The organism is Kitasatospora sp. NPDC051170 (genome assembly GCF_044455705.1).
Classification (GTDB): Bacteria; Actinomycetota; Actinomycetes; order Streptomycetales; family Streptomycetaceae; genus Kitasatospora.
The window spans coordinates 1-57,041 of sequence record NZ_JBITFA010000024.1 but is presented as its reverse complement, the minus strand read 5'-3'; the positions used below and the strand labels follow the sequence as shown (position 1 = coordinate 57,041).

General features: G+C 72.5%; 50 protein-coding genes and 1 pseudogene (1 of these 51 running past the window's edge). 43 read left to right on the top strand and 8 right to left on the bottom strand.

Annotated features, from left to right (window positions below):
* On the top strand, positions 1-873 hold the 3' portion of the coding sequence (gene ftsY, locus ACIBCA_RS34675) for a signal recognition particle-docking protein FtsY (protein ID WP_396287088.1). It extends 351 nt beyond the left edge of the window; the window shows 873 of its 1,224 coding nt (coding positions 352-1,224); the start codon falls outside the window, past its left edge; its stop codon occupies positions 871-873.
* A 64-nt stretch (positions 874-937) separates the two neighbouring features.
* Here ftsY and ACIBCA_RS34670 read toward each other — a convergent pair whose 3' ends face one another.
* Positions 938-1,609, bottom strand: a complete 672-nt coding sequence (locus tag ACIBCA_RS34670) for a bifunctional DNA primase/polymerase (protein WP_396287087.1) — start codon at positions 1,607-1,609, stop codon at positions 938-940.
* A gap of 644 nt (positions 1,610-2,253) precedes the next feature.
* On the opposite strand from ACIBCA_RS34670, the gene ACIBCA_RS34665 reads away from it, so the two are divergent.
* From ACIBCA_RS34665 to ftsH, 7 genes are all read left to right on the top strand, one after another.
* Positions 2,254-3,708: a hypothetical protein gene (locus tag ACIBCA_RS34665; protein ID WP_396287086.1), complete on the top strand. Its 1,455-nt coding sequence runs from the start codon at positions 2,254-2,256 to the stop codon at positions 3,706-3,708.
* Between the two features lie 308 nt (positions 3,709-4,016).
* Positions 4,017-5,393 carry an ammonium transporter gene (locus ACIBCA_RS34660; protein ID WP_396287085.1) on the top strand — a complete coding sequence of 459 codons (1,377 nt, stop codon included), beginning with the start codon at positions 4,017-4,019 and terminating at the stop codon, positions 5,391-5,393.
* On the top strand, positions 5,393-5,731 hold the full coding sequence (locus ACIBCA_RS34655) for a P-II family nitrogen regulator (protein WP_031072140.1): 339 nt from the start codon (positions 5,393-5,395) through the stop codon (positions 5,729-5,731). Before ACIBCA_RS34660 ends, ACIBCA_RS34655 begins: the two co-directional genes overlap by 1 nt.
* A gap of 82 nt (positions 5,732-5,813) precedes the next feature.
* A complete protein-coding gene (locus ACIBCA_RS34650) occupies positions 5,814-8,249 on the top strand; it encodes a [protein-PII] uridylyltransferase (protein WP_396287083.1) in 2,436 nt (811 codons plus the stop codon).
* Between the two features lie 100 nt (positions 8,250-8,349).
* A complete protein-coding gene (gene ffh / locus ACIBCA_RS34645) occupies positions 8,350-9,909 on the top strand; it encodes a signal recognition particle protein (protein ID WP_396287126.1) in 1,560 nt (519 codons plus the stop codon).
* Positions 9,910-9,989: 80 nt separating this feature from the next.
* The gene (locus ACIBCA_RS34640) at positions 9,990-10,532 is read left to right on the top strand and encodes a GNAT family N-acetyltransferase (protein ID WP_396287082.1); all 543 of its coding nucleotides are present in this window, start codon (positions 9,990-9,992) and stop codon (positions 10,530-10,532) included.
* Between the two features lie 104 nt (positions 10,533-10,636).
* Positions 10,637-12,562 (top strand): ATP-dependent zinc metalloprotease FtsH, encoded by a 1,926-nt coding sequence (ftsH, locus tag ACIBCA_RS34635; protein WP_396287081.1) that lies wholly within the window; start codon positions 10,637-10,639, stop codon positions 12,560-12,562.
* Positions 12,563-12,643: 81 nt separating this feature from the next.
* On the opposite strand, the gene ACIBCA_RS34630 is transcribed toward ftsH, so the two are convergent.
* Complete coding sequence (locus ACIBCA_RS34630) at positions 12,644-13,468, bottom strand: class I SAM-dependent methyltransferase (protein WP_396287079.1); 825 nt, start codon at positions 13,466-13,468, stop codon at positions 12,644-12,646.
* A 187-nt stretch (positions 13,469-13,655) separates the two neighbouring features.
* On the opposite strand from ACIBCA_RS34630, the gene proS reads away from it, so the two are divergent.
* The 18 genes from proS to ACIBCA_RS34540 all read left to right on the top strand — a co-directional run bounded on the left by proS (position 13,656) and on the right by ACIBCA_RS34540 (position 29,795).
* Entirely contained in the window at positions 13,656-15,083 is a 1,428-nt protein-coding gene (proS, locus tag ACIBCA_RS34625) for a proline--tRNA ligase (RefSeq protein ID WP_396287078.1), read from the top strand.
* A 397-nt stretch (positions 15,084-15,480) separates the two neighbouring features.
* Positions 15,481-16,059: a hypothetical protein gene (locus tag ACIBCA_RS34620; RefSeq protein ID WP_031072125.1), complete on the top strand. Its 579-nt coding sequence runs from the start codon at positions 15,481-15,483 to the stop codon at positions 16,057-16,059.
* A gap of 339 nt (positions 16,060-16,398) precedes the next feature.
* On the top strand, positions 16,399-16,827 hold the full coding sequence (rpsP, locus tag ACIBCA_RS34615) for a 30S ribosomal protein S16 (RefSeq protein WP_396287077.1): 429 nt from the start codon (positions 16,399-16,401) through the stop codon (positions 16,825-16,827).
* Positions 16,828-16,829: 2 nt separating this feature from the next.
* Entirely contained in the window at positions 16,830-17,069 is a 240-nt protein-coding gene (locus tag ACIBCA_RS34610) for an RNA-binding protein (protein ID WP_031072120.1), read from the top strand.
* A 205-nt stretch (positions 17,070-17,274) separates the two neighbouring features.
* A complete protein-coding gene (rimM, locus tag ACIBCA_RS34605) occupies positions 17,275-17,898 on the top strand; it encodes a ribosome maturation factor RimM (RefSeq protein WP_396287076.1) in 624 nt (207 codons plus the stop codon).
* A 50-nt stretch (positions 17,899-17,948) separates the two neighbouring features.
* The gene (trmD, locus tag ACIBCA_RS34600) at positions 17,949-18,767 is read left to right on the top strand and encodes a tRNA (guanosine(37)-N1)-methyltransferase TrmD (protein WP_396287125.1); all 819 of its coding nucleotides are present in this window, start codon (positions 17,949-17,951) and stop codon (positions 18,765-18,767) included.
* Between the two features lie 154 nt (positions 18,768-18,921).
* Entirely contained in the window at positions 18,922-19,272 is a 351-nt protein-coding gene (rplS, locus tag ACIBCA_RS34595; RefSeq protein ID WP_396287075.1) for a 50S ribosomal protein L19, read from the top strand.
* 74 nt (positions 19,273-19,346) lie between these two features.
* The gene (lepB, locus tag ACIBCA_RS34590; RefSeq protein ID WP_396287074.1) at positions 19,347-20,207 is read left to right on the top strand and encodes a signal peptidase I; all 861 of its coding nucleotides are present in this window, start codon (positions 19,347-19,349) and stop codon (positions 20,205-20,207) included.
* Complete coding sequence (gene lepB, locus ACIBCA_RS34585) at positions 20,191-21,141, top strand: signal peptidase I (RefSeq protein ID WP_396287073.1); 951 nt, start codon at positions 20,191-20,193, stop codon at positions 21,139-21,141. The genes lepB (ACIBCA_RS34590) and lepB (ACIBCA_RS34585) overlap by 17 nt, the downstream gene beginning before the upstream one ends.
* Positions 21,142-21,380: 239 nt before the next feature.
* Complete coding sequence (gene lepB, locus ACIBCA_RS34580) at positions 21,381-22,415, top strand: signal peptidase I (protein WP_396287072.1); 1,035 nt, start codon at positions 21,381-21,383, stop codon at positions 22,413-22,415.
* 154 nt (positions 22,416-22,569) lie between these two features.
* Positions 22,570-23,322: a signal peptidase I gene (gene lepB / locus ACIBCA_RS34575; protein ID WP_396287071.1), complete on the top strand. Its 753-nt coding sequence runs from the start codon at positions 22,570-22,572 to the stop codon at positions 23,320-23,322.
* 166 nt (positions 23,323-23,488) lie between these two features.
* A complete protein-coding gene (locus tag ACIBCA_RS34570) occupies positions 23,489-23,962 on the top strand; it encodes an NUDIX domain-containing protein (RefSeq protein WP_396287070.1) in 474 nt (157 codons plus the stop codon).
* Between the two features lie 56 nt (positions 23,963-24,018).
* Positions 24,019-24,345 (top strand): DUF2469 domain-containing protein, encoded by a 327-nt coding sequence (locus ACIBCA_RS34565; protein ID WP_030056781.1) that lies wholly within the window; start codon positions 24,019-24,021, stop codon positions 24,343-24,345.
* 178 nt (positions 24,346-24,523) lie between these two features.
* Entirely contained in the window at positions 24,524-25,057 is a 534-nt protein-coding gene (locus tag ACIBCA_RS34560) for a YraN family protein (protein ID WP_396287069.1), read from the top strand.
* Between the two features lies 1 nt (position 25,058).
* On the top strand, positions 25,059-26,738 hold the full coding sequence (locus tag ACIBCA_RS34555) for a YifB family Mg chelatase-like AAA ATPase (protein WP_396287068.1): 1,680 nt from the start codon (positions 25,059-25,061) through the stop codon (positions 26,736-26,738).
* Complete coding sequence (gene dprA / locus ACIBCA_RS34550; RefSeq protein WP_396287067.1) at positions 26,735-27,913, top strand: DNA-processing protein DprA; 1,179 nt, start codon at positions 26,735-26,737, stop codon at positions 27,911-27,913. Before ACIBCA_RS34555 ends, dprA begins: the two co-directional genes overlap by 4 nt.
* A gap of 294 nt (positions 27,914-28,207) precedes the next feature.
* Positions 28,208-29,101 carry an RNA polymerase sigma factor WhiG gene (gene whiG, locus ACIBCA_RS34545; RefSeq protein WP_396287066.1) on the top strand — a complete coding sequence of 298 codons (894 nt, stop codon included), beginning with the start codon at positions 28,208-28,210 and terminating at the stop codon, positions 29,099-29,101.
* Positions 29,102-29,210: 109 nt separating this feature from the next.
* Complete coding sequence (locus ACIBCA_RS34540) at positions 29,211-29,795, top strand: TetR/AcrR family transcriptional regulator (protein WP_396287124.1); 585 nt, start codon at positions 29,211-29,213, stop codon at positions 29,793-29,795.
* A 57-nt stretch (positions 29,796-29,852) separates the two neighbouring features.
* Here the strand turns inward: ACIBCA_RS34540 and ACIBCA_RS34535 are convergent.
* Positions 29,853-30,353 (bottom strand): annotated as a pseudogene (locus ACIBCA_RS34535) (peptidoglycan DD-metalloendopeptidase family protein); the annotation flags it as partial.
* Positions 30,354-30,948: 595 nt separating this feature from the next.
* Here ACIBCA_RS34535 and rpsB point away from each other — a divergent pair.
* From rpsB to rlmN, 6 genes are all read left to right on the top strand, one after another.
* Positions 30,949-31,878, top strand: a complete 930-nt coding sequence (gene rpsB, locus ACIBCA_RS34530) for a 30S ribosomal protein S2 (RefSeq protein ID WP_396287065.1) — start codon at positions 30,949-30,951, stop codon at positions 31,876-31,878.
* Positions 31,879-32,006: 128 nt separating this feature from the next.
* Positions 32,007-32,846, top strand: coding sequence for a translation elongation factor Ts (tsf, locus tag ACIBCA_RS34525; protein WP_380527420.1), 840 nt, complete (start codon positions 32,007-32,009; stop codon positions 32,844-32,846).
* A 262-nt stretch (positions 32,847-33,108) separates the two neighbouring features.
* On the top strand, positions 33,109-33,873 hold the full coding sequence (gene pyrH, locus ACIBCA_RS34520) for a UMP kinase (RefSeq protein WP_031072029.1): 765 nt from the start codon (positions 33,109-33,111) through the stop codon (positions 33,871-33,873).
* Between the two features lie 126 nt (positions 33,874-33,999).
* Positions 34,000-34,521, top strand: a complete 522-nt coding sequence (frr, locus tag ACIBCA_RS34515; RefSeq protein WP_396287123.1) for a ribosome recycling factor — start codon at positions 34,000-34,002, stop codon at positions 34,519-34,521.
* Complete coding sequence (locus tag ACIBCA_RS34510; protein WP_396287064.1) at positions 34,521-35,861, top strand: phosphatidate cytidylyltransferase; 1,341 nt, start codon at positions 34,521-34,523, stop codon at positions 35,859-35,861. The genes frr and ACIBCA_RS34510 overlap by 1 nt, the downstream gene beginning before the upstream one ends.
* Before the next feature lie 90 nt (positions 35,862-35,951).
* Positions 35,952-37,052 (top strand): 23S rRNA (adenine(2503)-C(2))-methyltransferase RlmN, encoded by a 1,101-nt coding sequence (gene rlmN, locus ACIBCA_RS34505; RefSeq protein ID WP_396287063.1) that lies wholly within the window; start codon positions 35,952-35,954, stop codon positions 37,050-37,052.
* A gap of 5 nt (positions 37,053-37,057) precedes the next feature.
* Here the strand turns inward: rlmN and ACIBCA_RS34500 are convergent, their stop codons facing one another.
* From ACIBCA_RS34500 to ACIBCA_RS34485, 4 genes are all read right to left on the bottom strand, one after another.
* Positions 37,058-38,209, bottom strand: coding sequence for a hypothetical protein (locus ACIBCA_RS34500; protein WP_396287062.1), 1,152 nt, complete (start codon positions 38,207-38,209; stop codon positions 37,058-37,060).
* A gap of 10 nt (positions 38,210-38,219) precedes the next feature.
* Entirely contained in the window at positions 38,220-38,951 is a 732-nt protein-coding gene (locus ACIBCA_RS34495) for an ABC transporter ATP-binding protein (RefSeq protein WP_396287061.1), read from the bottom strand.
* 251 nt (positions 38,952-39,202) lie between these two features.
* Entirely contained in the window at positions 39,203-40,597 is a 1,395-nt protein-coding gene (locus ACIBCA_RS34490) for an aspartate aminotransferase family protein (RefSeq protein WP_396287060.1), read from the bottom strand.
* Positions 40,594-41,067 (bottom strand): Lrp/AsnC family transcriptional regulator, encoded by a 474-nt coding sequence (locus ACIBCA_RS34485; RefSeq protein WP_030243538.1) that lies wholly within the window; start codon positions 41,065-41,067, stop codon positions 40,594-40,596. Before ACIBCA_RS34485 ends, ACIBCA_RS34490 begins: the two co-directional genes overlap by 4 nt.
* Before the next feature lie 250 nt (positions 41,068-41,317).
* Here ACIBCA_RS34485 and ACIBCA_RS34480 point away from each other — a divergent pair, with 250 nt between their 5' ends.
* Both ACIBCA_RS34480 and ACIBCA_RS34475 read left to right on the top strand, forming a co-directional pair.
* Positions 41,318-42,811, top strand: coding sequence for a gamma-aminobutyraldehyde dehydrogenase (locus tag ACIBCA_RS34480; protein WP_396287058.1), 1,494 nt, complete (start codon positions 41,318-41,320; stop codon positions 42,809-42,811).
* A 130-nt stretch (positions 42,812-42,941) separates the two neighbouring features.
* Positions 42,942-44,300 (top strand): aspartate aminotransferase family protein, encoded by a 1,359-nt coding sequence (locus tag ACIBCA_RS34475; protein WP_396287057.1) that lies wholly within the window; start codon positions 42,942-42,944, stop codon positions 44,298-44,300.
* Positions 44,301-44,420: 120 nt separating this feature from the next.
* Here ACIBCA_RS34475 and ACIBCA_RS34470 read toward each other — a convergent pair whose 3' ends face one another.
* Positions 44,421-46,079, bottom strand: a complete 1,659-nt coding sequence (locus ACIBCA_RS34470; protein WP_396287056.1) for a PucR family transcriptional regulator — start codon at positions 46,077-46,079, stop codon at positions 44,421-44,423.
* Between the two features lie 249 nt (positions 46,080-46,328).
* On the opposite strand from ACIBCA_RS34470, the gene ACIBCA_RS34465 reads away from it, so the two are divergent.
* The 9 genes from ACIBCA_RS34465 (at position 46,329) to ACIBCA_RS34425 (ending at position 56,725) form a co-directional block, all read left to right on the top strand.
* Positions 46,329-47,840: a gamma-aminobutyraldehyde dehydrogenase gene (locus ACIBCA_RS34465; protein ID WP_396287055.1), complete on the top strand. Its 1,512-nt coding sequence runs from the start codon at positions 46,329-46,331 to the stop codon at positions 47,838-47,840.
* A 50-nt stretch (positions 47,841-47,890) separates the two neighbouring features.
* Complete coding sequence (locus tag ACIBCA_RS34460; protein WP_396287054.1) at positions 47,891-49,141, top strand: spermidine/putrescine ABC transporter substrate-binding protein; 1,251 nt, start codon at positions 47,891-47,893, stop codon at positions 49,139-49,141.
* A gap of 56 nt (positions 49,142-49,197) precedes the next feature.
* Positions 49,198-50,337: an ABC transporter ATP-binding protein gene (locus ACIBCA_RS34455; RefSeq protein ID WP_396287053.1), complete on the top strand. Its 1,140-nt coding sequence runs from the start codon at positions 49,198-49,200 to the stop codon at positions 50,335-50,337.
* Positions 50,334-51,263, top strand: coding sequence for an ABC transporter permease (locus ACIBCA_RS34450; protein WP_396287052.1), 930 nt, complete (start codon positions 50,334-50,336; stop codon positions 51,261-51,263). Before ACIBCA_RS34455 ends, ACIBCA_RS34450 begins: the two co-directional genes overlap by 4 nt.
* On the top strand, positions 51,263-52,066 hold the full coding sequence (locus ACIBCA_RS34445) for an ABC transporter permease (RefSeq protein ID WP_396287051.1): 804 nt from the start codon (positions 51,263-51,265) through the stop codon (positions 52,064-52,066). Before ACIBCA_RS34450 ends, ACIBCA_RS34445 begins: the two co-directional genes overlap by 1 nt.
* Positions 52,067-52,128: 62 nt before the next feature.
* Positions 52,129-53,523 (top strand): NAD(P)/FAD-dependent oxidoreductase, encoded by a 1,395-nt coding sequence (locus tag ACIBCA_RS34440; protein WP_396287050.1) that lies wholly within the window; start codon positions 52,129-52,131, stop codon positions 53,521-53,523.
* A 111-nt stretch (positions 53,524-53,634) separates the two neighbouring features.
* The gene (locus tag ACIBCA_RS34435; protein ID WP_396287049.1) at positions 53,635-54,093 is read left to right on the top strand and encodes a hypothetical protein; all 459 of its coding nucleotides are present in this window, start codon (positions 53,635-53,637) and stop codon (positions 54,091-54,093) included.
* 86 nt (positions 54,094-54,179) lie between these two features.
* Positions 54,180-54,986, top strand: coding sequence for a nucleotidyl transferase AbiEii/AbiGii toxin family protein (locus ACIBCA_RS34430; protein ID WP_396287048.1), 807 nt, complete (start codon positions 54,180-54,182; stop codon positions 54,984-54,986).
* A 215-nt stretch (positions 54,987-55,201) separates the two neighbouring features.
* A complete protein-coding gene (locus tag ACIBCA_RS34425) occupies positions 55,202-56,725 on the top strand; it encodes a CoA-acylating methylmalonate-semialdehyde dehydrogenase (protein WP_396287047.1) in 1,524 nt (507 codons plus the stop codon).
* Positions 56,726-57,041: the final 316 nt, after the last annotated feature.

Below are 57,041 nucleotides of genomic sequence, written 5' to 3'. Positions count from 1 at the left end.
CAGAACTCGATCGGCAAGGGCCTGCTCTCGCTGCTCTCCCGCGAGCACCTCGACGAGGACACCTGGGAGGAGATCGAGGAGACCCTGCTCACCGCCGACGTCGGCGTGGCCCCGACCCAGGAGCTGGTCGAGCGGCTGCGCACCCGCGTGAAGGTGCTCGGCACCCGCACGCCGGACCAGCTGCGCGGCCTGCTGCGCGAGGAGCTGCTCCTGCTGGTCGGCACCGAGGCCGACCGCACCGTCCGCTCCACCAAGCACGCGGAGGGCCCCGCCGTGGTCCTGGTCGTCGGCGTCAACGGCGTCGGCAAGACCACCACGACGGGCAAGCTGGCCCGCGTCCTGGTCGCCGACGGCCGTACGGTGGTGCTCGGCGCGGCCGACACCTTCCGTGCCGCCGCCGCCGACCAGCTGCAGACCTGGGGCGAGCGGGTCGGTGCCCGTACCGTCCGGGGCCCCGAGGGCGGCGACCCGGCGTCGATCGCCTTCGACGCGGTCAAGGAGGGCATCGCCGAGGGCGCGGACACCGTGCTCGTCGACACCGCCGGCCGGCTGCACACCAAGACCGGCCTGATGGACGAGCTGGGCAAGGTCAAGCGGGTCGTCGAGAAGCACGGCCCGGTGGACGAGGTGCTGCTGGTGCTGGACGCCACCACCGGCCAGAACGGGCTGATCCAGGCCAGGGTGTTCGCCGAGGTGGTCGACATCACCGGCATCGTGCTGACCAAGCTGGACGGCACCGCCAAGGGCGGCATCGTGGTGGCGGTCCAGCGCGAGCTGGGCGTGCCGGTCAAGCTGATCGGCCTGGGCGAGGGCGCCGACGACCTGGCGCCGTTCGAGCCGGCCGCGTTCGTGGACGCGCTGATCGGGGACTGATCCCCGGTTCACGTCGGAGGAAAGAGGGTCCGCTCCCATCGGGGGGCGGACCCTCTTCCGCCTTCTACGAGGCGATCCAGGCCGGTTCGGTGGAGCGCTCGCGGCGGCGGTGGCAGGCGTAGGCGAGGGTGCCGAGCAGGAGGCGGGCCTCGGGCGGGCAGCCGGCGTTGTCGCGGGTGGGGCGGCGCAGCCAGCGGACGGGGCCGAGGTCGCCGAGGACGGTGGGCGGGGCGGCGACGTAGCCGCCCTCGCCGTGGCAGGTCAGGTCGAGCGCGGCGTCGTCCCAGCCCATCCGGTACAGCAGGTCGGGCAGGCGGCGGGCGGTGCCTGCGGCGACCAGGAACTGGAGGCGGCCGGTGGGGGAGGTCAGCACCGGGCCGACCTGGGTGCCCATCCGCTCCAGCCGCACCAGCGCCTGGAGGCCGGCCTGCTCGGGGACGTCGAGGACGTCGAAGGCGCGGCCGGTGGGGAAGAGGACCGATCCCTCGCCGCCGTCGGCGGAGCTCTCGCGGCCCGGGACGGGGTGCAGCCCGGGCGCGCCGCAGCGGGCGGAGCCGCAGGGGCAGGCGGTCGGGGCGGTGGCGGCCGAGGGCTGGTCGCCGGCGGCGACCGTCCAGCCCCAGCGGCCGGTGTACTCCGCGGCGGCCCGGGACGCGGTGACCTTGGTGCGGCGGCGTACGCCCAGCGGTGCCAGCCGCAGGTGCCCCAGCCGAAGTTCGCCGAACAGGTTGTCCATGCCTCCCCCAACAGGTTCTCGTTGCCGATGGTTACGGGACCGTGACTTTGTGTTGCAGGTCTGGTGCGTTGCGCGTGGTGCACCGGCGGCGCGCGGCGCGTGGTGTGCGCCTGTTGCTCCGGTGTGCCTCGGGCGCCGCCTTGTGGGGGTGGCGGCGATGCCGGATCGTCGGGTGCGTTCGGGTGCGCGGGACGGTCGCCGGCCCGGGTGGGCGGCGAACTCGCCTGCGGCTGGGCGGGATTGCCGGGCCTGCGAGGTCCTCCGGGGTGGATCGGTGGAGGACTTGGCGGCCCGCATATGCCGGACCGTCGGACCTCCTTAGTGAAGCGTGTGCCCCTTGGCTTCGGTTCACTCCTGGGGGTGGCGAAAGGTGGCGTTTCGCCAGGGCCGCTCCCGCGGGCGCCTTCCGGGGCGTTACGTTCAGCGTGCGGATGATGCCTCAGCGTCCACTCCGGGCCTTCCCGGAACGGGAGTTGGGCATCTGACGGACCGTCCGCGAGGATGGCACACCAGTACGACGGAGCGGTGCCCGGGCGCCGCCCCCGAGCAGCACGACAGGCACGGCACGACTGGCAAGAGCCCGCAACCGTCGGGCGGTCACGATCGGGGCCCCGCGCAGGGGCCGGGCGGGATGGGACGGACCCATGGCAGAGAAGCAACCCAACGAGAAGCTGACCACCTGGTTCGCCCGCAGCGGCTGGTCCAAGGGCGAGCTGGCCCGTCAGGTCAACCGCCGGGCCCGCCAGATCGGCGCCCACCACGTCTCCACCGACACCTCCCGGGTGCGCCGCTGGCTCGACGGCGAGCAGCCCCGGGAGCCGATCCCCAAGATCATGTCGGAGCTGTTCTCGGAGCGCTTCGGTTCCGTCGTCTCGGTCGAGGACCTCGGACTGCGCGCCGCGATCCCCGTCTCCACCGTCGGCGGCGGCGTGGACCTGCCCTGGAGCGCCCCGCAGACCGTCCAGCTGATCAGCGACTACTCCCGCAGCGACCTGATGCTCAACCGCCGGGGCTTCCTCGGCACCTCGCTCGCCCTGACCGCGGGCGCCGCCCTGATCGAGCCCATGCAGCGCTGGCTCGCCCCCGGCCCCTCCGGCGCCCCCACCCCGATCCTGGCCGCGGCCAACGGCGGCGAGCCGTTCACCGGCCGGCTCTCCGAGCCCGAGCTGGAACTGCTGGAGCAGACCACGGTCATGTTCCGGCAGTGGGACGCGCAGAACGGCGGCGGGCTGCGCCGCAAGGCCGTCGTCGGCCAGCTCCACGAGGTCACCGACCTGCTCCAGGAGACGTACCCGGAGACCACCACCAAGCGGCTGTTCCGGCTCACCGCCGAACTCGCCCACCTGGCCGGGTGGATGTCCTACGACGTCGGCATGCACCCGAGCGCGCAGAAGTACTACGTGCTCGCGCTGCACGCGGCCAAGGAGGCCGGCGACCGCCCGTTCGGCGCGCTGATCCTCACCGACATGAGCCGCCAGATGATCCACCTCAACCGCGGCGAGGACGCGCTGGAGCTGATCCACCTCGCCCAGTACGGCAGCCGGGACACCGCCACCGCCCGCCAGCAGTCCCTGCTGTACGCGATGGAGGCGCGCGCCTACGCCACCATCGGCGAGGTCAACCGCTGCGCCCGGGCGATCCGCCTCGCCGAGGACACCTTCACCGACATCCGGGACGGCGACCAGGACCCGAACTGGCTGAAGTTCTTCTCGCCGGCCGAACTGAACGCGGAGAACGCGCACTCCTTCCGCGACCTGGCCTACCACTCGGACAACGCGGAGCTGTACGCCTCGATGTCCGCGCCGGTGATGGAACGCGCCGTCGACCTGTTCCGCCAGGACGACGACCACGTGCGCAGCTACGCCTTCAACCTGATCGGGATGGCCAGCGTGCACATCCTGCAGAAGGAGGCCGAGCAGGCGGTGGTGATGGCCGAGCAGGCGGTGGACATCGCGACCAAGGTGCGCTCGGAGCGGCTGAACTCCCGGGTGCGCAAGACCACCGAGGCGGCGGCCGCCCGTTACAAGGGCGTGGACGCCGTCACCCGGCTCAAGGAGCGGGTCGTCCAGGACATCCCCGAGTACGTCTCGGTGGTCTGACCGGCCCCGTCCGCCACGCCACCGACCCCGTCCGCCCCTGCACCGATCGTCACTCCACCGATCGTCACTCCATCGACCGCGCCGGCCGCCGCCGTCGCGGTCGGTGCCGTTCACCCGTTCGCCCGCTTCACCCGGACGGCGGTGCGGTTCACGCAGCCGTAACCCGGGCGTCGCATGCGTCACGGCCGCGAAACAACCGGCCGCACCAGCCGAAACCAGCCTTCGGCACTCTCCTCCTCATCGCCGACGCCCCGGAGTCAAGGGACAGCCCCGGGTGCGGATCGGCGTCGGAAGCAGAGGAGACGCCGATGCCGGACGGCTTCAGCGCGGGCGACACCGCCTTCGTGCTCATCAGTGCGGCCCTGGTCATGGTGATGACCCCGGGCCTGGCCTTCTTCTACGGGGGCATGGTCCGGGCCAAGAGCACCCTGAACATGCTGGCGATGAGCTTCCTCTCGCTCGGCATCGTCAGCGTGCTGTGGGTCCTCTACGGCTACTCGCTCAGCTTCGGCCCCGACGCCTTCGGCGGACTGATCGGCAACCTGGACTTCCTCGGGATGCGCGGCATCGGGCTCAACGAGCTCACCGGCAGCATCCCGATCACCGCCTTCGCGCTCTTCCAGCTGATGTTCGCGATCATCACCCCGGCGCTGATCAGCGGCGCCATCGCGGACAGAGCCAAGTTCGCCGCCTGGGGCCTGTTCATCGCGCTCTGGGTGAGCGTCGTCTACTTCCCCGTCGCGCACTGGGTGTTCTTCGTCGACGGCGGCAACGGCGGCTGGCTGGGCGACCGCAACGGCGTCATCGACTTCGCCGGCGGCACGGCCGTGCACATCAACGCCGGTGTCGCGGGCCTGGCGCTGTGCCTGGTGCTGGGCAAGCGGGTCGGCTTCAAGAAGGACCCGATGCGCCCGCACAGCCTGCCGCTGGTGATGCTCGGCTCCGGGCTGCTCTGGTTCGGCTGGTTCGGCTTCAACGCGGGCTCGGCGCTGGCCGCCAACGGCGTGGCCGCGATGGCCGCGGTCAACACCCAGGTCGCCACCGGCGCGGCCCTGGTCGGCTGGCTGGTCTACGAGAAGCTCAAGCACGGCGCCTTCACCACCCTCGGCGCCGCCTCCGGCGCGGTGGCCGGACTGGTCGCGATCACCCCGGCCTGCGGCTCGGTCAGCCCGCTCGGCGCGGTGGCCATCGGCCTGATCGCGGGCGCGGTCTGCGCCGCCGCCGTCTCGCTCAAGTACCGCTGGGGCTTCGACGACTCCCTCGACGTGGTCGGCGTGCACGCGGTCGGCGGGGCGATCGGCTCGCTGCTGATCGGCCTCTTCGCCACCGGCGGGGTCGGCCAGACCGCCAAGGGCCTGTTCTACGGCGGGGGCTGGGAGCAGCTCGGCAAGCAGGCGCTGGGCGTGGCCGCGGTCGGCGCGTACTCCTTCGTCATGTCCTGGCTGCTGGCCAAGGCCGTGGACATCACGGTCGGCTTCCGGGTCTCCGAGGAGGTCGAGGTGGCCGGCATCGACCAGGCCGAACACGCCGAGTCCGCCTACGATTTCAGCGCCGTGGGGGCCGGCCTCGCCCGGGCCCTGCCCGGCCTGGCGGCGGCCGCGCCCAAGCCAACGGAGAAGCCCACCGAGAAGCCCACCGAGACGACCGCCGAGAAGGCCGCTCAGAAGACCGAGGTCGACGCCTGATGAAGCTCATCACCGCCGTGATCAAGCCGTACCGCCTGGACGAGGTGAAGGCCGCCCTGCAAGCCTTCGGGGTCCACGGCCTGACCGTCACCGAGGCCAGCGGCTACGGCCGCCAAAGAGGCCACACCGAGGTCTACCGGGGAGCCGAGTACACCGTCGACCTGGTCCCGAAGGTCCGCATCGAGGTCCTCGTCGAGGACGAGGACGCCGACGAGCTGATCGAGGTCCTGGTCAAGGCCGCCCGGACCGGGAAGATCGGGGACGGCAAGGTCTGGAGCATCCCCGTCGACACCGCGGTCCGCGTCCGCACCGGCGAACGCGGCCCCGACGCCCTGTGAGCCCGAGGGCCCGCATCCCCCGAAAGGAGGAGGCGGGCCCGTCGGCGTTCCCCACCCCGCAGCACGGACGGGACCCTCGCGCATGACCAGCTCCGCTCCCCTGGACCACGCCGCCCACGCCGCCGCCCGGGCTGCCCTGATCGACGGCCCCGGCCCGCTCGGCCGCCCCCGGCGCCGGGCGCTCGCCCGGCTCACCGACGACTGGCTGGCCGCCCTGCTGGCCGAGTCCGGAGCCCCCGGGGCCGGCGTCGCCCTGGTCGCCGTCGGCGGCTACGGGCGCGGCGAGCTCTCCCCGCGCAGCGACCTGGACGTCCTGCTGCTGCACGACGGCCCGCTCGCCCCCGACCTGCCCGAACGGATCTGGTACCCCGTCTGGGACGCGGGCGCCCGGCTCGACCACGCCGTCCGCACTCCCGCCGAGGCCAGGGCCGTCGCCGCCGCCGACCTCAAGGCCCAGCTCGGCCTCCTGGACGCCCGCCACCTCGCCGGAGACCAGGCGCTCACCGCCGCCCTGCGCTCCGCCGTGCTCACCGACTGGCGCGCGAGCGCCCCCGCCCGGCTACCCGAACTGCGCGAACTGAGCCGGGAGCGGGCCGAACGGCACGGAGAGCTCTCCTTCCTCCTGGAGCCCGACCTCAAGGAGGCCCGCGGGGGCCTGCGCGACCTGGTCGTCCTCGACGCCATCGCCGCCAGCTGGCTCGCCGACGCCCCCCGCGACGGACTGGACGCCGCCGCGCTGCGCCTGGCCGACGTCCGCGACGCCCTGCACCTGGCCACCGGCCGGGCCACCGAGCGGCTCAGCCTCCAGGACCAGGACCAGGTCGCCGAGCGGCTCGGCGTGCTGGACGCCGACGCCCTGCTGCGCCAGGTCTACGAGGCCGCCCGCACGATCGCCTACGCGGGGGACGTCACCTGGCGGGCGGTGGACCGGGTGCTCGCCGCCCGCACCCGCCCCTCCACCGTCCGGCGGGGCTTCGCGTTCGCGCGGCGCGGCACGGGCGCGGTGACCCGGGGGGCGGTGGAGCGGGGCGCGGTGGAGCGCCGCCCGCTGGCCGAGGGCGTGGTCGAGCAGGACGGCGAGGCGGTCCTCGCCCAGGGCGCCCGCCCGGCCGCCGACCCGGTGCTGCCGCTGCGCGCCGCGGCCGCCGCCGCCCAGAACGGCCTGACCGTCTCGTACGCGACGGTGCGCAGGCTCGCCGCCGAGTGCCGCCCGCTGCCGGTGCCCTGGCCGGACGAGGCGCGCGAGCAGCTCGTCACCCTGCTCGGCGCGGGGGAGGCGGCCGTGCCGGTGTGGGAGGCGATGGAGGCGGAGGGGCTGATCACCCGGCTGCTGCCGGACTGGGAGCGGGTGCGCTGCCGCCCGCAGCGCAACGCGGTGCACCGCTGGACGGTCGACCGGCACCTGGTGGAGACGGCCGTGCGGGCCGCCGCGATGACCCGCCGGGTGGCCCGGCCCGACCTGCTGCTGGTGGCCGCGCTGCTGCACGACCTCGGCAAGGGCTGGCCCGGCGACCACAGCGAGGCCGGCGAGGTGATCGTCCGCGACGTGGCCGTCCGGATGGGCTTCCCGCCCGAGGACGTGGCGGTGCTGGCCGTCCTCGTGCGCCGGCACCTGACCCTGATCGACACCGCGACCCGGCGCGACCCGGACGACCCGGCCACCGTGGAGGCCGTCACCAAGGTGATCGGCACCCTGCCCGAACTGGAACTGCTGCACGCGCTCACCGAGGCCGACGCCCTGGCCACCGGACCGGCCGCCTGGAGCGCCTGGCGGGCCTCCCTGGTCGACGGGCTGGTCACCCGGGTCGCCGCCCAGCTGGCCGGGGGAGCGGGGGAGACGGCCCAGGCCCCGCCGACCGCCGAGCAGGAGCGCCTGGCCGTCGAGGCGGCCCGCACCGGGGAACCGGCGCTGTCGCTGCGCGCCCAGGCGGAGGGCGCGCGGCCGGGCACCGAGCCGATGGGCGTGGAGCTGAACCTGGCCGTCCCGGACCGCCCCGGGCTGCTCGGCACCGCCGCCGGGGTGCTGGCCCTGCACCGCCTCGCCGTCCGCTCGGCGGGACTGCGCGAGCTGGACCCGATCGGCGCCGGGCCGGTGCTGCTGCTCGCCTGGCGGGTGGCCACCGAGTACGGGGAACTGCCGGAGGCGTCCCGGCTGCGCGCCGACCTGCGCCGGGCCCTGGACGGCTCGCTGGACGTCGCCCGGCGCCTGGCCGAGCGCGACGCCGCAGCCCCGCGCCGCAAGGGCATCCCCACCCCGCCGCCGCTGGTCGCGGTGGCCCCGGCGGTGGCCTCGGCCACGGCGACCGTCCTGGAGGTCCGCGCCCACGACGCCCCCGGGCTGCTGCACCGCATCGGCCGGGCGCTGGACGACGCCGGGGTGCGGGTGCGCACCGCGCACGTCTCCACGCTCGGCGCGGAGGCCGTCGACTCCTTCTACCTGACCGACGAGAGGGGCCTGCCGCTCACCCCTCAGCGGGCCGGGGAGGTGGCGTCGGCCGTACGGGCCGCGCTGGGCTGAAGCCCGTCCGGGCAGGGGTGGAGACCGTACCCGGGGCGGCCGGATACCCTTGTGGGCGACGACCGTACCGATACCGATGCCGCAGAGGACCCGCGACGACGTGTTCGACACCCTTTCCGATCGCCTCGCAGCGACGTTCAAGAACCTCCGTGGCAAGGGCCGCCTCAGTGAGGCCGACATCGACGCCACCGCCCGCGAGATCCGCATCGCGCTGCTGGAGGCGGACGTCGCGCTGCCGGTCGTCCGGGCCTTCATCAAGCAGGTCAAGGACCGGGCGCTCGGTGTCGAGGTCTCGGGCGCGCTGAACCCGGCGCAGCAGATCATCAAGATCGTCAACGAGGAGCTCATCGCGATCCTCGGCGGCGAGACCCGCCGGGTGCGGTTCGCGAAGAACGGCCCGACGGTCATCATGCTGGCAGGTCTCCAGGGTGCCGGTAAGACCACCCTCGCGGGCAAGCTCGGCCACTGGCTCAAGTCCCAGAAGCACACCCCGCTGCTGGTCGCCTGCGACCTCCAGCGCCCCAACGCCGTCACCCAGCTCCAGGTGGTCGCCGAGCGCGCCGGTGTGGCCTTCTACGGCCCGCAGCCGGGCAACGGCGTCGGCGACCCGGTGCAGGTGGCGAAGGACTCGATCGAGTACGCCAAGCAGAAGCAGTACGACGTCGTCGTCGTCGACACCGCCGGCCGCCTCGGCATCGACGCCGAGCTGATGCAGCAGGCCGCCGACATCCGCGCCGCGGTGAACCCGGACGAGGTCCTGTTCGTCGTCGACGCGATGGTCGGCCAGGACGCGGTCACCACCGCGCAGGCGTTCCTCGACGGCGTCGACTTCACCGGTGTCGTGCTCTCCAAGCTCGACGGCGACGCCCGCGGCGGTGCGGCCCTGTCGGTCGCGCACGTCACCGGCCGGCAGATCATGTTCGCCTCCAACGGCGAGAAGGTCGACGACTTCGACGCCTTCCACCCCGACCGGATGGCCTCGCGCATCCTCGGCATGGGTGACGTCCTCTCCCTGATCGAGAAGGCCGAGCAGACCTTCTCCCAGGAGGAGGCCGAGAAGATCGCCGCCAAGCTGCGCGGCGGCCCGAAGCAGTTCACCCTGGACGACTTCCTGTCGCAGCTCGAGCAGGTCCAGAAGATGGGCTCGATCTCCAAGCTGCTCGGCATGCTGCCCGGCATGGGCCAGATCCGGGACCAGATCAACAACATCGACGACAAGGACGTCAACCGCGTCGGCGCGATCATCAAGTCGATGACCCCGGCCGAGCGCGCCGAGCCGGAGATGATCAACGGCTCCCGCCGGGCCCGTATCGCCAAGGGCTCGGGCGTCCAGGTCGGCGAGGTGAAGAACCTGGTCGAGCGGTTCTTCGACGCCCGCAAGATGATGTCCGCGATGGCCTCCGGCAAGGGTGTCCCCGGCATGCCGGGCATCCCCGGCATGGGCGGCGGGGCGAAGAAGTCCGGCAAGAAGGCGCCGCAGGCCAAGGGCAAGCGCAAGAGCGGCAACCCGCTCAAGCGGGCGCAGGAGGAGGCCGCGGCCGCGCAGCGCCGGGAGCTCGGCCCGGGCGGCCAGGAGGCCGGCGGCGGCGCGTTCGGGCTCGGCGCGGGCAAGGGCCCGGCCGACTTCGAGCTGCCCAAGGAGTTCAAGGACCTGCTGTAGTCCCCTTGCGGTCCCCGCACGACCCGGGTGGCCCGTCGTCCGGCCCAGTCGATCCGTACTGGGGGCGGCGGGCCACCGGCATGTCCCATGATGAGGGCGTGCGAGTGATGATCAGGGCCCCCAGGGCCGAGGACGAGGTCGTGTACGCCGAGGCGGTCCGCAGGTCCGCCGACCACATCGGGCGGTGGAACCCCGTCGAGCCGGACGGGCTGCCCGATTTGATCAAGCGCCAGGGATCGGGCCTGCGCACCTACCTGATCATCGACCGGGACACCGGCGGGCTGGTCGGCAAGGTGAACGTCGCCAACATCGTGATGGGCCGGTTCTGCAACGCCACGCTCGGCTACGACGCCTACCTGCCCTTCGCCGGCACCGGGCGGATGACCGAGGGCCTGCGCCTGGTCGTCGACCGCTGCTTCGCCCCCGACTCCGCCCGCGGGCTGGGCCTGCACCGGCTGGAGATCAACGTGCAGCCGGAGAACGAGCGCTCCATCGCCATGGCCAGGCGGCTGGGCTTCCGGCACGAGGGCTTCACCCCGCGGATGCTCTTCCTCCAGGGTGACTGGCGTGACCACGAGCGGTTCGCGCTCACCGCCGAGGAGTGGCCCGGCGCCGTCGCCTGAGGCCGCGTCGCCGCTGGTCGGAGGGGGCGCCGACGGCCCGTACGGCCGCTCGGGCGCGGCGTTGCGATTGGCCCGCCCGAGCGCCTGTCCGTATCGTCCGGGGGGTGACCGAACCCGTGCCGCCCCGTCAGACCCCGGACCAGCCCTGGCGGTCCGAGGGCGCCCCGCCCCCGCCGCCGCCCCGCCGCCGGATGCCCGGCGGCTGGACGGGCCTCGTCCTCACCGCCCTCGTGGTGTTCCTGATCTCCGACCTGCTGCTGTCGTTCTTCGGCAACGAGGGCGCGACCACGATCAGCTACACCGAGTTCAACAGCCAGCTGAACAAGGGCAACATCACCAAGATCTACGCCAAGGGCGACGCGATCGAGGGCACCCTCAAGAGCGCCCAGCCCAAACCCGACGGCGGCAAGGGCACCTACACCGAGTTCGACACCCAGCGCCCCTCCTTCGCGGGCGACAACCTCTGGACCACCCTCCAGGAGAAGGGCGTCGAGGTCACCGCCACCTCGCCGGTGCAGCAGCGCAGCTTCCTGACCAACCTGCTGCTCTCGCTCGCCCCGATGCTGCTGCTGATCTTCATCTGGGTGCTGCTCGCCCGCCGGATGGCCGGGGGGCTCGGCGGCGGGCCCCTGGGCCGCAAGGCCCCGCCCAAGCCCGTCACCGCCGACCAGGGCAAGCGCACCACCTTCGCCGACGTCGCCGGGATCGACGAGGTCGAGGCCGAACTCACCGAGGTCGTCGACTACTTGAAGAACCCCGAGCGCTACCGCAGGCTCGGCGCCAAGATGCCGCGCGGCGTGCTGCTCAGCGGCCCGCCCGGGACGGGCAAGACCCTGCTCGCCCGGGCCGTGGCCGGCGAGGCGAACGTGCCGTTCTTCTCCGCCTCGGCCTCCGAGTTCATCGAGATGATCGTCGGCGTCGGCGCCAGCCGGGTGCGCGAGCTCTTCGCCGAGGCCCGCAAGGTCGCCCCGGCGATCATCTTCATCGACGAGATCGACACCATCGGCCGCCAGCGCGGCGCCGGCGGCGGCATGGGCGGGCACGACGAGCGCGAGCAGACGCTCAACCAGATCCTCACCGAGATGGACGGCTTCAGCGGCTCCGAGGGCGTCATCGTCATCGCGGCCACCAACCGGGCCGACGTGCTCGACCCGGCGCTGCTGCGCCCCGGCCGCTTCGACCGGCGGATCACCGTCAGCCCGCCCGACCGCGAGGGCCGCGCCGCGATCCTGCGCATCCACACCAGGGCCGTCCCGCTGGCCGGCGACACCGACCTCACCCAGCTGGCCAAGGTCACCCCCGGGATGACCGGCGCCGAGCTCGCCAACCTCGTCAACGAGGCCGCCCTGCTGGCCGTCAAGCGGGACCAGGATGCCGTCAACGAGCGGGACCTCTCGGACGCCCTGGAGAAGGTCCAACTGGGCGCCGTGCGGCCGCTGGTGATGCCGCAGGAGGAGCGCGAGCGCACGGCCTACCACGAGAGCGGGCACGCCCTGCTGGGCATGCTCCAGCCCGGCGCGGACCCGGTCCGCAAGATCACCATCGTGCCGCGCGGCCGCGCCCTCGGCGTGACCCTCTCCACCCCGGAGAACGACCGCTACTCGTACACCGAGCCCTACCTGCGCGGCCGGATCATCGGCGCGCTCGGCGGCATGGCGGCCGAGCAGGTGGTCTACGGGGTGATCACCACGGGCGCCGAGAGCGACCTGGAGCAGGTCACCAACATCGCCCGGGGGATGGCCGGGCGCTGGGGCATGAGCGAGCGCGTCGGGCGGCTCACGGCCGTGCCCAGCGACCCGCAGGGCGCGTACGGGCTCTCGGCCGCGCCGACCACCCTGGACGCGGTGGACGAGGAGGCCCGGCGGATCGTCTCGGAGTGCTACGACGAGGCGGTGCGGCTGCTGACCGAGGAGCGGCCCCGGCTGGACGCACTGGCGGCGGCGCTGCTGGAGGCGGAGACGCTGGACGAGGCGGCGGCGTACCGGGCGGCCGGGGTGCCGCGCGAGACGGAGGACCCGGACCAGGTGTAGGCGTGAACGACTGAGCCGGGGGCGCTCGCCGTGGTGGCGGGCGCCCCCGGTTTCGGTCTGCTCAGCGCTCTCTTCCCCGGCTCAACGCGGCCGCTCGGCGATCAGGTAGCGGAAGAGGTTCTCCATCCGCACCGAGCCGTCCGGCCGCAGGAACGGCTGCAGCGCCTCCTCCAGCTCCTTGGCCACCAGCGGGGCGCCCGAGAACTCCTCCGCCGCCTCGAACAGGCCCGTGGAGAGCAGGCCCCGCACCGCGCTGTCCAGGTCCGGGTAGGCGAACGGGCAGGACACCCGCCCGCTGCCCGCCGGGCGCAGGCCCGCCGGGGCCAGCAGGTCCTCCAGCACACCGGGCGCGCTCGCCTCGAACGGGTCGCGCGCGCCCGTGCGCCCCGCCATCCGGCGCGCCACGTCCAGCACGGGGGCGCTCTCGCAGCGCTCCGGCGGGCCCCAGGCGGCCAGCACCACGTGCCCGCCCGGCAGCGTCAGCCGGGCCGCCTCGGCCACCACCGCGCCCGGATCGGCGCAGCCCGGCAGCTGCTCGAAGACCGTCACCACCGAATGGGCCGACCGGGTGGCGGCCGCGGCCGTACGGGCCCCGGCGCAGACCCGCAGCCGGCGGTCGTGGGCCAGGGCGCGCAGCTCGTCCCCGGGCTCCTGCCCGGCCACCTGGGCACCGCGCCCGGCCGCGAGCAGCAGGGCCAGCCCGGACCGGCACCCCAGGCCCAGCACGCTGCTCGCCGGGCCGACCTCCAGCCGGTCGTGGACCGCCTCGTAGAGCGGCACCAGCATGCGTTCCTGGATCTCCGCCCAGTCGCGCGCCCGCGCGCGTCCGGCGGCCGCGGGCTGCGGGTGGTGCGCCCGTGCGCCCGCGGGTCGTACGGTCGTGCCGGTCGTGCGAGCTGAAGCCATCGCGGCCTCCCATCCGGTCCTTCGGTGTGCTGCTACGGCTCCCCCAAAGTCCCGCCCCACTCCAGCGAACAGCGGGTCGGGCCCGGCGTCCAGAGGGGTGCGGGGTGGTGCGCGCGTGTCGGGGTCGTGCGCCCCCTCGGTGAAACGGATTCGAAGTCGGGGCGCCGCCCCCCGTACCATTCCGCCCATGGCTAAGGCACCCGTTCTCACCCCCCAGGCGGAAGACTTCCCGCGCTGGTACCAGGACCTCATCAACAAGGCCGAGCTGGCCGACAACGGTCCGGTGCGCGGCACCATGGTCATCCGACCGTACGGCTACGGCCTGTGGGAGCGGATGCAGCAGGAGATGGACGCGCGCATCAAGAAGGCGGGCGCGCAGAACGCCTACTTCCCGATGTTCATCCCGCAGTCCTACCTGACCAAGGAAGCCGAGCACGTCGAGGGCTTCGCGCCCGAGCTGGCGGTGGTCACCCACGGCGGCGGCAAGCAGCTGGAGGAGCCGGTCGTCGTCCGGCCCACCTCCGAGACGATCATCAACGAGTACTTCTCCAAGTGGGTGCAGAGCCACCGGGACCTGCCCCTGCTGATCAACCAGTGGGCCAACGTGGTCCGTTGGGAGCTGCGTCCGCGCGTCTTCCTGCGCACCACCGAGTTCCTCTGGCAGGAGGGCCACACGGCCCACGCCACGTACGAGGACGCCCGTGCGTACGCCTCGATGATCCACACCGACGTCTACGGCGACTTCATGACGAACGTGCTCGGCATCGACGTCGTGCTCGGCCGCAAGACCGCCAAGGAGCGCTTCGCGGGCGCCATCAACACCCTCACCCTCGAGGGCATGATGGGCGACGGCAAGGCGCTGCAGCTGGGCACCAGCCACGAGCTGGGCCAGAACTTCGCCAAGGCGTTCAACACCACCTACCAGCTCCAGGGTGCCGAGCGCGAGTACGTCTGGCAGACCTCCTGGGGCGTCTCGACCCGCATGGTCGGCGGCCTGATCATGTCCCACGGCGACGACAACGGCCTGCGGGTGCCCCCGCGCCTGGCCGCCGTCCAGGCCGTGGTGCTCGCCATCAAGGGCGACGACGCGGTGATCGCCAAGGTCCGCGAGATCGGCGCGAAGCTGGAGGCCGCCGGCATCCGCGTGGTGGTCGACGACCGCACCGACACGCCGTTCGGCCGCCGGGCCGTGGACTGGGAGCTCAAGGGCGTTCCGGTCCGCATCGAGGTCGGCCCTCGCGACCTCGCCTCCACCGAATTTCCCGGGGGCACCGCGATGCTGGCCCGCCGCATCCCCGGCGGCAAGGAGCCCGTCTCCATCGACGCGCTGGCCGAGCTGCTGCCGGGCGTCCTGGAGGAGGACCAGGCGCTGCTGCTGCGCCAGTCGCGCGAGCGCCGCGAGTCCCGCACGGTCGACGTCAAGACCCTCGACGAGGCCGTGGAGGCCGCCGCCACCGGCTGGGGCCGCATCTCCTGGGCCGACCTCGGCGCGGAGGGCGAGGCCAAGCTCTCCGAGCAGGGCGTCACGGTGCGCTGTATCGTCGCCGCGGACGGTTCCGTGCCGGCCACGGACGACCAGGAGGGCAACATCGCGATCGTCGCGCGTGCGTACTGATGACGGTACGCCGCTTCCGACGACCGATTACGGCGATATTCGCCCGTAATGCGGTCGGGTAAGAAACCGGTAACTCTTCCCGATCGCGTTGGCCGCGGACATCCCTACTGGCCGGTCAACTCCCGGCATTAACGGAATAGCGGTACGGTGTACGGCCCGTGGCCCTGTCAACTCGACAGAGGCCGCGGGCCGTACGTCCTGGGGGCGACAGCCCGTCCCCGGACGGAATTCACCAGGCCCTGCGACCAGTGCGGGCCGAAACCGGCAGGGGGTTGGTCTTGCGTCAGATCCGGAACGCGCAATTCGCGCGCGGCCTTGCATTCCTGGGAGTTCCCTGGGAATTCCCGCAGAACGGGAACATGCGGAACATCGGCTCGCACTCCGTCGTTGGTCTAGCGTGAGCACGACACAGCCCCTCGTTCTCGCGGCCGAACTGGCCGCCGCCTGGAGCGACATCCAGGCCCATCACCGGGATCTCCCCGACCTGGCCTCTCCCGAGGCCCTGATCGGCGAATCCTCCTCGGCCTGTGGGACGCGGCTCGGTTTCGAGCGCCTGCTCCACGAGGCCGCCCACGGTCTGGCCGCGGCCCGGGACATCCGGGACACCTCGCGGGCCGGCCGCTACCACAACCGGCGCTTCCTGATGCTCGCCTCCGAGCTGGGCCTGGCGCACCCGGTCGAACCGCACGCCAGTAGCGGCTTCTCCCAGGTGACCATGCTCAAGGAGACCCAGGAGCGCTACGCCGGCACCATCGAGCGACTGGACCGCGCCCTGGGCGCGCACCAGGAAGCGGTGGCCGGCGAGGGCGGGACGCGGGCCTTCCGCGGACCGGCCGCCCGGCACGGCTCCTCCGGGGGCGGCGTCCGGGTCAAGGCGGTGTGCGGGTGCGGGCGCAACGTGCGCGTCGTGCCGTCGGTGCTCGCGCAGGCGTCCATCGTCTGCGGCGCGTGCCAGCAGCCGTTCAAGATCGCGTGACCCCCGGGGCGGAACCGGTCGGCGGCCGTGCGGGCGGCCTCGGTCGAGCGGTGCCCCGAAGCGTCCGGCGCGTGAGGCGACCGGCGCGAGCAGTGCAACGACAACGGTGAGTCTGCGGGCGGACCGGGAGCGGGGGCTCCCGGTCGAGCCTGGCCAGGCCCGTGAGCGGCCGGGTGAAGTCCGTCCCCGGCGCTGTGGCACAATGGACAGCTGAGTACTCGGCAGCCGAGCAGGACCCCTCTCTCCTACGGCTGGCGTGTCCCTTGAACGGTTTGCCCCGCAACCCCACGCGGACGGCGAGGCCGTTCACCCACGTCAACACCTGGAGAATCCACTCCCGTGGCAGTCAAGATCAAGCTCAAGCGTCTCGGCAAGATTCGCTCCCCGCACTACCGCATCGTCGTCGCCGACTCGCGCACCAAGCGTGACGGTCGCGCGATCGAGGAGATCGGCATCTACCAGCCGACCTACAACCCCTCGAAGATCGAGGTCGACAGCGACCGCGCCCAGTACTGGCTGTCCGTCGGCGCCCAGCCGACCGAGCCGGTGCTCGCCATCCTCAAGCTGACCGGTGACTGGCAGAAGTACAAGGGCCTGCCGGCTCCGGCCCCGCTGCTCGTCGCCGAGCCCAAGGTCGAGGACTTCTCGCACCTGTTCGCGAAGGCCGTCGCCGGCTTCGAGGACGCCACCACCGGTGTCGCCATCACCCCGAAGGCCAAGAAGTCGGACAAGGTCGAGGCTGAGGCCGACGCCGCCGCCGAGGCCTGAGCGTGATCGAGGACGCCCTCGACCACCTGGTGAAGGGCATCGTCGAGCACCCCGACGAGGTGCAGGTGCGCTCGCGCAACCTGCGTCGGGGTAACACCATCGAGGTGCGAGTGCACCCCGATGACCTCGGCAAGGTGATCGGCCGGGGCGGCCGCACGGCGCGCGCTCTGCGCACCGTGGTCGGCGCCCTCGGCGGTCGCAACGTCCGGGTCGACCTGGTCGACGCGGACAACATTCGCTGACGCTGCCGCTCGTGCAGCCGTCAGGGGCTTGAGGCCGGCCGGGACGCATGTCGTCCCGGCCGGCCTTTTTCGGCATTCGTACAGGTAGTACGTGCAGGTAGTGCAGCAGGCAGTACAGGCAGTACAGGCAGTACGTGCAGGCAGTGCAGGCAGTACAGGTAGTGCGGCTAGTACAGGCACCAGGAACTCCAGGAGAACGATCACCGTGCAGCTCGTCGTCGGCAAGATCGGCCGTGCCCACGGCATCAGGGGGGACGTCAGCGTCGAGGTCCGCACCGACGAGCCGGAGCTCCGGCTCGGCCCCGGTGCCGTCGTCATGACCGACCCGGCGTCGGTCGGGCCGCTGACCGTCGAGTCCGGCAAGGTGCACAGCGGGCGGCTGCTGCTGCGCTTCGCCGGCGTCAAGGACCGCAACGCGGCGGAGGCGCTGCGGGGCACCCTGCTCATCTCCGAGGTCGACCCGGAGGAGCGCCCGGACGACCCGGAGGAGTACTACGACCACCAGCTCATCGGCCTGGACGTGGTGCTGCAGGACGGCACCCTCGTGGGCGAGCTGACCGAGGTCGTCCACCTGCCCTACCAGGACCTGCTCACCGTGAAGAAGGCGGACGGGACGGAGGTGCTGGTGCCCTTCGTCACCCAGATCGTGCCGACCATCGACCTGGAGAACCAGCGGGCCGTGATCACCCCGCCGGCCGGGCTGATCGACCCGGAGTCGGCCGAGGTCGCCGGCTCGCGGGACGCCGACGCGCAGGACGCCGCCTCCGGGGATGTCTCGGACGATTCCGCGGACGTCGCCTCGGACGACGCCTCGGAGGAGTCGGAGTGAGCGTCGAGGAGACCGCGGGGGATCTGCCGCAGGCCGCCGTCCAGGCCGGCATGCGGATCGACGTCGTCACGATCTTCCCCGAGTACCTGGAGCCGCTGGACGTCTCGCTGGTCGGCAAGGCCCGCGCCCGCGGCCAGCTGGACGTGCACGTCCACGACCTGCGGGCGTGGACCCACGACGTGCACCGCACCGTCGACGACAGCCCGTACGGCGGCGGCCCCGGCATGGTGATGAAGCCCGAGCCGTGGGGCGAAGCCCTGGACGCGGTGCTCGCCGGCGGCCCCGAGGGCGAGGTGCCCACCCTGGTCGTGCCCACCCCGAGCGGGCGGCCGTTCACCCAGGAGCTGGCCCAGGAGCTGGCCGGCCGCCCCTGGCTGGCGTTCACCCCGGCCCGGTACGAGGGCATCGACCGGCGGGTCATCGAGGAGGCGGCCACCCGGATGCCGGTGGTCGAGGCGTCGATCGGCGACTACGTGCTGGCCGGCGGCGAGGTCGCCGTGCTGGTGATGGTCGAGGCGATCGCCCGGCTGCTGCCCGGCGTGCTCGGCAACGCGGAGTCCCACCGCGACGACTCCTTCGCGCCCGGCGCGATGGCCGACCTGCTGGAGGGCCCGGTCTACACCAAGCCCGCCGAGTGGCGCGGCCGGACGGTGCCGGACGTGCTGCTCAGCGGCAACCACGGCAGGATCGCCCGCTGGCGGCGCGAGCAGGCGTTCGCCCGGACCCTGGCCAACCGGCCCGACCTGGTCGAGCGCTGGCGGTACGGCTCCTTCGACAAGAAGGAGCGCGAGGCGCTCAGCGTGCTCGGACTGGCCTGGGACGAGGAGCTGGACCGATTTCGGTCCGCGGCCGGTGCTGTGGAAGAATAGGCAGCTGCTGTCTGTCGCTGGGCCCCTCGCGTAGGGGCTACGTGGACCGGCGCCCCCGCCACGGGGGGATCGCCGCCAGCCGATGCGGCCCGCAGCAGACCCCATTGCGACGAACTTCCGTGGGCGGCCCGTGGCGCCTGCGATGGAGAGCACCATGAGCAACAAGCTCGCTGCTGTCGACGCGGCCTCGCTGCGCACCGACATCCCGGCCTTCCGCGCCGGTGACACCCTGAAGGTCCACGTCCGGGTCATCGAGGGCAACCGCTCCCGTGTCCAGGTCTTCCAGGGCGTCGTCATCCGTCGCCACGGCGCCGGCATCGGTGAGACCTTCACCGTCCGCAAGGTCAGCTTCAACGTCGGCGTGGAGCGCACCTTCCCGGTGCACACCCCGATCGTCGAGAAGATCGAGGTCGTGACCCGCGGTGCCGTTCGCCGCGCCAAGCTGTACTACCTGCGCGACCTGCGCGGCAAGGCCGCGAAGATCAAGGAGAAGCGCGACGCGTGATCTCCCGGCCCCGGTTCGTCCGGGGATCGGAGCGATCGGGCGGCGGGGCCACCGCAAGGTAAGCTCAGCCCCCGATGAGCACGCACGAGCCACCCGCGGACCGCGACGGCACTCCAGCACCCACCGGTGCGGAGCCGCTGTCGCGGTCCGCGGTCGTTTCGCCTCCGGAGGACGGGGCTGCCGAGAGCGCCGGGAGCGCCGGGAGCGCGGACGGCGCCGAGGCTGCTGCGGCGGCCGAGCCTTCCGAGGAGGCGCCCGGCCGATCGCGCGGGTGGGACCTGCTGATGCTGGCCGGGATCTGCCTGCTGGTCCTGCTGCTCGTCAACGCCTTCGTCGCGCGCCCGTACTCGGTGCCCTCCGGTTCCATGGAGGAGGGACTGCGACCCGGTGACCGGATCGTCGCCAACCAGCTCGCCTACACCTTCGGCGACCACCCCGAGCGGGGGGACGTCGTCGTCTTCGACGGCACCGGCTCCTTCCTGCGCGAGCCCGAGGAGCCGCCCGGCGCCGCGGACCGGCTCCGGTCCCTGGGGCGGGACCTGGGGATCGTCCCGGCCGGGAACACGGTCTACGTGAAGCGCGTGATCGGCGTCGGCGGGGACCGGGTGACGTGCAAGGGCCCTGGCCTGCCGATCACCGTCAACGGCGTGCCGCTGGACGAGTCCTCGTACCTGTTCCCCGGCGACGCCCCGTCCGCCGTCGCCTTCGACGTGCTGGTGCCGAGCGGGGAGCTGTGGGTGATGGGGGACCACCGCAGCGCCTCCCGCGACTCGCGCGACCACCTCGGGCAGCCCGGCGGCGGCTTCGTGCCCGAGGACAAGGTGATCGGCCGGGCCGACTGGGTCGTCTACCCGTTCTCCCGCTGGACGAGCCTGGACCGCCCCGCCGCCTTCGCCGCGATCGCGGGGACGGGTGGTCATGGGGAGCAGAGGTAGAGGACGCCTCGCCGACCGGCCCGCGGGGGGCCGGGGCGAGCAGGGTGACGAACGGCGGGGTGACGGCGCCGAGGACTCGGCCGCGCCCGTACGGGGCAGGGCCGAGCGCCGTCGCAGCGCCCGCCGGGCCGCGCGCCGCCGCAGGCGCTCGCTGGTGCGGGAGTTCCCGCTGATCATCCTGGTGGCCCTGGTGGTGGCGCTGGTGATGAAGACCTTCATGATCCAGGTGTTCGTGATCCCCTCCGGCTCGATGGAGCAGACCATCCAGGTCGGGGACCGGGTGCTGGTGGACAAGTTCACCCCCTGGTTCGGGGCCGAGCCGCAGCGCGGCGACGTGGTGGTGTTCAAGGACCCGGGCGGCTGGCTGGAGGAGGACCGCAGGCCCTCCCACGACGGCACGCTGATGGCGGGCACCAAGGAGGTCCTCGCCTACGTCGGGCTGATGCCCTCCGCCGGCGAGCAGGACCTGATCAAGCGGGTGATCGGCGTCGGCGGTGACACCGTGGAGTGCTGCGACGCGCAGGGACGGCTGAGCGTCAACGGCACGCCGGTGCAGGAGACGTACCTCGCCGCCGGGAACCCGCCCTCCCGGCAGCCGTTCAAGGTGAAGGTGCCGCAGGGGCGGCTCTGGGTCATGGGCGACCACCGGGACGTCTCCGCCGACTCCCGTTTCCACATGGGCAATCCGGGCCAGGGGACCATCCCGCTGAGCGGCGTGGTCGGACGCGCGTTCGCGATCACCTGGCCGCTGGGGCGGTTGCATCAACTCGATGAGCCGGGTTCACTCTCCTCTCTTGCGCGGACTTCGCAGGCCCGCGGAACTGGGCCGGAATCGATGGCGGTTGGACCGGTTCCGATGGAACCCCCGCTCGTTATGGGGGTGTTGGGCATCCTTCCGCTCGTCGGGCGGCGGCCGCGCAGGCCCCCGGAGTGAGCCGCGCCGGTGGCCGGGCGTCCGGACGGCGCGTGTGGGAACGCGAGCCGGATGCCTCGGAGTGATAGAGAAGTGCAGGTGCGGCCGGAGGTACCGGCCGTACGACCGGGCCGTGTTGGTGTCGGGGGAGCCTGTCGTGGGCAGCCCTGAGGCGTTCATGGTCATGGCGAGCGTGGTGCCCGCTGTGCGGCACTGTGATTGCGGGCGCGCGGGCGTCCGCACAGCTGGGAGGAGACGTTGTGGGGGATGTGGTGATCGGCGCCCGCTCAGGCGCCGGGGAGCCGGAGGGCTCCGGCCGCCGGGTGGCCCGGTCCGCCGAGTCCGCTGCGCCCTCGGCCGCGGCCGAGGACCAGGCGGCCCAGACCGCCGACGAGCACGGCGAGCACGGCGACGGCGCGGAAGGCTCCCGGGAGCACCCCGAACCGGCGGACGCGTCCACGGGTGACCCGGGATCCGACTCCGGCCCGGAATCGGAGGCGTCGGCCAAGCCGCGCAAGCCGCGTTCCTTCTGGAAGGAACTGCCGATCCTGGTCGGCATCGCGCTGGTCCTCGCGCTGGTGATCAAGACCTTCTTCGTCCAGGCGTTCTCCATTCCGTCCGAGTCGATGCAGAACACGCTCCAGGTCGGGGACCGCGTCCTGGTGGACAAGCTCACCCCCTGGTTCGGGGCCGAGCCCGAGCGCGGAGAGGTCGTGGTGTTCCACGACCCGGGCGGCTGGCTGGGCGACGAACCGACCCAGCAGAGCGACAACTCCTTCGTCCGGGGCGTCCAGGACGTACTGAGCTTCGTCGGCCTGATGCCGTCCGCCAACGAGAAGGACCTCATCAAGCGCGTCGTCGCCGTCGGCGGGGACACCGTGGAGTGCGACGGCAACGGGCCGCTGAAGGTCAACGGGGTGCCGCTCGACGAGCCGTACGTCTTCCAGGGCAACCCCGCCTGCGGGACGATGCCGTTCGCCCCGGTGAAGGTGCCCAAGGGCCGGATCTGGGTGATGGGCGACCACCGCTCCAACTCGCTCGACTCCCGCTACCACCAGGACCAGCCCGGCGGCGGGACCGTCCCCGTGGACAACGTGATCGGGCGCGCCTTCGTGGTGGCCTGGCCCGTCTCCCACTGGTCGACGCTCCCGGTGCCGGACACCTTCGACCAGAAGGGCCTGGCGGCGGCGACCGGCCCGGCCGCGCCCCCGGCTCTCGCCACCGTGGGTGCGATCGCCCTGGTCCCGCTGGTGCGCCGGACCCGGGCCCGGGCGCAGCGCCGCAAGGAGTCCTGAGGCCGGACCCGGGGTCGAAAGGGTTCTCCCCGGCTCTTGCGCGGGCCGTGGTACCGACGAGTAATCTGCTCGGACGTGCCACGGCCCGCCGGTTTCTCCGCCCGTGCCCCCGGCGCGCCAGTGGCGTTCTCCGGTCGGTCAGAGGTGGGTGGCGATGAGCAGTGTCGTGGAGCAGACGGCCGACGACCGGCCCGAGGCGCCCGCCCGTTCGCCCCGCCGGGCGTGGGCGGTGCTCCAGGGCGTGGCGATCGCGCTCGGGCTGGTGCTGATGATCGGCGGCTTCGCCCTGATCGCCGTGGACTACCGGCCGTACGACATCCCCACCGCCTCGATGCACCCGACCCTGCGGATCGGGGACACCGTGCTCGGCCGCAAGATCGGCGCCGGCGAGGTCGGCCGGGGGGACGTGGTGATCTTCCGGGACCAGGCGTGGGGCGGCGGCCAGCTCATGGTCAAGCGTGTCGTCGCCGTCGGCGGCGACACCGTGGCCGTCACCAGGGGGGACAACCGGCTGACCGTCAACGGCAAGCCGGTGGACGAGCCCTACCTGGCCGAGCAGGCCCCCAAGGGCGACTCCTTCAGCGTCACGGTGCCCCAGGGGCGGCTGTTCCTGCTCGGAGACAACCGGCAGGGCTCGCTGGACTCCCGCACCCACATGGACGTGGACGGCGGAACCGTCCCGGCCGACGGGGTGGAGGCCAGGGTCGAGGCCACCGTGATGCCCTTCGGCCGCACGGCGCTGCTGCGCCGCACCACCGCCTTCGACGGCCTCGCGGGCCCGAGCGCCGGCGCGCCCGGGCCGCTGGAGACCGCCGCCTACGCGACCGTCGGCGGAGCGGCACTGATCGTCCTGACCTGCGCGGCGGGCGGGGTGGCGGGCCTGGCCCGCCGGCTGCGGCGCTCCTGACCGCGGCGTTCCCGACCGCGCTGCTCCTGACCGCGCTGCCCCTGACCGCGCTCCTGATCGGGCCCGCCGCTCCGGCGGCTGTGTCGAACATCGCCCCGCGGGCACCCGCCGGGTGGCAGGATCGTGAGCGCCGCCCACGCGGACGGGAGGAGCGTGCAGGGAAGCCATGACGGCACGACGGCGGAAGGCCGTGCGGATCTTGCTGCTCGACGGGCAGGACCGCATCCTCCTCTTCCTGGGGAAGGATCCGGCTGAGCCCGACGAGACGTGGTGGTTCACGCCCGGCGGCGGCTTGGAGCCCGGAGAGGGCTTCCGGGAGGCCGCCGAGCGGGAGCTCGCCGAGGAGACGGGCTTGCGGGGAGTGGCCCTGGGGCCCTTGGTGGCGTACGGCACGGTGTCGTTCTCCTATCAGGGGCAGCGGTACGAACAGGAACAGTGGTTCCACCTGGCCCGGACGACCCGGACGGAGCTGGACCACTCGGGCCTGACCGAGGACGAGCACGCCGTTCTGCTCGGCGCGCGCTGGTGGACGGTCGACGAGCTCGGGGCGACCGCCGAGACGGTCTATCCGGCCGGACTGGCGGACTTCCTGGCCCGGCTGCTGGCCGAGGGCCCGCCGGTCGATCCGGTACGGCTCTGAGCGTGGGTGCGTTGGTCCACAATGGGTGGACGTTGACGAGTTGAGGGGACGCCTGGATGAGTGCCGAAGATCTCGAGAAGTACGAGACCGAGATGGAGCTCAAGCTCTACCGGGAGTACCGGGACGTCGTCGGCCTGTTCAAGTACGTGATCGAGACCGAGCGACGGTTCTACCTCACCAACGACTACGAGCTGCAGGTGCACTCGGTCCAGGGCGAGGTGTTCTTCGAGGTGTCGATGGCGGATGCGTGGGTCTGGGACATGTACCGGCCTGCCCGGTTCGTCCGCAAGGTCCGGGTGCTGACCTTCAAGGACGTGAACATCGAGGAACTCGCGAAGAGCGACCTGGAGCTGCCCTCGGACGAGTCCGGCTTCGGGAACTGACGCCGCCGACGTTGAACCACGTCCGGCCGCGTTGTCCAGCGGAATTCGGCCTCAGCGGGGCCTGTCACCCTTGAGGGTGAATAGCACGATGAACGCGCCCGAGTTATCCACAGGGAAGCGGTAATTCCCTGCCCCGGCGCGCGCCCACGGTGCAGCCTCCTCCGCGGAGGTGGTCACCGTGCAGAACACCATCGAGAAGACCGCAGAAACCGCAGAAACCGCAGAAACCGCAGAAACCGCAGGCTCCGTAGACACCGCAGGCACCGCAGGCACCGTTCGGAGCGGCTTCTCCAACACCCTCGCGCTCGGCCGCTACGGGGAGCGGGTCGCGGCCCGTCGCCTCACCGAGGACGGGCTGCGCATCCTGGACCGCAACTGGCGCTGCGCCGAGGGCGAGCTGGACATCGTCGCCCTCGACGGCGACACCGTGGCGGTCTGCGAGGTGAAGACCCGCTCCGAGCGGGGCTTCCAGCAGCCGGGCGAGGCCATCGACCGGGCCAAGGCGGCCCGGCTCCGCCGCCTGGCCGAGCGCTGGCTCGCCGAACGATGGCCCGGGCACTTCGCCCGGCTGGCCGGGCCCGGGTACGACCCCGGGCCGGCCGACCCGCAGTGGCCGCCCGCCCCACCCGGGGGCGTGCGGATCGACCTGGTGGCGGTCGTCAACAGGGCGCGGGGTGCCGCCCTGGTCGACCACCTGCGGGGGGTGGTCTGAGATGGCCTTCGCCCGCACGTGTTCCGTCGCGCTCGTCGGCGTCGACGGGGTGATCGTCGAGGTCCAGGCCGATCTGGAGCCCGGGGTGGCCGCGTTCACCCTGGTCGGCCTGCCCGACAAGGCGCTCACCGAGGCCCGCGACAGGGTCCGGGCGGCGGTCTGCAACAGCGGCGAGTCATGGCCGCAGCGCAAGCTGACCGTCGGCCTCAGCCCCGCCTCGGTGCCCAAGAGCGGCAGCGGCTTCGACCTCGCGGTGGCCTGCGCCGTGCTGGCCGCCGCCGAGCGGCTCGACCCGACCGCGATCGCCGAACTGCTGCTCATCGGCGAGCTGGGGCTGGACGGCCGGGTGCGGCCCGTCCGCGGGGTGCTGCCCTCGGTGCTGGCCGCCGCCGAGGCCGGGTACGAGCGGGTCGTGGTCGCCGAGCAGACCGCGCCCGAAGCCTCGCTCGTCCCCGGGATCACCGTCATCGGCGTCCGCAGCCTGCGCGAACTGATGGCCGTGCTCAGCGGCACGCCCGTACCGGAGGAACCGCCCGACCCCGTCGGCCGGGGCCGGCCGGACCCGCTGATGGCCGGCCTGATGCTGCCCAGCGCCGGCGTGCGGGGCCTGCGCGAGGACCGCGCCCGCCTCGACATGGCCGACGTGGCGGGCCAGTACGAGGCCAGACGCGCCCTGGAGATCGCCGCCGCCGGCGGTCACCACCTCTACCTCAAGGGCCCGCCCGGCGCGGGCAAGACCATGCTGGCGGAGCGGCTGCCCGCGCTGCTCCCGCCGCTGACCCGGAAGGAGGCCCTGGAGGTCACTGCCGTGCACTCGGTGGCCGGACTGCTCCCGGTCGGGCGCCCGCTGATCGACACCGCGCCCTACTGCGCCCCGCACCACTCCACGACGATGCCCGCGATCGTCGGTGGCGGCAGCGGCCTGCCGAGACCGGGCGCCGTCTCGCTGGCCCACCGCGGCGTCCTCTTCCTGGACGAGGCGCCCGAGTTCCCCGTCCGGGTGCTCGACGCGCTGCGCCAGCCGCTGGAGTCGGGCGAGGTGGTGATCGCCCGCTCGGCCGGATCGCTCCGTCTCCCGGCCCGCTTCCTGCTGTGCCTTGCCGCCAATCCGTGCCCGTGCGGGCGGCACTCACGGCGGGGCGAGGGCTGCGAGTGCACCCCCGCGATGGTCAGCCGGTACCAGGGGAGGCTCTCCGGGCCGCTGCTGGACCGGGTCGACCTCCAGGTCCAGGTCGCGCCGGTCACCAGGATCGAGCTCATGGAGCGGGACGTGACGGCCGAGACCACCGAGACCGTCGCGGCCCGGGTGCTGGCCGCGCGGGAGAGGGCCGCCGCCCGGCTGGCCGGGACACCGTGGCGGACCAACGCCGAGGTGCCGGGCCATGAGCTGCGCACCCGCTGGCAGCTGGGCTCCGGCGCCCTCAACGACGTGGCCCGGCAGCTGGAGCGCGGGCTGCTGACGGCCCGGGGGCTGGACCGGGTGCTCCGGGTCGCCTGGACGGTCGCCGACCTGGCCGGCCGCGACCGACCGGACCAGCGGGACGTGCGCACCGCCCTGGTCCTGCGCACCGGAATCGAGCAGGGGCTCCCGCTGACCGAACGGGCCCTCGGCCGAAGCGAACGGCCACCCGCGACCCAGGCGGACCGGAACCAGGAAGCCAGGAAAGGGGACGAGGCATGACCCGACTGCTGGGGGACCCCCAACCGCCGGACACGGCACCGGCGGTGACCGGACGGGAGGAGGAGAGGCTCGCCCGCGTCCTGCTCAACCGGGTCAGCGAACCCGGGGACGCCATGGTCGGCCGCTGGCTCGCCGGGCTCCCCGCCGCCGCACTCGTCCGCGCGATCCGCGACGGCACCGTGCCCGACCACCCCGGGCTGGACGCCACCCGGCTCGCCGGATACCAGGCGAGGCTGCCGGGCCTCGACCCGGCCGGGGACCTGAAACGGGTACAGGACGCCGGTGGGCGCTTCATCATTCCGGGGGACACGGAATGGCCCAGCCAACTGGACGACCTGGGCGACGGACGCCCGATCGGGCTCTGGGCGGCGGGCACCGGATCGCTGCGGCTGCTCGCCCTCCGCTCGGTCTCGGTGGTGGGCTCCCGGGCCTGTACGGCCTACGGCGCCCACGTCGCCGGTGAGCTCTCGGCCCAACTGGCCGAGCGCGGCTGGGTGGTGGTCTCCGGAGCCGCCTACGGCATCGACGCGGCCGCCCACCGGGGCGCGCTCGCCGTCGGCGGGATGACCATCGCGGTGCTGGCCTGCGGGGTGGACGTGGCCTACCCGAAGGGCAACGCCACGCTGATCCGGCGGATCGGCGTCCAGGGCCTGCTGGTCAGCGAACTCCCGCCCGGCGAGCACCCCAACCGCTTCCGGTTCGTCCTGCGCAATCGCGTCATCGCGGCGCTCACCCGGGGCACCGTCGTCGTCGAGGCGGCCGTGCGCAGCGGCGCCCTGAGCACCGCCAGACGGGCGCGGGACCTCAACCGGCACACCATGGGCGTGGCCGGGCCGGTCACCTCGGCGTTCTCCGCGGGGGTGCACGCCCTGATCCGCAGCGGCGCGGCCACCCTCGTCACCGACGCGGACGAGATCACCGAGCTGATCGGGGCGATCGGCGAGGACCTCGCGCCGCAGCGCACCGGCCCGGTGCTGCCCCGGGACCTGCTGGAGCCGGCGGTCGCCCGGGTGCTGGAGGCCGTGCCGGCGACGGCCGAAGGGGCGCCGATCGAACGGCTGGCCCGGCAGGCCGGGCTGCCGCCGGACGAAGTGCTCCAGAAACTCTACGAGTTGGGCTCGCTCGGCTTCGTCGAACGGCACGGCGCGCACTGGCGCGCGGTGCGGAGGAGGTGATCGCGGGGGCGGTGCGGAAGGAGGTGGTGCGAGCCGAGGGGCCGGGCTGACCTGCTGATCCTGTTCTGTCGTTCGTGTGCGCGGTTCCGGCCGGAGAACGCCACCGGATCGGGGGACGACCGAGTGGCGGTAGCGCTTTGCAGTGAGTCGGTCACGCTACGCTCCACATGCCTTCCCTATCAGCACATGACTCGGCAGAACGGCGCAGACCCACGCATGCCCACACACATTCCCGGACACAGAGTGACCGGTGGAGCCCGGTCCTCGGGCGGGCCGAGGACCGAGCGGCGGACCGTGACCGAGCTCCCGTCCAAGCAGGCGGGAGCGATGGGAGGCTTGTCGCGCCAGGGCGGCAGGCCGGCGGCGCTGCCGGGCCGGCGCGAAGAGGGCCAACGCGAGGCGGGCCCCGACGGGCCCGCGGCCCAGGGGCGCACCGCGCTCGAGGAACTCTGGCGCTCCTACAAGGAGACCGGCGACGCCAAGCTGCGCGAGCAGCTGATCCTGCACTACTCACCCCTCGTCAAGTACGTGGCCGGCCGGGTCGGGGTCGGCCTGCCCGCCAACGTCGAACAGGCCGACTTCGTCTCCTCCGGTGTCTTCGGGCTGATCGACGCCATCGAGAAGTTCGACATCGGCCGCGCGATCAAGTTCGAGACCTACGCGATCAGCCGCATCCGCGGCGCCATCATCGACGAGCTGCGCGCCCTCGACTGGATCCCGCGCTCGGTGCGCCAGAAGGCCAAGGCCGTCGAGCGCACGTACGCGACGCTGGAGGCCCGGCTGCGTCGGACGCCGCACGACCCCGAGGTCGCGGCGGAGATGGGCATCGCCCTGGAGGACCTGCACGCCATCTTCAGCCAGCTCTCGCTCGCCAACGTCGTCGCCCTGGACGAGCTGCTGCACCCGGTCGGGGAGGGCGGCGACCGGCTCAGTCTGATGGACACCCTGGAGGACCACGGCGCGGACAACCCCGTCGAGGTCGCCGAGGACCGCGAGCTGCGCCGGCTGCTGGCCCAGGCCGTCAACACCCTCCCCGAGCGGGAGAAGACCGTGGTGACGCTCTACTACTACGAGGGCCTCACCCTCGCCGAGATCGGCCAGGTGCTGGGCGTGACGGAGAGCCGGGTGAGCCAGATCCACACCAAGTCCGTCCTCCAGCTGCGCGCCAAGCTCTCGGACGTCCGGTAGGCGCGCCCGCCCACGGGCGCCCCGCGCGCTCCCTCGAATGCGCGGCGCCGTACCGGCCGGAGGTAGGGCTCCGTACAGTGTCACTGTGCCGAAGATCCGAGCGGCCTCGGTGGCCGAGCATCGCCAGCTGCAGCGGGCAGCCCTCCTCGACGCTGCCCGCACCCTGCTCACCGAGGGCGGCATGGAGGCGCTGACCTTCCCCGCGCTCGCGGCGCGCACCGGGCTGGCCCGCTCCTCGGTCTACGAGTACTTCCGCTCCCGCGCCGCCGTGGTCGAGGCGCTGTGCGAAGTGGACTTCCCGCTCTGGGCGGCCGAGATCGAGGCCGGGATGGAGAGCTGCGACAGCGCGGCCGAGCGGATCGAGGCGTACGTCCGTGGCCAGCTGGCGCTGGCGGGCGACCCCCGGCACCGGGCGGTCGTGGCGATCTCGGCCCTGGAGCTCGACGAGGCGGCGCGGGAGCGCATCCGCGCCGCGCACGGGAACCTGGTCGGGCTGGTCGTCCGGGCCCTGGAGGACCTGGGCCACGAGCGGCCCCGGCTCGCCGCCGCGCTGCTCCAGGGGATCGTCGAGGCGGCGGTCCGCCAGGCCGAGCAGTCGGTCGCGGGGCCCCGCGCGGGCTGTCCGGCCGAGCGCCCGGAGGCGATCGCCGACGCGGCCGTGGCCATGGCCCTGCACGGGCTCGACCGTTTCTGAGGAGAGCGGCAGCAGGCGGGCCGAGCCCGATCCGAACAGGGCCAGCGGATCGAGGTAGCGCCCGCCCCGCAGCAGCCCCCAGTGCAGGCAGTCGCGCCCGCCGCAGTGCCGCCCTTCCGGTGCCAGGTGCCCGATCACCTGCCCGGCGTCCACCGCCGAACCGACCGGCACCGAGCCCAGGACCGGCAGATAGGTGGTCCGCAGCGGGGGAGTGCCGGAGCCGGGGTGGGTGACGCTCACCACCGGCCGCCCGGCGACCAGCCCGGAGAACGCGACCACCCCGGCCGCCGCCGTCCGTACCTCCGCTCCGGGCCCGGCGGCCAGGTCCACCCCGCGGTGCCCGGCCGCCCACGGCTTCGCCGGCGGATCGAACCGCCCGAGCAGCCCGCCGCCCCCACCCACGGGCCAGGCCCGCGCCGCGGAACCCGACGCAGTGCTGGACGCAGAACCAGATGCCGCGCCGGGCGCAGTACCGGACGCAGCGCGAGCCGGCCCCGGGGCGGCCGGCGCCGCCTCCGGGCCCGCCAGTGCGAGCGCCACCGCCAGAACCAGCACCATCACTCCGCGCGCAGTCATGACCGGAGGCTTGCCGCACCCGGGGCCCCGCACCACCCGGTTCCGGATTCCTGTGGACAAACCGCCCACCCGCCCGCATCGCGTCCCCCCGACGGGTGTACGCGTACCGCCATCCGGTGTAGAAACGGCATGAACGAGCCCTCGTGGCGGCATACCGCCCGCAGATCGAAGCGCACCGGCGAGGCCCCTCGGCCCCCGTGCGCCCCGCCCGTCCCGGGCGTCGGCAGGGCGCCGACCGGACGTCGGCCGGGCTCGGAGTCGCCTGCCCCTCGGCGCTTCCCGTACACTTCACACGCGACCCGGTCCGCCGGGTCGACTTCGCACGCCCCGCCACCGGTGGACGGACGTGGACGGACATGGTTCGACCGCAGCCCCCGCCAGGTGCGAGTGCCGCTCGGTCCGCCGAGCCCGACCGGTCCCCGGACCGCGAGGGTGGCAGCGGCTCGGCACGATCGGGGCGTCAGGCGTGGCTTTCAACCTGACTGCCACGGACCAACCGAGACTGACCCGCGCCCTTGGCGGCCTCCCCTCGCGGGAGCCCCGAGGCCCGGGCCGTAACACCTGAGGAGCACGGCACATGGCCGTCGTCACGATGCGGGAGCTGCTGGAGAGCGGCGTCCACTTCGGTCACCAGACCCGTCGTTGGAACCCGAAGATGAAGCGCTTCATCATCACGGAGCGCAACGGCATCTACATCATCGACCTCCTGCAGTCGCTGAACTACATCGACCGCGCCTTCGAGTTCATCAAGGAGACCGTTGCCCACGGCGGCAGCGTCCTCTTCGTCGGCACGAAGAAGCAGGCCCAGGAGGCCATCGCCGAGCAGGCCACCCGCGTGGGCATGCCCTACGTGAACCAGCGCTGGCTCGGCGGCATGCTGACCAACTTCTCGACCGTCTACAAGCGTCTGCAGCGCCTCAAGGAGCTCGGCGAGCTGGACTTCTCGGACGTGGCCGGTTCCGGCCTCACCAAGAAGGAGCTCCTGGTCCTCCAGCGCGAGCACGACAAGCTGGAGAAGACCCTCGGCGGTATCCGCGACATGCAGCGCGTTCCCAGCGCCGTGTGGATCGTGGACACCAAGAAGGAGCACATCGCGGTCGGCGAGGCCCGGAAGCTCAACATCCCGGTCGTCGCCATCCTCGACACCAACTGTGACCCCGACGAGGTCGACTACAAGATCCCGGGCAACGACGACGCGATCCGCTCCGTCACGCTGCTGACCCGCGTGATCGCCGACGCCGTCGCCGAGGGCCTCAAGTCCCGCGCCGGTGTCGCCAAGGGCGACGCCAAGGCCGAGCCGGGTGCCGACCAGCCGCTGGCCGACTGGGAGAAGGACCTGATCGAGGGCGAGAAGAAGGCCGAGGAGGCCCCGGCCGCCGAGGCTGCCGCCACCGAGGCCCCGGCCGCCGAGGTCGTCGAGGCCGCTGAGGTCACCGAGGCTGTCGCCACCGAGGCCGCTGAGGTCACCGAGGCCGTCGCCACCGAGGCCCCGGCCGAGCAGGGCTGACGTACCACGGATGAGGGGCAGCCGCCGGTACCAACCGGCGGGTGCCCCTCTCTCCCGCGCCGGGACCGAACCGCCGGTCCCGGCGCATCCCCACGCAGACACGCGAGACGCGAGAAGAGATTCACACCATGGCGAACTTCACCGCCGCGGACGTCAAGAAGCTCCGTGAGCTCACCGGCGCCGGCATGATGGACTGCAAGAAGGCCCTGGACGAGGCCGAGGGCAACGTCGAGAAGGCCGTCGAGCTCCTGCGCATCAAGGGCCAGAAGGGCGTCGCCAAGCGCGAGGGCCGTGACGCCTCCAACGGCGCCGTCGCCGCGCTGATCGCCGAGGACAAGAAGTCCGGCGTTCTGGTCGAGCTGAACTGCGAGACCGACTTCGTCGCCAAGGGTGACAACTTCGTCAAGGTCGCCGACGCGATCGCCGCTCACCTCGCCAAGAGCGCCCCGGCGGACCTCGACGCCGCCCTGGCCTCCGAGATCGAGGCCGGCAAGACCGTCCAGCAGTTCGTGGACGAGGCCAACGCGACCCTGGGCGAGAAGATCGTCCTCCGCCGCTTCGCCCAGTTCGACGGTGACGGCTTCGTCGCGGTCTACCTGCACAAGACCAGCCCCGACCTCCCGCCGGCCGTCGGCGTCCTGGTCGAGCTGGACAAGGAGAACGCCGAGGTCGCCAAGGACGTCGCGCAGCACATCGCCGCCTTCGCCCCGAAGTACCTCTCCCGCGAGGAGATCCCGGCCGAGGCCCTCGAGAACGAGCGCCGCGTCGCCGAGGCCACCGCCCGCGAGGAGGGCAAGCCCGAGGCCGCCCTGCCGAAGATCGTCGAGGGTCGCGTCACCGGCTTCGTGAAGGAGAACTCCGTCCTGGAGCAGGCCTTCGCGAAGGACAACAAGAAGACCGTCGCCAAGGTCCTCGAGGAGGCCGGCGTCTCCCTCAAGCGCTTCGCCCGCTTCCGCGTCGGCGCCTGAGCCACGTTCCCCCTGGTCCCCGGCCCCTCTAGGCTGGGAGCCGCCCCCGCCCGCTGACCAGGGCGGGAGGAACGCCGAGCGGGCTCACCCAGCGCCAACCGTCAACGGGCGGCCCGCGTCGGCACCATGAACGACGAGGAGGCCATTGCCGTGCAGGACACCGAACCGGTTCCCGCGGCAGTGGCCTCCTCGCGTGTACGCGCAGACACGGGCCCGCATGGCCCGCGTCAGTGAGCCAGCAGGTGCAATAAAGGAGCTTTCCATGCAGGAGACGCAGGAGACCGCGCAGGACCCCAAGGCCGGTTCGCGCCGCCGGGTGCTGCTCAAGCTGTCCGGTGAAGCCTTCGCCGGTGGCGGCGGGCTCGGCGTCGACCCGGACGTCGTGCACGCGATCGCCCGGGAGATCGCCACGGTCGTCCGCGCCGGCACCGAGGTCGCGGTGGTCATCGGCGGCGGCAACTTCTTCCGGGGCGCCGAGCTCCAGGTCCGCGGCATGGACCGGGCCCGCTCCGACTACATGGGCATGCTCGGCACGGTCATGAACTGCCTCGCGCTGCAGGACTTCCTGGTCAAGGAGGGCATCGAGACCCGCGTCCAGACCGCGATCACCATGGGCCAGGTCGCCGAGCCGTACCTGCCGCTGCGGGCCGTCCGGCACCTGGAGAAGGGCCGCGTGGTGATCTTCGGTGCCGGTATGGGCATGCCGTACTTCTCGACCGACACCACGGCCGTCCAGCGGGCCCTGGAGATCCACGCCGACGTCCTGCTGATGGGCAAGAACGGCGTGGACGGCGTCTACGACTCCGACCCCCGGACCAACCCGGACGCGGTCAAGTTCGACGCCCTGGACTACTCCGAGGTCATCGCCCGCGACCTCAAGGTCGCCGACCTCACCGCGATCACGCTGTGCAAGGACAACAACCTTCCGATGCTGGTCTTCGAACTGCTGGCGGAGGGCAATATCGCGCGCGCGGTGAAGAGTGAGAAGATCGGCACACTCATCAGCCAGGATTCCGTCCGGGCCTGAGCAGCAACCAGCCGCACCGGACGGCCGCCGAGGCGTGACCGGTCGGAACCCACAGCAGATGAACCGGACAGGGAGACCACAGTGAGCGAAGCGATCGAAGAGACCCTCCTCGAGGCCGAGGAGAAGATGGAGAAGGCCGTCGTCGTCGCGAAGGACGACCTCGCGGCCATCCGCACCGGCCGTGCCCACCCGGCGATGTTCGCCAAGATCGTCGCCGAGTACTACGGCACCTTCACGCCGATCAACCAGCTCGCCTCGTTCTCGGTGCCGGAGCCCCGGATGGCGGTCGTCTCGCCGTTCGACAAGACCGCGCTCAAGGCCATCGAGCAGGCGATCCGCGACTCCGACCTGGGCGTCAACCCGTCCAACGACGGCTCCATCATCCGGGTGGTCCTGCCCGAGCTGACCGAGGAGCGCCGCCGCGAGTTCATCAAGATCGCGCGCACCAAGGGCGAGGACGCCAAGGTCTCGATCCGCGCCGTGCGCCGCAAGGCCAAGGACGCCATCGACAAGCTGGTGAAGGACGGCGAGGTCGGCGAGGACGAGGGCGGCCGCGCCGAGAAGGAGCTCGAGGCCACCACGGCCAAGTACGTGGCCCAGGTCGACGAGCTGCTGAAGCACAAGGAAGCCGAGCTGCTCGAGGTCTGATGAACGACGCCCCTGACGCCCCCGGCTACTGGGGCCCGTCCGACCAGCAGTTCCAGCCGTACCGTCCGGCGCCGCAGCCACAGGCACCCGTGCCCCCGGCGTATCCGGCGCCGGGCGGCCCCCGTCCGGATCAGCCGCAGCAGCCTCCGGTGTACTGGAACGGCGACGCGGAGGAGACTCAGGTCATGCCTCCCGTCCCGGCCGACCCCGGTCCGTACCACGGTGAGTACCCCGGCCCGCCCGACCCCGGCCAGGCCCGGGAGGCCGGCCGCCTCGGTGGCGGCCCGCTGTTCCGCGACGAGCAGCCGCCGGCGGCCCCCGGCGGCAGCGAGACGGTGGTGCTGCGCGCCATAGCCGACGACGCCACCCCCGGAACCGGCGACCGGCCGTTCCCGGGGGCTCCGGTGCACCCCGCGCCGCCGCCGAGCCACCCGGCGGCCGGGCAGCCCCCGTACACGCCGTCGTCCCATCCAGGGCAGGAGACACCCGTGGCCGCCCAGCCCGCCCCGCAGCCGCAGCCGCCCAAGCAGCGCGGTGGCCGCAACCTCCAGGCCGCCATAGGCGTGGGGGTCGGCCTCGGCGCGGTGATCGTCGCCTCGCTGTTCGTGGTGAAGGCGCTGTTCCTGTTCGTCGTCATGGCCGCCGTCGCGGTCGGCGTCTGGGAGCTGACCAGCCGGCTCTCCGAGCGCAAGCAGATCAAGGCGCCGCTGGTCCCACTGGTCGTGGGCGGCGTCGCCATGGTCGCCACCGGTTACTGGGCCGGCATCCAGTGGGCCGCGGCCTCGCTCGCGCTGACGGGCCTGGCGGTGATGGTCTGGCGGATGACCGAACCGCCGGAGAACTACCTGCGCGACATAACGGCGGGCGTGTTCACCGCCTTCTACGTGCCGTTCCTGGCCACCTTCGTCGCGATGATGCTGGCGGCCGACGACGGCCCGCAGCGGATCGTGCTGTTCCTGATCGTCACGATCTGCAGCGACACCGGCGCCTACGCGGTGGGCTACAAGTTCGGGAAGACCAAGCTCGCCCCGACGATCAGCCCCGGGAAGACCCGGGAGGGCCTGGCCGGCGGCATCGCGCTGTCGATGCTGGCGGGCGCCCTGCTGATGCAGCTGATCATCGACGACGGCAGCTGGTGGCAGGGCCTGATCCTGGGCGGCTGCGCGGCCGTCACCGCCACCCTGGGCGACCTGGGCGAGTCGATGATCAAGCGCGACCTCGGGATCAAGGACATGGGCACCCTGCTGCCCGGCCACGGCGGCATCATGGACCGCCTGGACTCCCTCCTGCCGACCGCCCCGGTGGTCTGGCTGCTGCTGGCGGCCTTCGTCGGCAGCTGACCCGCACGCGGTGAAGCGCTGAAGCGGTGAAGGGGCCCCGGACGCCTGTCGCGTCCGGGGCCTCCGCGCGTCTGCGACACTGGAGGAACCATGCCTAAGCCCGGAGAACTCACCTTTGTCGCGCCGCGCGGCGCCAAGCCCCCGCGACACCTCGCCGACCTGAGCCCCGCCGAGCGCAAGGAGGCCGTCGCCGAGCTGGGCGAGCAGGGCTTCCGCGCCAAGCAGCTCTCCAACCACTACTTCGGCCGGATGTCGGACGACCCGGAGAGCTGGACGGACATCCCCGCCGCCAGCCGGGCGAAGCTCACCGAGGCGCTGCTGCCGGACCTGATGAAGGTCGTGCGGCACGTCTCCTGCGACGACGACGCGACGCGCAAGACGCTGTGGCGGCTCTTCGACGGCACGCTGGTCGAGTCGGTGCTGATGCGCTACCCGGACCGCGTCACCATGTGCATCAGCTCGCAGGCCGGCTGCGGCATGAACTGCCCGTTCTGCGCGACCGGCCAGGCGGGGCTGACCCGCAACCTGTCGACGGCGGAGATCGTCGAGCAGATCGCCGCCGGGATGCGCTCCCTCAAGACCGGGGAGGTCCCCGGCGGTGAGGCGCGGCTGTCGAACGTGGTCTTCATGGGCATGGGCGAGCCGCTGGCCAACTACAACCGGGTGCTGGCCTCGATCCGCCGGCTCACCGACCCGGCGCCGGACGGCTTCGGCCTGTCCCAGCGCGGCGTCACCGTCTCCACCGTCGGTCTCGTCCCGGCGATGCACCGCTTCGCCGACGAGGGCCTCAGCTGCCGTCTGGCGCTGTCGCTGCACGCCCCGGACGACGAGCTGCGCGACGAGCTGGTGCCGGTGAACACCCGGTGGAAGGTCGCCGAGGTGCTGGACGCGGCGTGGAACTACGCGGAGAAGTCCGGCCGCCGGATCTCGATCGAGTACGCGCTGATCAAGGACATCAACGACCAGGCGTGGCGCGCCGACCTGCTCGGCCGCCTGATCCGCGGCAAGCGGGTGCACGTGAACCTGATCCCGCTGAACCCGACGCCCGGCTCCAAGTGGACGGCCTCCCGGCCCGAGGACGAGCGCGAGTTCGTCCGCCGGCTCCAGGCCCACGGCGTGCCGACGACCGTCCGCGACACCCGTGGCCAGGAGATCGACGGCGCCTGCGGCCAGCTCGCCGCGGCGGGCTAGCAGGACTACCGGAGCCCGGCGGCCGCCAGTGCGGCGGTCGCCCCGCCGGTGAGCAGCAGGGTGGTGCCGACCGCCAGGGTGCGCAGGGCGACGGCGCCGAAGAGCAGCCGGGGCGAGGTGCCCAGGCGCAGCAGCGCCTCGGTGACGCCCCGGCGGTCGGTGCGGACCTCGGCGAGGCGGGCGACGACGGCGGCGATCGCGCAGCCGAGGACGAGTCCGGCCTCGACGGCGGGCAGGGCGTCGGCCCGGTCGGGGGCGCCGATCCAGTAGCGGATGGTGGTGAGCACCACCGCGAGGACGAGGGTGAGCACGGCCAGTGGCGGGCCGAGCCGGCGGGCCTGGGCGGTGAGCCCGCGGCCGGCGAGCAGCCGCAGCGGGGTGGGCCGGCCGAGGGCGAGCAGGCGGCCGGTCCAGCCGAGCAGGGGGCCGGTGAGCAGGGCGAGGCCGAGCGCGCCGGCGGCCCAGCCGCCGAGGGCGGCGGTGCTGGTGGTGCCGAGCCCGGCGGGCAGGTGGATCGGGCGGCCGTCCACGGCGGCGCCGGGGCGCAGGGCGATGAGTTCGAGTGCGGCGCCGATGACCACCAGCCCGGTCGGCAGGGCGATGCGCCAGGGGCCGAAGCCCGTACGGCGGGTGGTGCGGCCGCCGGGCAGGGCGTCGGCGGCGGGGACGGAGCAGGCGGCGGCGATCCCGGCGGTGAGCGGCACCAGGGCGAGCAGGGTGACCGGGGCGGCGGCGGGCAGCGGCACGCCCATGCCGAGGTCGGGGGCGAGTGCGGGCCCGGCGATGTCGTTGCGCAGGACGAGGAAGAGCAGCAGGGTGAGCAGGCTGCCGAGGACGCAGGCGAGCGCGACCTCGCCGGCGATCAGGGCCCGGATGCGGCCGGTGCCGGCGCCGGCGGCGGTGAGGCCCGCGATGCGTTCGGGCCGTCGGGCGGGCACCGAGCGGGCGGCGACGGCGGCGAACCAGGCGACGGCGGCCAGCGGGGGCAGGCACCAGAGCAGGCGTACGAGCGCGTCCTCGGCGCCGTGCGGGTCGCTCATGGCCCGGCCGAGGGAGCGCAGCAGGAAGGCGGCGACCACGGCGGCGGCGAGGGCGGTGACCAGCCAGCGGCCGAGGTCGGGCACCCGGTAGCCCCGGGCCAGGCGGAGGTAGAACACGGCGACTCTTTCAGCGGCTGGGGGTGGCCGTGACGGCGGCGCCGCGCGGGACGGGCGCGGCGGGGGCGGTGAGGCGGCCGTCGACGAGGGCGACGGCGCGGTCCGCGAAGCGGACGAGCTCGGGGTCGTGGGTGGCCAGGACGAGGGTGAGCTGGTGCGAGCGGGCCGCGCTGGTGAGTATCCGCAGGACCTGGTCGGCGGCTTCGCGGTGCAGCGGCGCGGTGGGGTCGTCGGCGAAGACGACGGGCGGCAGCGGCGCGAGGGCGCGGGCGACAGCGATGCGCTGGCGCTGGCTCTGGAGGAGACGGTCGGGGCGCTGCTTGGCGACCTCGCCGACGTCGAGGCGCTCCAGCCATTCGGAGGCGGCGGTGTAGGCGGCCTTGTCGCCGGCGCCGGCGAGCAGCAGCGGCAGGGCGACGTTCTCGCGGGCGGTCAGCTCGGGCACCAGGTGCGGCTCGGAGCCGACGAAGCCGAAGCGGTCGCGGCGCAGCCGTTCGCGGCCGGCCCGGCCGAGGGTGTGGACGGGGGAGCTGTTGAACCACACCTCGCCCTCGTCGATGGGGAGTTGGGCGGAGAGGCAGCCGAGCAGGGTGCTCTTGCCGGAGCCGCGCGGGCCGGTGACGGCGAGCACCTCGCCCTCGCGGACGCCGATCGAGATGCCGCGCAGGGCGGGGGTGCCGTCGTGGGACTTGACGATCCCTCGGGCCCACAGCACGTCGTTGTCAGGCGGTGCCGCTGGCATGGGGTTCCATCCTGGGTGGCCGCAGGGATATGACAGTCGTCAGATTAGAACGACCGGGGACGGTCACGGTTGCGGCGCACTGGTCCATCACGGGCAAATCACCCGCATTCAGGCATGTTTGGTCGTACGACCGTGATGTGGACGTGATCACGGCGTGAACGCCGAAGGGCGGCCCCGGCGCCCGGGGTCCGGGCAGTGGGGCCGCCCTTCGGCGGAGGGTGGGGAAGAGGGCTCGGGGGATCCTCAGGGGATCAGAGCTTCGCCCACGCGTCGGTGAGGCTGGTCCGCAGGATCTGCTCGATCTCGTCGAAGGTCGACTGGTCGGAGATCAGCGGCGGGGCCAGCTGGATGACCGGGTCGCCACGGTCGTCGGCGCGGCAGTACAGGCCGTTGTCGAACAGGGCCTTCGAGAGGAAGCCGTAGAGCACGCGCTCGACCTCGTCGTCGTTGAAGGACTCCTTGGTGACCTTGTCCTTGACGAGCTCGATGCCGTAGAAGTACCCGTTGCCGCGGACGTCGCCGACGATCGGCAGGTCGCGCAGCTTGTTCAGGGTGCCCAGGAAGGCGGCCTCGTTGTCGAGGACCTTCTGGTTGAGGCCCTCGCGCTCGAAGATGTCGAGGTTGGCGAGCGCCACGGCCGAGGAGACCGGGTGGCCGGCGAAGGTGTAGCCGTGCAGGAAGGTGTTGTCACCCTTGTAGAACGGCTCGGCCAGGCGGTCGGAGATGATCGTGGCGCCGATCGGGGAGTAGCCCGAGGTCATGCCCTTGGCGCAGGTGATCATGTCGGGCTGGTAGCCGAACTTGTCGGCGCCGAACATGGTGCCGAGGCGGCCGAAGGCGCAGATGACCTCGTCCGAGACCAGCAGCACGTCGTGGCGGTCGCAGATCTCGCGCAGGCGCTGGAAGTAGCCGGGCGGCGGGGGGAAGCAGCCGCCGGCGTTCTGCACCGGCTCCACGAAGACGGCGGCGACGGTGTCGGCGCCCTCGTTGAGGATGGCGACCTCGATCTCGTCGGCGCACCAGCGGCCGTACGCCTCGGGGTCGACCGTGCCGTCCGGGCCTTCGAGGAAGGACGGGGCGCGGTAGATGTTGGTGTTCGGGGCCTTGTGGGTGCCCGGCACCAGCGGCTCGAACGGGGCCTTCAGGCCCGGCAGGCCCGTGATGGACAGCGCGCCCTGGGGGGTGCCGTGGTAGGCGACGGCCCGGGAGATGACCTTGTACTTGGTCGGCTTGCCGGTCAGCTTGAAGTACTGCTTGGCCAGCTTCCAGGCGGTCTCGACGGCCTCGCCGCCGCCGGTGGAGAAGAAGACCTTGTTCAGGTCGCCCGGGGCGTAGTTGGCCAGGCGCTCGGCCAGCTCGACGGCCTTGGGGTGCGCGTAGCTCCAGATCGGGAAGAACGCGAGTTCCTTGGCCTGCTTGGCGGCGACCTCGGCGAGCTCGGTGCGGCCGTGACCGGCCTGCACGACGAACAGGCCGGCGAGGCCGTCGATGTACTTCCGGCCCTTGTCGTCCCAGATGTACGTGCCCTCGCCCTTGACGATGGTGGGCACGGGGGAGTTCTCGTACGACGACATGCGGGTGAAGTGCATCCACAGGTGGTCGTAGGCGGTCTTGGAAAGGTCCTTCTGCGCCGGGTCGGCTGTCATCGGGTGCCCCAGGTGTAGGTCTGTTTCCGGAGCTTCAGGTAAACGAAGCTCTCGGTGCTCCGCACGCCGGGAAGCGCGCGGATGCGCTTGTTGATCAGTTCGAGCAGGTGCTCGTCGTCCTCGCAGACCAGTTCGGCCAGGAGGTCGAACGAGCCTGCGGTGCAGACGACGTAGTCGACCTCGTCGAGGGCGGCCAGCGCGTCGGCGACGGGTTCGATGTCGCCCTCGACGCGGATGCCGACCATCGCCTGGCGGGTGAAGCCGACGGTGAGCGGGTCCGTGACGGCGACGATCTGCATCACGCCCTGGTCGAGCAGCTTCTGGACGCGCTGTCGCACGGCCGCCTCCGACAGGCCGACGGCCTTGCCGATGGCGGCGTACGGGCGGCGCCCGTCCTCCTGCAGCTGCTCGATGATCGCCTTGGAGGCGGCGTCGAGGGGAACGCTTGCGTTCCGGTCGCGGTTGGCCACGCCGCCACTGTGCCCGATCGTTCCCTTGTTCGCAAGCGTGGAAACTGCTGATTTCGTCGAGATCTTGGAAAACGGGTGCGGATTTCATCGTCGCCGCATCAGCGGCCTGTCGATCCCGGCAGTCTTACGGCTACCCTGGCACCGTACGCGCGCGCCCCCGCAGGGAGGCGCGCATTCCGCCACCAGTGGATCGCGCCGCACCGGGCACGGCCACTCGGCACCCTTCGCCCGCCCGATCCGCCGACGTACCATGGCGCCGGATTCTGCAACGCCGCAGGCCCAGACCGAGGAGAGACCCGTGAGCGACCTTCGCACGCTGCGCAACTACATCAACGGTGAGTTCGTCGACGCGGCCGATGGCCGCACCCTCGACATCGTGGACCCGACCACCGGCGAGGTGTACGCGACGTCGCCGCTGTCGGGTGCCGCGGACGTGGACGCCGCGATGGCCTCCGCCGCCGCCGCCTTCCCGATCTGGCGCGACGCCACCCCGAGCACCCGGCAGAAGTTGCTGCTGAAGATCGCCGACGCGGTCGAGGCCCGGGCCGACGAGATCGTCGACGCCGAGGTGCGCAACACCGGCAAGCCGCGTGCGCTGACCCTCTCCGAGGAGATCGGCCCGATGGTGGACCAGATCCGCTTCTTCGCCGGTGCCGCCCGCCTGCTGGAGGGCAAGGCCGCCGGTGAGTACATGGACGGGATGACCTCGATCATCCGCCGCGAGCCGGTCGGCGTCTGCGCCCAGGTGGCGCCGTGGAACTACCCGATGATGATGGCGGTCTGGAAGTTCGCCCCGGCCATCGCCGCCGGCAACGCCGTCGTGCTCAAGCCCTCGGACACCACCCCGGCCTCCACCGTGCTGCTGGCCGAGATCATCGGCGGCATCCTCAAGGAGCTGGACCTGCCGGCCGGCGTCTTCAACGTCATCTGCGGCGACCGCGAGACCGGCAAGCTGATGGTCGAGCACAAGACCCCGGCGATGGCCTCCATCACCGGCTCCGTCCGCGCCGGCATCCAGGTCGCCGAGTCCGCCTCCAAGGACGTCAAGCGCGTCCACCTGGAGCTGGGCGGCAAGGCCCCCGTCGTGGTCTTCGAGGACGCCGACATCGCCGAGGCCGTCGAGGGCATCTCGGTGGCGGGCTTCTTCAACGCCGGCCAGGACTGTACGGCCGCCACCCGCGTGCTGGTGCACGAGTCGATCCACGACGCCTTCGTCGAGGCGCTGGCCAAGGCCGCGGCCGAGACCAAGACCGGCGGCGTGGACGACGAGGACGTGCTGTACGGCCCGCTGAACAACGCCAACCAGCTCAAGCAGGTCTCCGGCTTCATCGAGCGCCTGCCCGCCCACGCCAAGGTCGAGGCCGGTGGCCACCGGGTCGGCGACCAGGGCTACTTCTACGCCCCGACCGTCGTCTCCGGCCTGAACCAGGACGACGAGATCGTCCAGAACGAGGTCTTCGGCCCGGTCATCACCGTGCAGAAGTTCTCCGACGAGGACCAGGCCGTCGACTACGCCAACGGCGTCGAGTACGCGCTGGCCTCCTCGGTGTGGACCAAGGACCACGCCCGCGCCATGCGGATGTCGCGCCGCCTGGACTTCGGCTGCGTCTGGATCAACACCCACATCCCGCTGGTCGCGGAGATGCCGCACGGTGGCTTCAAGAAGTCCGGCTACGGCAAGGACCTCTCCTCCTACGGCTTCGAGGACTACACCCGGGTCAAGCACGTCATGACCGCGATCTAGTCGTAAGAGATGGTGATGGGCCCGGGTCGCACTGACCCGGGCCCGTGCCTTTGCAGGCTGTCGGCGGACCGCCCGACAGGCTGACAGGATGGAACTGCCCTTCGCGGGCCGGACTCCCTAGCCTTGCCGCATGAGCATCCCCACCGCCGACTCGGCCGCCGGCCAGGCCGTCAAGGCTTCCGACCGCGCGCACGTCTTCCACTCGTGGTCCGCCCAGGCACTGATCGACCCCCTCGCGGTGGCCGGCGCCGAGGGCTCGTACTTCTGGGACTACGAGGGCAACCGGTACCTCGACTTCTCCTCCCAGCTGGTCAACACCAACATCGGGCACCAGCACCCCCGGGTCGTCGCCGCGATCCAGGAGCAGGCGGCGAAGCTCTGCACCCTCGCCCCCGGCTTCGCCGTCGAGCCGCGCAGCGAGGCCGCCCGGCTGATCGCCGAGCGCACCCCCGGGGACCTCGACAAGATCTTCTTCACCAACGGCGGCGCCGAGGCCAACGAGAACGCCATCCGCATGGCCCGGCTGCACACCGGCCGGCAGAAGGTGCTCTCCACCTACCGCTCGTACCACGGCGCCACCGCCAACGCGATCGCCCTGACCGGGGACCCGCGCCGCTGGGCCAACGAGACCGGCGTCTCCGGCGTGGTGCACTTCTGGGGGCCCTACGCCTACCGCACCAACTTCCACGCCGAGAACGAGGCGCAGGAGTGCGAGCGCGCGCTGGAGCACCTGGAGCAGGTCATCGCCTTCGAGGGCCCCGGCACCGTCGCGGCGATCATCCTGGAGACGGTGGTCGGCACCGCCGGCATCCTCATCCCGCCGCCCGGCTACCTGGCCGGGGTGCGCGAGATCTGCGACCGGTACGGGATCGTGTTCATCCTCGACGAGGTGATGGCCGGCTTCGGGCGCACCGGGGAGTGGTTCGCCGCCGACCACTGGGGGATCACCCCGGACCTGCTCACCTTCGCCAAGGGCGTCAACTCCGGCTACGTGCCGCTGGGCGGCGTCGCCATCAGCGCCGAGATCGCCGCGACCTTCGCCGAGCGGCCCTTCCCCGGCGGGCTCACGTACTCCGGGCACCCGCTGGCCTGCGCCTCGGCCGTGGCCACCATCAACGCCATGGCGGAGGAGGGCATCGTCGAGAACGCCAGGGCCATCGGCGAGAACGTCCTCGGCCCGGGCCTGCGCGAGCTGGCCGAGCGGCACCCCTCGATCGGCGAGGTGCGGGGGCTGGGCGTGTTCTGGGCGCTGGACCTGGTCAAGGACCGGGCCACCCGCGAGCCGCTCGTGCCCTACAACGCGGCCGGCGCCGACAACGCGCCGATGGCCGAACTGGCCGCCGCCTGCAAGCGGCGTGGGCTGTGGCCGTTCGTCAACATGAACCGCTTCCACGTCGTCCCGCCGTGCACCGTCACCGAGGAGGAGGCCAAGGCCGGTCTCGCGGTGCTCGACGAGGCGCTCTCCGTCGCGGACGCCCACGTGATCTGACGGTTCGTCATCTCAGGCCCCGGCCACGGGAAGTGGCCGGGGCCGTCGTCAGCCCGGCCATCCTGGTTATCCCGGCCACCCCGGCCATTCCGGTCATCCCGGCCATTCCGGTCATCCCCGTCAGCGGCGCACGGCGTCCAGGGCGAGCAGCGCCACGTGCAGGGACAGGCAGGACTCCACCTGGTCGAGGTCGACGCCGAGGATGCGCTCGACCTTGTGCAGACGGTCGTAGAAGGACGGCCGGGACAGGTGCGCCGCGTCGGCCGCCGCCGACTTGTTGCGGCCCTGCTCCAGGTAGATCCGCAACATCTGCACCAACTGGCCGTTGTGCTCGGCGTCGTGCGCCAGCAGCGGGCCCAACTCCCGCTCCACGTACGTCTGGAGGCGGGCGTCGTCGCGCAGCAGGTGGAGCAGGCCCCGCAGCCGTACGTCCGGCAGCCGGTAGTAGGAGGCGGCCCTGGCGCCGCCCGGGGCGTCGTGCAGGGCCGCGTCGGCGACCTGGGTGGCCTCCAGCAGGGTGCGCCGGGCGTCGCGGACGGCGCCGACCGAGGAGCCGACCGCGACCACCGGACCCGCAGGGTCGGTGCCGCCCTGCCCGGCCTCGGCGGACATCCGGCGCAGGGTGGCGGAGAAGGCGTCCAGGGCGGCGTGCTCGTCCTGCTGGGCGCCGAGCGCGATCAGCAGGCCCACGCCCTCGTCGTCCAGCGCGCCGACCAGGGCGGACAGGCGGCAGGCGCGGACGGCCCCGGCGGCCAGCTCGGTGAAGTCGCGCAGCCGCGCCTGCGCCTCCAGCGCGGCCGGGATCGGTCCGCGCCGGCGCCGCAGCACCACGCCGACCAGGCGCCGGCCCTCCAGCGGGACGCCGAGCGCCTGGGCGCGCAGGGAGACCTCGGAGACGGTCAGCGCATGGGTGAGGATGCCGGACAGCAGGGTGCGGTGGGTCTGCCGCTCCAGGCTCTCCCGGTCGCGCACCACCAGGCGGTTGAGCGCCAGCGCGGAGGCGCCGCGCTCCAGCAGCATGGCGTGCGGGTGGCCCTCGCCCTCCGGCAGCGCCGGGCCCGGCTCCTGGACGAGGACGAGGCGGCCCCAGTCCTGGCCGCGGGCGCCGACCGTGGTCACCAGCCAGCCGCTGCGCGGGTCGTGGCCGGTGCGCCCGGGCGGGCGGACCCCGCGCGAGCGGCGCTCCCAGTCCTCCAGCACCTCGGCCTCCGGGCGCCCCGCGGTGTCGTGGGCGAGCACCTGGTGGGCGAGGTTCTCCAGGACGACCGGCGCGCCCGCCATCCGGGCGACCTGGCGGATCACCTCGGGCGGCTCGGCACCCTCCACCACCAGCTCGTTGAACACCTGGTGCACGGACTCCGAGACGCGCAGCTGCTCCAGCTGGGAGTTGACCACCAGGGCGTGCACGGCCTCGGTCACGGCGACGAAGCGCACCTCGCGGCGCAGCGCGACCAGCGGCAGCCCGCGCTGCTCGGCGGCGTTCACCAGGGCGCGGGGGAGCGTGTCGAAGTAGCGCCGGCCGAACTCGACGACCAGCCCGGCCACCCCGACCTCGTCCAGTTCGCGGACGTAGCGGGCCAGGCCCTCGCGGTCCTCGGGCAGCGCGATGCCGGTGGTCAGCACCAGCTCGCCGCCCCGGAGCATCCCGGCGACGTCGGGCAGCTCGCTGACGTGGACCCAGCGGACGGGCCGTTCCAGGCGGTCGGCGCCGGCCACGACCTGGGGCAGGCCGCGCCGCATCACGTCCAGGTCGAGCACACGGGCGACGGTGGGGAGCATCGCGGGCCTCCTGCGGAAGTGGGGGATGCAGGGTGTGAGGTGTGCAGGGTGTCAGGTGAATCATTCACCGTGGCGACGACCTGTCACCCCGTGAGGCGCCTTGCACACTGTAAGGCCCTTCGCGGCGAGACTGTCGGAGTGACCCTTGTCACCCTCGGCCTGCACCGGGCAAGGTCGGCGGGACCGCAGACCCCCACCGCGGACACGTGATCCCGCAGCGGTCGAACCACGGCACCAGGAGGCATTCGGATGGACCTGACCGACTTCGGCGCGGGCGCGCAGTACCTCGCGGGCCGCCAGGCCCGGGGGAGCGGCGATCCCTTCCAGGTCGTCAACCCGGCGGACGGCACGGTGGTCGAGGAGATCACCCTGGCCGGCGCCGAGGACGTCGAGGCCGCCGTCCGCGCGGCGAAGGCCGCCCTGCCCGGCTGGGCCCGGGCCACCCCCGGCACCCGGGCCGAGGCGCTCACCCGGCTCGCCGCCGTCCTGGCCGGGGCCGCCGACGACCTGGCCCGGGTGGAGACCTCCCAGACCGGCAAGCCGATCAGGCTGGCCACCGAGTTCGACGTGCCCGGCACCGTCGACAACGCCGCCTTCTTCGCCGGGGCCGCCCGCAACCTGGAGGGCAAGGCCGCCGGCGAGTACTCCGGCGACCACACCTCCTACGTCCGCCGCGAGGCGATCGGCGTGGTCGGCTCGATCTCCCCGTGGAACTACCCGCTGCAGATGGCCGCCTGGAAGATCCTCCCGGCGATCGCGGCCGGCAACACCATCGTCCTCAAGCCCGCCGAGCTGACCCCGCTGACCTCCGTGATGTTCGCCCGGGCCTGCACCGAGGCGGGCATCCCCGACGGCGTCGTCAACGTGGTCACCGGCGCCGGGCGCACCGTCGGCGAGCAGCTGGTCTCCCACCCCGACGTCGCCATGGTCTCCTTCACCGGCTCCACCGCCGTCGGCCGCCGCGTCGCCGAACTCGCCACCGCCACCGTCAAGCGCACCCACCTCGAACTCGGCGGCAAGGCCCCCTTCGTGGTCTTCGACGACGCCGACCTCGACGCCGCCGTCCACGGAGCCGTCGCCGCCTCGCTGATCAACGGCGGCCAGGACTGCACCGCCGCCACCCGCGCCTACGTCCAGCGCCCGCTGTACGACGCCTTCGTGGCCGGGGTGGCCGAGCTGTTCACGGCGATCCGCCTCGGCGACCCGCTCGACCCGCGCACCGACCTCGGCCCGCTGGTCTCGTACACCCACCGCGACCGGGTGGCCGCCTTCGTCGAGCGCGCCCGCTCGTACGCCACCGTCCTCACCGGGGGCTTCGCACCGGGGAAGGGCCACGACGGCACCGACCTCACCCGCGGCGCCTACTACGCCCCCACCCTGATCACCGGCGCGGCGCAGGACAGCGAGGTCGTCCAGGGCGAGATCTTCGGCCCGGTGCTGGTCGTGCTGCCCTTCGACGGCGACGACGAGGGCCTGCGGCTGGCCAACGACACCCCCTACGGCCTGGCCGCCTCCGCCTGGACGACGAACGTGCACCGCTCGCTGCGCGCCACCCGGGAGATCGCCGCCGGGTGCGTCTGGGTCAACGACCACATCCCGATCATCAGCGAGATGCCGCACGGCGGCTACAAGGCGTCCGGCTACGGCAAGGACATGTCCCAGTACTCGCTGGACGAGTACACCCAGGTCAAGCACGTCATGTTCGACACCACGGCGGTGGCCCGCAAGGACTGGCACCGCACCGTGTTCGGCGACAGATGACCCCGCCGGGGTGCCCCCCACACCCCCAACCCCTCCAGGAGGCCCGTTCCATGGTGTTCAACCAGCTCGCCGACGGTCTGCCCGAACCGGTCCGCAGGGCCTGGGAACGCAGTCTGACCAGCGGCCGGGCCGCGGTCGGCCGGCGCGCCCTGCTGCGGGCCGGGGCGCTGGCCGCCGGGGCGGGCGCCCTGACGGCCTGCGGCATCCCCGCCGCACCCCGCGTCAGCGGCGACTCGACGGCGGGCGCCGCCAAGGACCTCTCGGAGAGCGAGAAGGAGGTCGAGTTCTCCAACTGGCCGCTGTACGTGGACACCGACGAGAAGGACAAGCAGAAGCACGCCACCCTGGACGCCTTCACCGCCGCCACCGGCATCAAGGTCAAGTACACCGAGGACGTCAACGACAACGTCGAGTTCTTCGGCAAGGTCAAGCCGCAGCTCGCCGCCGGGCAGGACACCGGGCGCGACCTGATGGTGCTCACCGACTGGATGGCCGCCCGGCTGATCCGCCTCGGCTGGGCGCAGAAGCTCAACCCGGCCAACGTCACCACCGCCATCACCAACGTCGAGGCCCGCTTCCGCGCCCCCGACTGGGACCCGGGGCGGCTCTACTCCTACCCCTGGGCCGGCATCCAGGCCGTCGTCGCCTACAACAAGAAGGCCACCAAGGGCCGGGAGGTCACCAGCGTCTCCCAACTGCTCGACGACCCCGAGCTGAAGGGCCGGGTCACCTTCCTCTCCGAGATGCGCGACAGCATCGGGATGGTCCTGCTGGACATGGGCAAGGACCCGGCCAAGTTCACCGCCGACGACTACGCGGCCGCCGTCGCCCGGCTCCAGAAGGCCGTCGACAGCAAGCAGATCCGCCGCTTCACCGGCAACGACTACGGCCAGGAGCTGTCCTCCGGCGACATCGCCGCCTGCATCGCCTGGGGCGGGGACCTCATCCAACTGCGCGCCGACAACCCGGACATCGAGTTCGCCGTCCCCGAGAAGGGCTACATCGTCTCGACCGACAACCTGCTCGTCCCGGCCAAGGCCCGGCACAAGACCAATGCCGAGAAGCTGATCGACTTCTACTACCAGCCGAAGATCGCGGCGCAGCTCGTCGCGGGCATCGGCTTCGTCTCCGCCGTCACCGGCATGAAGGACGAACTCGCCACCCTCGCCCCCGACAGCGCCGCCAACCCGCTGGTCGTCCCCACCCCCGAGATGGCGACCAAGGCCCACGTCTTCCGCACCCTCACCGAGAGCGAGGAGAGCGACTTCGAGCAGAAGTTCTCCAAGCTCATCGGCGCGTGAGCTCCCCCTCTCCCGTGCCCTCCGTCGACGGACCAGACCAACCAGGAAGACACCCCATGACAGACCAGCAGCGCGACGCGGGCGGCGGCGACGTCCGGCTCACCGGCATCGGCAAGACCTACGGCGCCTTCACCGCCGTCCACCCGCTCGACCTCACCGTCCCCCAGGGCTCCTTCTTCGCCCTCCTCGGCGCCTCCGGCTGCGGCAAGACCACCACCCTGCGCATGATCGCCGGCCTGGAGGAGCCCACCAGCGGCACCGTCCTGATCGGCGGCCAGGACGTCACCGCCCTGCCCCCGTACAAGCGCCCGGTCAACACCGTCTTCCAGAGCTACGCCCTCTTCCCCCACCTCGACATCTTCGAGAACGTCGCCTTCGGCCTGCGCCGCCGCGGGAAGAAGGACGTCCGCCGGCAGGTCGAGGAGATGCTCGAGCTCGTCGAGCTGGGCCCGTACGCCCGGCGCAAGCCGCACCAGCTCTCCGGCGGCCAGCAGCAGCGCGTCGCCGTCGCCCGCGCCCTGATCAACCACCCCCAGGTGCTGCTCCTCGACGAGCCGCTCGGCGCCCTCGACCTCAAGCTGCGCCGCCAGATGCAGCTGGAGCTCAAGCGCATACAGACCGAGGTCGGCATCACCTTCGTCCACGTCACCCACGACCAGGAGGAGGCCATGACCATGGCCGACACCATCGCGGTGATGAACGGCGGCCGGGTCGAGCAACTGGGCGCGCCCGCCGACCTGTACGAGAACCCCGGCACCACCTTCGTCGCCAACTTCCTCGGCCAGTCCAACCTGCTGCCCGCCGAGGTCTCCGGCGGCGCGGGCGAGGATCTGCTGCTCACCGTCGGCGGCGCCCGCCTCGCCGTGCCCCGGGCCCGCTGCGCCACCGGGGCCCAGCGCGTGCACCTGGGCGTGCGGCCCGAGAAGATCACCATCACCCACGCCACCGGGGAGGTCGCCGAGGGCCGCAACCGGCTCGGCGGCACGGTCGTCGACTCCAGCTTCATCGGCGTCTCCACCCAGTACGTGGTGCGCACCGACGGCGGCCAGGAGGTCACCGTCTTCGAGCAGAACATGGAGCGCGACGCCCGGATCGTCCCCGGTGCCCCCGTGCTGCTGCACTGGAACCCGGCGCACTCCTTCGCCCTCGACGCCGCGCAGGCGATCGACGCGGGCACCGCCGAGGAGGCTTCGTGACCGCCACCGCCCCGGCCGCGCCGCCGCAGGCCGTACCGCTCGCCGAGGGGACCCGGAAGCCGAGGCGCCGGCTCACCCCGTACTGGCTGCTGCTGCCCGGCATCGCCTGGCTGGTCGTCTTCTTCGCCGTCCCGATGGTCTACCAGGCGTCGACCTCGCTGCAGACCGGCTCCCTCGAGGAGGGCTTCCAGGTCACCTGGCACTTCTCGACGTACTGGGACGCCTTCGTCGAGTACAAGTGGCACTTCGTCCGCTCGTTCTCCTACGCGGCCACCGCCACCGTGCTCTGCCTGGCCATCGGCTACCCGCTCGCGTACACCATCGCCTTCAAGGCGAGCCGGCGCTGGCGCAACGTCATCCTGATCCTGGTCATCGCGCCGTTCTTCACCAGCTTCCTGATCCGCACCCTGGCCTGGAAGACGATTCTGTCCGACGGCGGCCCGGTGGTCGGCGCCCTCAACGCGCTGCACGTCCTGGACGTCACCGACGCCCTGGGCCTCACCTCCGGCGACCGGGTGCTCGCCACCCCGCTGGCCGTGGTCTGCGGCCTCACCTACAACTTCCTGCCGTTCATGATCCTGCCGCTGTACACCTCGCTGGAGCGGATCGACCCCCGGCTGCACGAGGCGGCCTCGGACCTGTACGCCCGGCCGTTCACCACCTTCCGCAAGGTGACCTTCCCGATCTCGCTGCCCGGCGTCGTCGCCGGCACCCTGCTGACCTTCATCCCGGCCTCCGGCGACTACATCAACGCCCAGCTGCTGGGCTCGCCCAGCGAGCAGATGGTCGGCAACGGCATCCAGAAGCAGTTCCTGAACGTGCTCGACTACCCCACGGCGGCCGCGCTGAGCTTCATCCTGATGGCCCTGATCCTGGGCATGGTGACGGTCTACATGCGCAAGGCCGGGACGGAGGAACTCGTCTGATGTCCCGCATCCTCACCTGGATCCGCGCCCACCTGGTGGTGCTGGCCGGCCTGCTGGCCCTCGCCTACCTCGTGCTGCCCAACCTGGTCGTGCTGGCCTTCTCCTTCAACAGGCCCGCCGGCAAGTTCAACTACGAGTGGAACGAGTTCTCCACCGACGCCTGGACCGACCCCTGCGGCGTGGCCGACATGTGCCAGTCGCTCTCGCTCAGCCTCCAGGTCGCGGTGCTCGCCACGATCGGCGCCACCGTCCTCGGCACCATGGTCGCCTTCGCGCTGGCCCGGTACCGCTTCCGCGGCCGCTCGGCCACCACCGCGATGATCTTCCTGCCGATGGCCATGCCCGAGGTGGTCATGGCCGCCTCCCTCGGGACGCTGTTCCTCAACATGCGCATCCCGTTCGGCTTCACCACCATCCTCATCGCGCACATCATGTTCTGCCTCAGCTTCGTGGTGACGGCCGTCAAGGCGCGCGTGATGAGCATGGACCCCACGCTCGAACAGGCCGCCCAGGACCTGTACGCGACCCCCGTCCAGACCTTCCTGCGGGTGACCCTCCCGCTGGCCGCCCCCGGCATCGCGGCGGGCGCGCTGCTCAGCTTCGCGCTCTCCTTCGACGACTTCATCATCACCCAGTTCAACTCGGGCCCGTCCACGGTCACCTTCCCGATGTTCGTCTGGGGCGCCTCGCAGCGCGGCATCCCGGTGCAGGTCAACGTCATCGGCACCGCGATGTTCCTGGCCGCCGTCGCGCTGACCGTCGTCGGCCAGTGGATCGGCAACCGCCGCAAGGCCGCCGCCTGACATACGGTCGGTCAGCGATGGCCCCGTACCGTCCCCAATCAGTGGAAAGCAGCTGATAATGCATGGACTCCGCCCGCGCGCTCAGTGACGCCAGGCCCACCCCCTTCTGGCTGGAGGACCCAGGGCGGCCCGAGGCGCTGCCCGCCCTGGTCGGCGAGACCAGCTGCGACCTGCTGGTCGTCGGCGGCGGCTACTCCGGGCTCTGGACCGCCCTCCTCGCCAAGGAGCGCGACCCTTCCCTGGACGTCGTCCTCCTCGAGGGCAACGAGGTCGGCTGGGCCGCCTCCGGGCGCAACGGCGGATTCTGCGCGGCCAGCCTCACCCACGGCTTCGGCAACGGACTCCAGCGCTGGCCTTCCGAACTCGCCCGGCTCGAACGCCTCGGCGCCGCCAACCTCGACGGCATCGAGGCCGCGATCAAGCGCTACGGCATCGACGCCGAATGGGAGCGCACCGGCGAGATCGACGTCGCCACCCAGCCCCACCAGGTCGAGGAGCTCCACGAGATCGCCGAGGCCGTCCAGCGGTACGGCTTCGACCTCACCGTCCTCGACGCCGACCAGCTGCGCGCCGAGGTCGACTCGCCGACCTTCCTCGGCGGCCTCTGGGACAAGGAGGGCGTGGCCATGGTCCACCCCGCCAAGCTCGCCTGGGGCCTCAAGGAGGCGTGCCTCGCCCAGGGCGTGCGGATCCACGAGCGCACCCGGGCCACCGAACTGCGCGAGCACGGCGCCGGCATGGCCGCCCGCACCCCGTACGGCCGGGTCCTCGCCCGCCGCGTCGCGCTCGGCACCAACGTGTTCCCGTCCCTGCTCAGGCGCGTACGTCCGTACGTCGTCCCCGTGTACGACTACGCGCTGATGACCGAGCCGCTCAGCGAGGAGCAGCGCGCCGCGATCGGCTGGCGCGGGCGGCAGGGGCTCGGCGACAGCGCCAACAAGTTCCACTACTTCCGGCTCACTGCCGACGACCGCATCCTCTGGGGCGGCTACGACGCGGTCTACCACTACGGCGGCCACGTCCGGCACGAGTACGACCAGCGGCCGGAGACCTTCCGCACCCTCGCCCGGCACTTCTTCCGCTGCTTCCCGCAGCTGGAGGGGCTGCGCTTCACCAACGCCTGGGGCGGTGCCATCGACACCTGCAGCCGCTTCTCGGCCTTCTTCGACACCGCGTACCGGGGGAAAGTCGCCTACGCGGTCGGCTACACCGGGCTCGGCGTCGGCGCGACCCGCTTCGGTGCCGAGGTGATGCTCGACCTCCTCGCCGGGGAGCGCACCGAGCGCACCGAGCTGGACATGGTCCGCAGCAAGCCGCTGCCGTTCCCGCCCGAACCCGTGCGCTGGGCCGGTATCGGGATCACCACCCGCTCCCTGGAGGCGGCCGACCGCAACGGCGGCCACCGCAACCTGTGGCTGCGCACGCTCGACCGGCTGGGGCTCGGTTTCGACAGCTGAGCCCGCTACCCGTGTAAGAGGGACCCGTCGTCCGCCTCTCCTTGGTGACGGCGGGTCCCGCAGCACCCGCCGCAGCGAACGGAACGCGTGCGAGAAGCGGGGACAGACGACATGGAGACCACCGGACTGCACTGGCTCGCCCAGGTGATGCCGAACCCGGAGGCGTTCCGCGCCCACTGGGAACGCACCGGGCTGGGAGTGATGCTGCTGCCCGCCGGGCGCCGCTGGGACGTCCTCACCGTCCCCGGCCGGCTCGGGCGCCCGGCACTCGACGTCCTGGCCGCCGGGCCGTGCGGGCCCGTGTTCACGGACTCCGGCGGTTCCGGGGATTCCGGGGGTTCCGGGAGCGGGTACGTCGGGTTCCTCGTGCCGGTGGGCACCGCCGCGCGGTGGATCGGCACCGGGGTGCGCAGCTCGGGGGAGGGCACCTGGATCCCGGTCCCGCACCCCGGGCGTCGCAGCCGTGGGGTGCGGTGGCTGGTGCCGCCCGACGGCTCCGGGCGGCTCAACGACCCGGTGATGCTGGAGCTGGCCCTGCACGAGGCGGCGGCGGGGCTCACCGACTGGTGAGGTCTCGCGGGGCTGATTCGTCGGCCTGATTCGCGGGGCTGATTCGCGGGGCGGCGGGCGTACGGGCGGCGGGTCAGACTGGAATCGTGAGCACCGCCCCGCACACCACGGCCCCGCACACCACGGCCCCGCACACCGCCGACCCCTCCCTGCGCCCGGGCCCCGCCCAGCTGCGCCTCGCCGCCGTGGCCGCGTCCGTCTGCGACCGGTACGGACTGGCGCTGGCCGGCGCGCACGCGCTGCGCGCCCACGGCGTGGCGGCCTGCGCTCAGGACGGGCTCACCCTGGTCACCGGCGGCGCCGACCTGACCGCGGTGGCAGCCGCCCTCGCCGGGGCCTACCGGGCGGCGGGCGGCGAGGCCCTCGAACGGCCCGGCACGCCGCGGCTGGAACAGCTCACGGTGCGCCTCGCGCTCGGCGGGCGCTCGCACGGGGTGGAGCTGCGCAAGGAACCGCTCGGCCACCGGCCCGTCCGGCTCGAGCTCGGTGCCCCCGGGCCGGAGGAGCCCCCGGTGACGCTGCCCGTCGTCGCCCTGGAGGACGCGGCGGCGCTCACGACCGCACTGCTCGTCGACCGGGGCATGCCGAGGGACCTGATCGATGTGCACGCCCTCACCGGCGACTACCGCGAGGGCGAACTAGTCGCGCTGGCCCGGGAGTTGGACGCCGACTTCCAGCCCACCGGGCTCGCCGACCGGCTGGAGACCCTGGCCGAGGCCGCCGACGGACGGTTCCGCGCCCGGGGCCTCCCGGCGGAGGAGGTGGACGGGCTCAAGCGATGGGCGCTCGCCTGGGCGCAGGACCTGCGGCTCGACCTGCTGGAGACGCAGGAGGCGCCGGACGGGCTGCACGACCCGTATCTGGAGGACGCGGATGCGGACGCGGACGCCTGAGGGCGGGCTGATGCCCGGGCGGACCGTGCTGAACGACCTGTAAGGCTGAATCCGCGATACCCGTCAGCCTGTTCGTTGAGCCCGGGCCGGGTGGCCACCAGACTGGGAGACGAACGCGGTAGCCCCGTGAAACCCGTCGCCCGGCCCCCCGGTCCGGCGGCGCCGGACCGTACCGGCGGCAGCGCGCCGCCCGGGACTTCGGAGGCAGACGGACCTTGAGCAAGCACATCATTCACTGGATCGGCGGCAAGCCCGTCGCCACCGCCGGTGCCGCGCCCCGCCGCGGCGACGTCTTCGACCCGGCCACCGGCCAGGTCGCCGGACAGGTCGACTTCGCCGGGATCGCGGAGGTCGACCAGGCCGTGGCCGCCGCCGCCTCGGCCTTCGCCGACTGGCGCACCGCGTCGATCGCCCGGCGGACCACGGTGCTCTTCGCCTTCCGCGAGCTGCTGAACGCCCGCCGCGAGGAGCTGGCGTCGATCATCGTCTCCGAGCACGGCAAGGTGCACTCCGACGCCCTCGGTGAGATCGCTCGCGGCCTGGAGGTCGTCGAGTACGCCTGCGGCATCCCGCAGCTGGTCAAGGGCGGCTACACCGAGCAGGCGTCCACCGGCGTCGACGTCTACTCGATCCGCCAGCCGCTCGGCCCCGTCGCGATCATCTCGCCGTTCAACTTCCCGGCGATGGTGCCGATGTGGTTCTTCCCGATCGCCATCGCGGCCGGGAACACCGTCGTGGTGAAGCCTTCGGAGAAGGACCCGTCCGCGGCCAACTTCCTCGCCGAGCTGTGGAAGGAGGCGGGCCTGCCGGACGGCGTCTTCAACGTCGTGCACGGCGACAAGGTCGCCGTCGACCGCCTGCTGGAGCACCCGGACGTCAAGTCCGTCAGCTTCGTCGGCTCCACCCCGATCGCCCGCTACGTCTACGAGACCGGCACCCGCTACGGCAAGCGCGTGCAGGCCCTCGGCGGCGCCAAGAACCACATGCTGGTCCTGCCCGACGCCGACCTCGACCTCGCCGCCGACGCCGCCGTCAACGCGGGCTTCGGCGCGGCCGGCGAGCGCTGCATGGCCGTCTCCGTCCTGGTCGCCGTCGACCCGATCGGCGACGAGCTCGTGGAGAAGATCAAGCAGCGCATCGCCACCCTCAAGGTCGGCCCGGGCTGCAACGGCGACTCCGAGATGGGCCCGCTGGTCACCGGCCAGCACCGCGACAAGGTCACCTCCTACGTGGAGTCCGGCGTCGCGGACGGCGCCGAGCTGGCTGTGGACGGCCGAAAGCATCCGGTCACCGGCGAGGACGCCAACGGCGCTCCGACCGGCGACGGCTTCTGGCTCGGCCCCACCCTGTTCGACCACGTGAAGCCCGGCATGTCCGTCTACAACGACGAGATCTTCGGCCCGGTCCTCTCCGTGGTGCGCGTCGCCTCCTACGAGGAGGGTGTGGCGCTCATCAACGCCAACCCGTACGGCAACGGCACCGCCCTCTTCACCAACGACGGCGGCGCGGCCCGGCGCTTCCAGTTCGAGGTCGAGGTCGGCATGGTCGGGATCAACGTGCCGATCCCGGTGCCCGTCGCCTACTACTCCTTCGGCGGCTGGAAGGCGTCCCTCTTCGGCGACGCCCACGCCTACGGCCAGGACGGCGTGCAGTTCTTCACCCGGGGCAAGGCCGTGACCCAGCGCTGGCTGGACCCCTCGCACGGCGGCATCAACCTCGGCTTCCCCACCAACACCTGAGTCCGTACGTACGGAGTCGCAGCCGGCCGGGCCCCTGGACCACCAGGGGCCCGGCCGGCTCCTTTGCACCGCGTTTGCATCCGAGGGTCGAGACGCGTAGAGTTCTTCGAGCTGCCTGGCAGGGAGCACCGGACACGCATCGGCGCGGACGGTCCCGAAGCAGCCAATCCTTCGAAACACCACTTCCCGGTTCGGGCTGGGTCGCGTCTGCCTTTTTCGGCTCGCGGCTTGGGCCTTATTCGGCGTGCTCGTTTTATCGGATTGCGGCCGGATTCGCTTTTCGGAGCGGGGATCGGCTAGAGTTTGAAACGTCGGA

Bases quoted from the DNA above. Each gene is read 5' to 3' on its own strand.
- ACIBCA_RS34470 (WP_396287056.1), bottom strand. From the start codon at position 46,079: ATGCTCCCCACCGTCGCCCGTGTGCTCGACCTGGACGTGATGCGGCGC.
- ACIBCA_RS34475 (WP_396287057.1), top strand. From the start codon at position 42,942: ATGAGCATCCCCACCGCCGACTCGGCCGCCGGCCAGGCCGTCAAGGCT.
- ACIBCA_RS34465 (WP_396287055.1), top strand. From the start codon at position 46,329: ATGGACCTGACCGACTTCGGCGCGGGCGCGCAGTACCTCGCGGGCCGC.
- ACIBCA_RS34665 (WP_396287086.1), top strand. From the start codon at position 2,254: ATGGCAGAGAAGCAACCCAACGAGAAGCTGACCACCTGGTTCGCCCGC.
- rplS (WP_396287075.1), top strand. From the start codon at position 18,922: ATGAGCAACAAGCTCGCTGCTGTCGACGCGGCCTCGCTGCGCACCGAC.
- ACIBCA_RS34495 (WP_396287061.1), bottom strand. From the start codon at position 38,951: ATGCCAGCGGCACCGCCTGACAACGACGTGCTGTGGGCCCGAGGGATC.
- rpsB (WP_396287065.1), top strand. From the start codon at position 30,949: ATGGCCGTCGTCACGATGCGGGAGCTGCTGGAGAGCGGCGTCCACTTC.
- ACIBCA_RS34510 (WP_396287064.1), top strand. From the start codon at position 34,521: ATGAACGACGCCCCTGACGCCCCCGGCTACTGGGGCCCGTCCGACCAG.
- lepB (WP_396287073.1), top strand. From the start codon at position 20,191: ATGGGGAGCAGAGGTAGAGGACGCCTCGCCGACCGGCCCGCGGGGGGC.
- ACIBCA_RS34435 (WP_396287049.1), top strand. From the start codon at position 53,635: ATGGAGACCACCGGACTGCACTGGCTCGCCCAGGTGATGCCGAACCCG.
- rlmN (WP_396287063.1), top strand. From the start codon at position 35,952: ATGCCTAAGCCCGGAGAACTCACCTTTGTCGCGCCGCGCGGCGCCAAG.
- ACIBCA_RS34440 (WP_396287050.1), top strand. From the start codon at position 52,129: ATGGACTCCGCCCGCGCGCTCAGTGACGCCAGGCCCACCCCCTTCTGG.
- ACIBCA_RS34490 (WP_396287060.1), bottom strand. From the start codon at position 40,597: ATGACAGCCGACCCGGCGCAGAAGGACCTTTCCAAGACCGCCTACGAC.
- tsf (WP_380527420.1), top strand. From the start codon at position 32,007: ATGGCGAACTTCACCGCCGCGGACGTCAAGAAGCTCCGTGAGCTCACC.
- ACIBCA_RS34460 (WP_396287054.1), top strand. From the start codon at position 47,891: ATGGTGTTCAACCAGCTCGCCGACGGTCTGCCCGAACCGGTCCGCAGG.
- ACIBCA_RS34570 (WP_396287070.1), top strand. From the start codon at position 23,489: ATGACGGCACGACGGCGGAAGGCCGTGCGGATCTTGCTGCTCGACGGG.
- ACIBCA_RS34565 (WP_030056781.1), top strand. From the start codon at position 24,019: ATGAGTGCCGAAGATCTCGAGAAGTACGAGACCGAGATGGAGCTCAAG.
- ACIBCA_RS34480 (WP_396287058.1), top strand. From the start codon at position 41,318: ATGGCGCCGGATTCTGCAACGCCGCAGGCCCAGACCGAGGAGAGACCC.
- ACIBCA_RS34650 (WP_396287083.1), top strand. From the start codon at position 5,814: ATGACCAGCTCCGCTCCCCTGGACCACGCCGCCCACGCCGCCGCCCGG.
- ACIBCA_RS34555 (WP_396287068.1), top strand. From the start codon at position 25,059: ATGGCCTTCGCCCGCACGTGTTCCGTCGCGCTCGTCGGCGTCGACGGG.
- ACIBCA_RS34670 (WP_396287087.1), bottom strand. From the start codon at position 1,609: ATGGACAACCTGTTCGGCGAACTTCGGCTGGGGCACCTGCGGCTGGCA.
- lepB (WP_396287074.1), top strand. From the start codon at position 19,347: ATGAGCACGCACGAGCCACCCGCGGACCGCGACGGCACTCCAGCACCC.
- dprA (WP_396287067.1), top strand. From the start codon at position 26,735: ATGACCCGACTGCTGGGGGACCCCCAACCGCCGGACACGGCACCGGCG.
- frr (WP_396287123.1), top strand. From the start codon at position 34,000: ATGGAGAAGGCCGTCGTCGTCGCGAAGGACGACCTCGCGGCCATCCGC.
- lepB (WP_396287071.1), top strand. From the start codon at position 22,570: ATGAGCAGTGTCGTGGAGCAGACGGCCGACGACCGGCCCGAGGCGCCC.
- ACIBCA_RS34630 (WP_396287079.1), bottom strand. From the start codon at position 13,468: ATGGCTTCAGCTCGCACGACCGGCACGACCGTACGACCCGCGGGCGCA.
- proS (WP_396287078.1), top strand. From the start codon at position 13,656: ATGGCTAAGGCACCCGTTCTCACCCCCCAGGCGGAAGACTTCCCGCGC.
- ACIBCA_RS34660 (WP_396287085.1), top strand. From the start codon at position 4,017: ATGCCGGACGGCTTCAGCGCGGGCGACACCGCCTTCGTGCTCATCAGT.
- trmD (WP_396287125.1), top strand. From the start codon at position 17,949: ATGCGGATCGACGTCGTCACGATCTTCCCCGAGTACCTGGAGCCGCTG.
- ACIBCA_RS34445 (WP_396287051.1), top strand. From the start codon at position 51,263: ATGTCCCGCATCCTCACCTGGATCCGCGCCCACCTGGTGGTGCTGGCC.
- ACIBCA_RS34455 (WP_396287053.1), top strand. From the start codon at position 49,198: ATGACAGACCAGCAGCGCGACGCGGGCGGCGGCGACGTCCGGCTCACC.
- pyrH (WP_031072029.1), top strand. From the start codon at position 33,109: ATGCAGGAGACGCAGGAGACCGCGCAGGACCCCAAGGCCGGTTCGCGC.
- ACIBCA_RS34655 (WP_031072140.1), top strand. From the start codon at position 5,393: ATGAAGCTCATCACCGCCGTGATCAAGCCGTACCGCCTGGACGAGGTG.
- ACIBCA_RS34640 (WP_396287082.1), top strand. From the start codon at position 9,990: ATGTCCCATGATGAGGGCGTGCGAGTGATGATCAGGGCCCCCAGGGCC.